The sequence below is a fragment of the Chloroflexaceae bacterium genome (assembly GCA_025057155.1).
Taxonomy (GTDB): domain Bacteria; phylum Chloroflexota; class Chloroflexia; order Chloroflexales; family Chloroflexaceae; genus JACAEO01.
This window is the reverse complement of sequence record JANWYD010000003.1, coordinates 1-57,671: the sequence shown is the minus strand read 5'-3', so window position 1 is coordinate 57,671 and position 57,671 is coordinate 1. Positions and strand designations below refer to the sequence as shown.

40 protein-coding genes (1 of these 40 running past the window's edge) are annotated in these 57,671 nt (G+C 66.9%); 31 read left to right on the top strand and 9 right to left on the bottom strand.

Going from position 1 to position 57,671, the window contains the following annotated elements:
• The 13 genes from NZU74_02885 to NZU74_02825 all read left to right on the top strand — a co-directional run.
• On the top strand, positions 1–1,813 hold the 3' portion of the coding sequence (locus NZU74_02885; GenBank protein ID MCS6880253.1) for a hypothetical protein. It extends 533 nt beyond the left edge of the window; the window shows 1,813 of its 2,346 coding nt (coding positions 534–2,346); its start codon lies beyond the left edge, outside the window; it ends in the stop codon at positions 1,811–1,813.
• A 60-nt stretch (positions 1,814–1,873) separates the two neighbouring features.
• Entirely contained in the window at positions 1,874–2,932 is a 1,059-nt protein-coding gene (locus NZU74_02880; GenBank protein MCS6880252.1) for an ABC transporter substrate-binding protein, read from the top strand.
• Positions 2,929–4,020, top strand: a complete 1,092-nt coding sequence (locus tag NZU74_02875) for an iron ABC transporter permease (GenBank protein ID MCS6880251.1) — start codon at positions 2,929–2,931, stop codon at positions 4,018–4,020. Before NZU74_02880 ends, NZU74_02875 begins: the two co-directional genes overlap by 4 nt.
• On the top strand, positions 4,017–4,817 hold the full coding sequence (locus NZU74_02870) for an ABC transporter ATP-binding protein (GenBank protein ID MCS6880250.1): 801 nt from the start codon (positions 4,017–4,019) through the stop codon (positions 4,815–4,817). Before NZU74_02875 ends, NZU74_02870 begins: the two co-directional genes overlap by 4 nt.
• An 86-nt stretch (positions 4,818–4,903) precedes the next feature.
• Positions 4,904–5,314: a YbaN family protein gene (locus tag NZU74_02865; protein MCS6880249.1), complete on the top strand. Its 411-nt coding sequence runs from the start codon at positions 4,904–4,906 to the stop codon at positions 5,312–5,314.
• 59 nt (positions 5,315–5,373) lie between these two features.
• Positions 5,374–6,204, top strand: coding sequence for a class I SAM-dependent methyltransferase (locus NZU74_02860; GenBank protein ID MCS6880248.1), 831 nt, complete (start codon positions 5,374–5,376; stop codon positions 6,202–6,204).
• A gap of 281 nt (positions 6,205–6,485) precedes the next feature.
• Positions 6,486–7,019, top strand: coding sequence for a hypothetical protein (locus NZU74_02855; GenBank protein ID MCS6880247.1), 534 nt, complete (start codon positions 6,486–6,488; stop codon positions 7,017–7,019).
• 359 nt (positions 7,020–7,378) lie between these two features.
• A complete protein-coding gene (locus NZU74_02850; GenBank protein ID MCS6880246.1) occupies positions 7,379–8,623 on the top strand; it encodes a hypothetical protein in 1,245 nt (414 codons plus the stop codon).
• Between the two features lie 123 nt (positions 8,624–8,746).
• A complete protein-coding gene (locus NZU74_02845; protein MCS6880245.1) occupies positions 8,747–9,079 on the top strand; it encodes a (2Fe-2S) ferredoxin domain-containing protein in 333 nt (110 codons plus the stop codon).
• Between the two features lie 278 nt (positions 9,080–9,357).
• The gene (locus NZU74_02840) at positions 9,358–10,458 is read left to right on the top strand and encodes an iron ABC transporter permease (protein MCS6880244.1); all 1,101 of its coding nucleotides are present in this window, start codon (positions 9,358–9,360) and stop codon (positions 10,456–10,458) included.
• A 316-nt stretch (positions 10,459–10,774) separates the two neighbouring features.
• Positions 10,775–11,812 carry an ABC transporter ATP-binding protein gene (locus NZU74_02835; protein MCS6880243.1) on the top strand — a complete coding sequence of 346 codons (1,038 nt, stop codon included), beginning with the start codon at positions 10,775–10,777 and terminating at the stop codon, positions 11,810–11,812.
• Between the two features lie 82 nt (positions 11,813–11,894).
• On the top strand, positions 11,895–12,467 hold the full coding sequence (locus NZU74_02830) for a hypothetical protein (protein MCS6880242.1): 573 nt from the start codon (positions 11,895–11,897) through the stop codon (positions 12,465–12,467).
• A gap of 197 nt (positions 12,468–12,664) precedes the next feature.
• On the top strand, positions 12,665–13,990 hold the full coding sequence (locus NZU74_02825) for an ABC transporter substrate-binding protein (GenBank protein ID MCS6880241.1): 1,326 nt from the start codon (positions 12,665–12,667) through the stop codon (positions 13,988–13,990).
• Positions 13,991–14,054: 64 nt separating this feature from the next.
• Here NZU74_02825 and NZU74_02820 read toward each other — a convergent pair whose 3' ends face one another.
• A complete protein-coding gene (locus NZU74_02820; protein MCS6880240.1) occupies positions 14,055–14,360 on the bottom strand; it encodes a nucleotidyltransferase family protein in 306 nt (101 codons plus the stop codon).
• A 76-nt stretch (positions 14,361–14,436) separates the two neighbouring features.
• Between NZU74_02820 and NZU74_02815 the strand changes: the two genes are divergently transcribed.
• The 4 genes from NZU74_02815 to NZU74_02800 all read left to right on the top strand — a co-directional run bounded on the left by NZU74_02815 (position 14,437) and on the right by NZU74_02800 (position 22,642).
• Complete coding sequence (locus NZU74_02815) at positions 14,437–16,299, top strand: VWA domain-containing protein (protein ID MCS6880239.1); 1,863 nt, start codon at positions 14,437–14,439, stop codon at positions 16,297–16,299.
• 2 nt (positions 16,300–16,301) lie between these two features.
• Entirely contained in the window at positions 16,302–17,276 is a 975-nt protein-coding gene (locus NZU74_02810) for an ATP-binding protein (protein MCS6880238.1), read from the top strand.
• The gene (gene cobN / locus NZU74_02805) at positions 17,273–20,998 is read left to right on the top strand and encodes a cobaltochelatase subunit CobN (protein ID MCS6880237.1); all 3,726 of its coding nucleotides are present in this window, start codon (positions 17,273–17,275) and stop codon (positions 20,996–20,998) included. The genes NZU74_02810 and cobN overlap by 4 nt, the downstream gene beginning before the upstream one ends.
• Positions 20,999–21,502: 504 nt before the next feature.
• Complete coding sequence (locus NZU74_02800) at positions 21,503–22,642, top strand: adenosylcobinamide amidohydrolase (GenBank protein ID MCS6880236.1); 1,140 nt, start codon at positions 21,503–21,505, stop codon at positions 22,640–22,642.
• 295 nt (positions 22,643–22,937) lie between these two features.
• Here the strand turns inward: NZU74_02800 and NZU74_02795 are convergent, their stop codons facing one another.
• Both NZU74_02795 and NZU74_02790 read right to left on the bottom strand, forming a co-directional pair.
• Complete coding sequence (locus NZU74_02795; GenBank protein ID MCS6880235.1) at positions 22,938–25,691, bottom strand: clostripain-related cysteine peptidase; 2,754 nt, start codon at positions 25,689–25,691, stop codon at positions 22,938–22,940.
• Between the two features lie 331 nt (positions 25,692–26,022).
• Entirely contained in the window at positions 26,023–26,628 is a 606-nt protein-coding gene (locus NZU74_02790; GenBank protein MCS6880234.1) for a hypothetical protein, read from the bottom strand.
• Between the two features lie 505 nt (positions 26,629–27,133).
• Here NZU74_02790 and NZU74_02785 point away from each other — a divergent pair.
• The 3 genes from NZU74_02785 (at position 27,134) to NZU74_02775 (ending at position 33,256) form a co-directional block, all read left to right on the top strand.
• Positions 27,134–28,048: a LysR family transcriptional regulator gene (locus tag NZU74_02785; GenBank protein MCS6880233.1), complete on the top strand. Its 915-nt coding sequence runs from the start codon at positions 27,134–27,136 to the stop codon at positions 28,046–28,048.
• A gap of 326 nt (positions 28,049–28,374) precedes the next feature.
• Complete coding sequence (locus NZU74_02780) at positions 28,375–30,768, top strand: thiamine pyrophosphate-dependent enzyme (protein ID MCS6880232.1); 2,394 nt, start codon at positions 28,375–28,377, stop codon at positions 30,766–30,768.
• A gap of 700 nt (positions 30,769–31,468) precedes the next feature.
• Positions 31,469–33,256, top strand: a complete 1,788-nt coding sequence (locus NZU74_02775; GenBank protein ID MCS6880231.1) for a hypothetical protein — start codon at positions 31,469–31,471, stop codon at positions 33,254–33,256.
• A 280-nt stretch (positions 33,257–33,536) separates the two neighbouring features.
• Here NZU74_02775 and NZU74_02770 read toward each other — a convergent pair whose 3' ends face one another.
• Entirely contained in the window at positions 33,537–36,494 is a 2,958-nt protein-coding gene (locus NZU74_02770; protein ID MCS6880230.1) for a tetratricopeptide repeat protein, read from the bottom strand.
• Between the two features lie 476 nt (positions 36,495–36,970).
• Here NZU74_02770 and NZU74_02765 point away from each other — a divergent pair, with 476 nt between their 5' ends.
• Positions 36,971–38,158 (top strand): MFS transporter, encoded by a 1,188-nt coding sequence (locus NZU74_02765; GenBank protein MCS6880229.1) that lies wholly within the window; start codon positions 36,971–36,973, stop codon positions 38,156–38,158.
• Positions 38,159–38,749: 591 nt separating this feature from the next.
• Positions 38,750–40,066 (top strand): acyl-CoA dehydrogenase family protein, encoded by a 1,317-nt coding sequence (locus NZU74_02760; protein MCS6880228.1) that lies wholly within the window; start codon positions 38,750–38,752, stop codon positions 40,064–40,066.
• 244 nt (positions 40,067–40,310) lie between these two features.
• On the opposite strand, the gene NZU74_02755 is transcribed toward NZU74_02760, so the two are convergent.
• Entirely contained in the window at positions 40,311–41,534 is a 1,224-nt protein-coding gene (locus NZU74_02755) for a M28 family metallopeptidase (GenBank protein MCS6880227.1), read from the bottom strand.
• A 158-nt stretch (positions 41,535–41,692) separates the two neighbouring features.
• Here NZU74_02755 and NZU74_02750 point away from each other — a divergent pair, with 158 nt between their 5' ends.
• Complete coding sequence (locus NZU74_02750; protein ID MCS6880226.1) at positions 41,693–42,703, top strand: MBL fold metallo-hydrolase; 1,011 nt, start codon at positions 41,693–41,695, stop codon at positions 42,701–42,703.
• A 16-nt stretch (positions 42,704–42,719) separates the two neighbouring features.
• On the opposite strand, the gene NZU74_02745 is transcribed toward NZU74_02750, so the two are convergent.
• Positions 42,720–43,052 (bottom strand): hypothetical protein, encoded by a 333-nt coding sequence (locus NZU74_02745; GenBank protein ID MCS6880225.1) that lies wholly within the window; start codon positions 43,050–43,052, stop codon positions 42,720–42,722.
• A 158-nt stretch (positions 43,053–43,210) separates the two neighbouring features.
• Between NZU74_02745 and NZU74_02740 the strand changes: the two genes are divergently transcribed.
• Positions 43,211–44,689 (top strand): alpha-amylase family glycosyl hydrolase, encoded by a 1,479-nt coding sequence (locus NZU74_02740; GenBank protein ID MCS6880224.1) that lies wholly within the window; start codon positions 43,211–43,213, stop codon positions 44,687–44,689.
• A gap of 196 nt (positions 44,690–44,885) precedes the next feature.
• Positions 44,886–46,625 (top strand): alpha/beta fold hydrolase, encoded by a 1,740-nt coding sequence (locus NZU74_02735; GenBank protein ID MCS6880223.1) that lies wholly within the window; start codon positions 44,886–44,888, stop codon positions 46,623–46,625.
• 141 nt (positions 46,626–46,766) lie between these two features.
• Here NZU74_02735 and NZU74_02730 read toward each other — a convergent pair whose 3' ends face one another.
• From NZU74_02730 to NZU74_02720, 3 genes are all read right to left on the bottom strand, one after another.
• Positions 46,767–47,093, bottom strand: a complete 327-nt coding sequence (locus NZU74_02730; GenBank protein ID MCS6880222.1) for an isoamylase early set domain-containing protein — start codon at positions 47,091–47,093, stop codon at positions 46,767–46,769.
• A gap of 380 nt (positions 47,094–47,473) precedes the next feature.
• Complete coding sequence (locus NZU74_02725) at positions 47,474–48,595, bottom strand: hypothetical protein (GenBank protein ID MCS6880221.1); 1,122 nt, start codon at positions 48,593–48,595, stop codon at positions 47,474–47,476.
• A gap of 304 nt (positions 48,596–48,899) precedes the next feature.
• Complete coding sequence (locus NZU74_02720; GenBank protein MCS6880220.1) at positions 48,900–49,538, bottom strand: haloacid dehalogenase; 639 nt, start codon at positions 49,536–49,538, stop codon at positions 48,900–48,902.
• Between the two features lie 331 nt (positions 49,539–49,869).
• Between NZU74_02720 and NZU74_02715 the strand changes: the two genes are divergently transcribed.
• The 6 genes from NZU74_02715 to NZU74_02690 all read left to right on the top strand — a co-directional run.
• Positions 49,870–50,580 carry a PIG-L family deacetylase gene (locus NZU74_02715; protein MCS6880219.1) on the top strand — a complete coding sequence of 237 codons (711 nt, stop codon included), beginning with the start codon at positions 49,870–49,872 and terminating at the stop codon, positions 50,578–50,580.
• Between the two features lie 287 nt (positions 50,581–50,867).
• Positions 50,868–51,548: a response regulator transcription factor gene (locus NZU74_02710; GenBank protein MCS6880218.1), complete on the top strand. Its 681-nt coding sequence runs from the start codon at positions 50,868–50,870 to the stop codon at positions 51,546–51,548.
• 100 nt (positions 51,549–51,648) lie between these two features.
• Positions 51,649–52,515: a hypothetical protein gene (locus NZU74_02705; GenBank protein MCS6880217.1), complete on the top strand. Its 867-nt coding sequence runs from the start codon at positions 51,649–51,651 to the stop codon at positions 52,513–52,515.
• Between the two features lie 261 nt (positions 52,516–52,776).
• Positions 52,777–53,892: a 30S ribosomal protein S1 gene (gene rpsA / locus NZU74_02700; GenBank protein ID MCS6880216.1), complete on the top strand. Its 1,116-nt coding sequence runs from the start codon at positions 52,777–52,779 to the stop codon at positions 53,890–53,892.
• Positions 53,893–54,138: 246 nt separating this feature from the next.
• On the top strand, positions 54,139–56,667 hold the full coding sequence (locus tag NZU74_02695; protein MCS6880215.1) for an ATP-dependent Clp protease ATP-binding subunit: 2,529 nt from the start codon (positions 54,139–54,141) through the stop codon (positions 56,665–56,667).
• A gap of 251 nt (positions 56,668–56,918) precedes the next feature.
• Positions 56,919–57,671, top strand: a 753-nt coding sequence (locus tag NZU74_02690; protein MCS6880214.1) for an AAA family ATPase, incomplete at its 3' end; no start/stop codon positions are given.

Genomic DNA, 57,671 nt, shown 5'->3' with positions numbered 1-57,671 from the left:
CAGCGGGCGCGCCAGTGAGATCAACCAGACCCTGGCAATCCTGGGCCTGGTATCCGCGGGACGCCCCATCCCCACTGCGGCGACGCAGTGGCTGATTGAGCGGCAGCGCGAGAACGGGAGCTGGATCAACAACATTGATGTAACCGGCTACGGCCTGCTGGCGCTGATCGGCAGCGGCAACGTGCCGCCGACCCATCCGGCGGTGCAACGGGCTGTGGCCTTCTTCCGCGCCAACCAGACCTCGCGCACGGCCCTCTGGGGAGACATCGGCAGCGGCGAACCGGCCAACAGCAGCGGCTGGGCTATGACCGCCCTGTCGGCCTATGGCTACGTGCCGATGACCAGCAGTTGGGGCACGGGCGGAACCAATCCGCGGCAGGCGCTGCGCGGGCTGCAGAACAGCGAGGGCGTCATCGCCCTGCGCTTCTTCAATGCCTACGCCACCCTGGAGGCCCTCTACGGCCTCACCGACCAGCCCCTGTTCCTGGGGCGCACGTTGCGAGTCGAGCGGGCGCTGGCCTACCTCAGGGGGCTGCAAAATGCCGATGGCGGCTGGCCCGACTTCGGGAGCGCCTCGTCACCCGGCGGAACGCTGGATACGCTCTTCGCTTTCGTGGCCGCCGGGTACAACCCCAATCAGATCCGCAGCTCGGCCAACAACGGGCCCCTCGACTACCTGGCCACCGCCGCGCCGACCTACACCCGCGACGATAGCAACCGGATCTTCCCGGCCCAGACCGGCAAGCTGATCATCGGCGTGGTGGCCGCGGGCGGCAATCCCGCCAGTTTTGGGGGTTTCAATCTAGTGAGCGATCTGCAATCCACCCTTCAGACCAACGGCTCCTACAGCACCGACGCGCAACGAGGTTTTGCCAGCGGCACGCCCAGCGTCACGAACCAGTCCTTCGCCATGTTGGGCCTCGTCGCGGCCGGCCAGTCGATTCCCCAGGCGGCGATCAATTTCCTGACCAGCCTCCAGACAGCCAGTGGTAGCTGGGGAAGCCCGGATGAGACCGGTCTGGCATTACAGGCGCTGATCGCTGCCGGCGTCGCGCCGAATGCGCCCTCTGTGACTAACGGCGTCAATTATCTGCGCACCACCCAGGCCGCCACCGGAGGATGGGAGGCCTTTGGCGCGGTGAACAGCAACTCGACGGCCTACGCCATTCAGGGGCTGCTCGCCGCCGGGGTGGATCTGACCCGGCCGGAGTGGCGCAAGCAGGGCCGCTGGCCCCTGGGCGCGCTGGCCAGCTTCCAGAAGCCCAACGGCCCCTTCGTTTACCACTGGGGCCCGGCGAGCGGCAGCTTCAACCCCGCGGCCAACAACCTCCTCGCCACCCAGCAGAGCATCCCGGCCCTGCTCGGGGCCTTCTACCCGTATCGGACCAGCGGGCCCCTGGCTTCGAACTTCACGCCAATCAACCGCGGGCCTGACCCGGACCGTCTGGTGACCGCGCCGCTAATCATCCAACTGAACCCCCAGCGCACCCAGGCCACGATCATCGCGCCCTTCGGCAGCGATCTGAACGGCAATGGCAGCGCGACGATCGAGTGGGACGTCATCCGCGGCCCGGCAAGAGCTGGAGAACTGGCAGCGTTCCAGAGCGCCCCGGCCACGCGCGAGCCAGGGGCCTTCCGGGCGACGATCAACCTCAGCGGCGCCAACTTCGGCCCCTTCGACACGCTGCGAGCGCGGGCGACCTTCAGCGACCCCGATGGCGTTCAGGACGGCGCGACCCTGACGACCAATCCGGCAGCCGTGATCGGCGACCTGGGGCCGCAGCGGTTGTATCTGCCGGTTGTCAGGCGTTAACGGTGGTGCAATGAGCATTGTGCGCGCAACCCTCCGGGTTGCGCGCCAGGGCATAATATTATGAACCGAACAAACCATCGTATACCGGGCATATATCTGATCATTCTGTTGATCATTACGGCCCTGATTCTGGCGGCCTGCGGCAATCAAGGCGCTGCGCCAGCGGCTACCAGCCCTGCTCCAACGGCGGCGCCCGCCACAACGGCGCCGGTGTCCGCCGAGCGGGTTGTCACCACCACCGCCAACGGCTTCCCGCTGACAATCGAGAACTGTGGCCTGACCCAGACCTATGCTGCGCCGCCGCAGCGGGCGGTGACAATGAACCAGCACGTCACCGAGGTGATGCTGGCCCTTGGTCTCCAGGATCGCATGGTCGGCACCGCCTACCTCGATGACGCTATTCTGCCTGAGTTCCAGGCGGCCTACGCAGCCATTCCGGTGCTCTCCGACCAGTATCCGTCGCTGGAGACGCTCCTCGCCGCGCAACCCGATTTCGTCTATGGAGGGTTCCGTAGCGCCTTCAGCGAGGAATCGGGCCGCACCCGCGAGAGGCTGGCCGCGAGCGGCGCCAACTCCTTCCTCTCGACCGAGTACTGCACCGACAGCCCCGTGACCATGGAGACGGTCTACGACGACATCAGGAAGATCGGCGCCATCTTCGGCGTGCCCGAGCGGGCCGAGGAACAGATCCGCAAGATGCAGGCGCAGATTGACGCGGTGAAGGCAAAGATCCCTGCCGGCCCGGCGCCGCGGGTTTTCGTCTACGATAGCGGGGAGGACAAGCCTTTTACCTCGGGTGGCAATGGGATCGCCAACAATATCATCACCCTGGCCGGCGGCGAAAACATCTTTGCCGACCTCCCGGACACGTTTGGCGATGTGAGCTGGGAGGAAGTAGTTGCCCGCAACCCCGAGGTTATCCTGATCTTCGACTACGGTGATACCACTGCCGAGCAGAAGCGCGCGTTCCTGCTGGCCAATCCGGCACTGGCCAATGTGAGCGCGATCAAGAACCAGCGCTTCGCCGTGCTGCCGCTCTCCAGCGTAGTAGCCGGCGTGCGCAACCCTGCCGCGGTGGAGCAGGTGGCGCGCGCGCTCTTCCCGGAGGCCTTTAAATGAGCCAGGCGACCACAACGTCAGTCCAGGCGACAACACAGCCGCTCGCCGCGTCGCGCCTCGGCTTTGGCGCACTGCTGGCGGTTCTCGCCGGCGCGCTGCTGCTGTCGATCACCCTGGCGGTCATGGTCGGCCCGGTGCCCCTGGCGCCCGATCTGGTCTGGCGCGTCGCCCTGCACCAGCTCGCGCCAGGACTGATCGAGCCTGATTGGGAAGCGTTCCAGGAGAACATTATCTGGGAAATCCGCTTTCCCCGCGTGCTTCTGGGCGCCGTCGTCGGCGGGGGGCTTGCGGTGGTGGGCGCCACCATGCAGGCGCTGGTGCGCAACCCCCTGGCCGACCCCTACCTGCTTGGGGTTTCGTCGGGCGCCTCACTCGGGGCGGTTGCGGTGATCCTGCTCGGCATTACCTGGTTCGGCGTCTTCTCGCTTTCGATTGCCGCCTTTCTTGGCGCATTGCTCGCCTTCATCTGCGTCTACGCACTGGCGCGTCAGGGCGGGCGGCTAACAACCGGCCGGCTGATCCTCAGCGGCGTCGCGGTTTCATATGTCCTTGCCGCCCTCACTAACTTTCTGATCTACAACGCCCGCGACGGCAACCAGGTGCGCAGCGTGCTCTTCTGGATGCTGGGCGGGCTTGGCAGCGCCCGCTGGGAGTTTCTTGGTCTGCCGGCTGTGGCGTTGATTGCCGGCACGCTGGCGCTCACGGTGCAGTCGCGTTCCCTGAATGCGTTGAGCGTCGGGGAAGAGACAGCGGTCACCCTGGGCGTTGACACCAACCGCTTTCGGAAACAGATCTTCGCCCTGACCTCGCTGCTCACCGGCACGCTCGTCGCTGTCAGCGGGGGCATCGGGTTCGTCGGGCTGATGCTGCCCCATATCGTGCGGCTCCTCGTCGGAGCCGATCACCGGCGCCTGCTCCCGGTTGCCGCTTTGAGCGGGGCGATCTTCCTGATCTGGGTGGATGTGCTGGCGCGGGTGATTGTCGCTCCGGAAGAACTGCCGATTGGCATCATCACCGCGCTCCTGGGAGCGCCCTTCTTTATCTGGTTGATGCGCCGCACCAGCGGGGCGCTGGGAGGCGGGCGATGAAGGTGGACGTTACGAATGTGTCGTGGAGCGTCGCCGGGGTGCAGATCGTGCGCGAGGTGAGTCTGCGCTGCGCCCCCGGCAGCTTCGTGGGGCTGATCGGCCCAAACGGCAGCGGCAAGTCGTCGCTGCTGCGCACGATCTACCGTGTCCTGCAACCCGATGCCGGCCACATCCTGCTGGACGCGGACGATGTCTGGCGCATGAGTGCGCGCAAGGCCGCGCAACGCATCGCGGTTGTCTTGCAAGAGCACGGCGGCGAATTTGACTTCAGCGTGCGCGAGATGGTGCTGATGGGCCGTTCACCGCACAAGAATCTGCTCGACCGCGACACCGCCGAGGATATGCGGATCGTTGATGACGCTCTCTCCAAGGTGGGGATGCGCTCCTTCGCCGAACGCAGTTTTCTGACCCTCTCCGGCGGAGAAAAGCAGCGGGTGCTGGTGGCGCGGGCCCTGGCGCAGCAAACGCGCTTTCTGGTGCTCGATGAGCCAACTAACCACCTCGACATTCACTACCAGCTCGAAGTGCTCGACCTGGTGCGCGGACTCGGAGTTACGACCATCGCCGCTATGCACGACCTGAACCTGGCGGCGCTGTACTGCGACCAGATCTATGTGCTCAAGGGCGGTCAGGTGGTGGCGAGCGGCCCGCCCGAGGCAGTGCTGACGCCGGAGTTAATCTATTCCGTCTACAGGGTGCGGGCCGAAGTGGCGCCCCACCCGACCACCGGGCGGCTGCACGTGGTGTTTCTCCCTCTGGGGATGATGACGGAGGGGGTTGATGCGGAGTCGCGGTAATGATGATTCCGGGCGAGAAACTGGCGAGACGCACTGTAGGCGAGCGTTGACTTGGCACAACACACAGACTCACGAGCGAGACGGTAATGGAACCTATCGAGGACCCACCGCAACCCCGCGCCAGCCCGCTTCGCTGGCTATTCCTCAGCATAGGCACGCTGTCGCTGGGGATCGGCGCGCTCGGAACAGTGGTACCGGGACTACCAACGACGCCGTTTGTGCTCCTCGCAGCAGCTTGCTACGTGCGCAGCTCCGAGCGGCTTTACCGCTGGCTGATCACCAACCGCGTGTTCGGGCCGGTCCTCGAAACCTGGCGCACTCAACGCGGAATGACCCTGCGCGCGAAACTGGTCACCCTGGCGCTGGTCTGGCTCATGCTGGGAAGCGCGGCGCTGTTTCTGGCGGAAAGTCTGTTCATGAAGCTCGTCCTCATCGGGATCGCCAGCGTCAAGACGGTAGTGCTGGCGCGGATCCGCACCGTAGCGGCGGAAGGTTGACGCAACGGCGCGAAGACGAACAGCCGTTATGCAGGAGAGAGCCTGTAGGAGCAATCACTGTGAGCACGTCGCCGATTGATTTTGTCGCCGCCTGGGCCGCCGCGATGCGCCGGCGCCCGAGCAAGCGCCTCGATCCGGCCGAGGATCGCGCCTTCTGGCAGCAGTATGCCGCGGAGTACGATGTGCGCGCCGGATCGGCGGGTGCGGTGCCCCGCTGCCTGGCGCTGGTCGCCGGCCTGCTTGGCCCTGACGATACGCTGCTCGATGTTGGCGCGGGCACGGGGCGCTTCACCCTCCCCCTGGCCCGGCACGTGCGCTCGGTGACGGCGCTCGATCAATCGGCGGCGATGCTGGATATGCTCGAGCGTAAGGCGTCCCTCCACGGGATCACCAATATCCGCCGGGTCGAAGCCGACTGGCCGAATGCATCGGTCGAACCGCACGATGTGGTGCTGGCGGCCTGGTCGCTCTACCGCCAGCTCGATATTGGCGCGGCCCTCGCCAGGCTCGTCGCCGTCACCCGACGGACTCTTGTGGTGCTCGATGGGGTAGGGAACGATCCGCCGCATCGCCCGCTGTTCGAGCGCTACTTCGGGGCCTGGAGCGAGTCGGAACTCCCCAACCACCTCTACCTGGCGGGCGCCCTCTGGCAACAGGGGTTGCTGGCCGAGGTGCGGATCGTGACCGAGACGCGCATCATCGCGGGGGAAACGGCGCACGCCATCGCCGGCCAACTGGCGCCGTTGAACACTCCGCCAGAGGTCGTCACGGCGCTGGCGTATGACCTCGCGCCTCTGCTTGCACCGCATGAAGATGGGTATCGTTATGTCTACCAGCAGGCGGCGGGGGTGGTGATCTGGCATGCCGATTGTGAGACGCAAAGACGCTGAGACGCAAAGGTCATAAAGGGTCCAGAGCGCTGGACCGGAATGCTTGATCCACTGAGAACATTGAGCCGTGTGGCTCGCGGCGCTCGTGCCGCCATGAATGCAGTTCAACCTTTTCGAGCAACGCCACACCAACCAGAGACCGGGCGTTACGCTCTGCGTCGTTGCGCCTTTGCGTCACCTCCCCGGCTGCGCTTCATCCAGGATGCGGCGCAACCGATATGCGAAGCACTATGACACGGTGGGGCAGAGCACAACAATGGGAGAACGGGAGGCGACAGAAGGTGGCAGCGCGCCGCGCCAGACGGTTACGCCGCCTTGCCTTCCGGTGCGCCTGGCTGGCCTTGCTGCTGATTGCGCTCGCAGTTCCGCCCCCGGCGACGCCCTCCGCCGGGGCTTCCCGCCAAAACCGGGCCGGGCTGATCGTGCAAACGGGTGATGGCGAGGCAATTACGCGGTGCGTCAGCTTCGAGGAGCCGCAGATCAGCGGGCTGGCCTTGCTCGAGCGTTCGGGCGTACCCTTCGCTGTCGTGAACGATGAACGCTACGGCGCCTTCATCTGCGGGATCGCTGGCGTGGGCTGCCCGGCGGAGCGCTGTCTGTGCGCCTACCCGCCCCGTTACTGGCAGTACTGGCTGCTGGAACGCAATGGCTGGCGCGTTTCGCCCGTGGGCGCCAGCGGCCGCGTGGTGCGCGACGGCGATGTGGACGGCTGGGTCTGGCTGCGTGAGGCAGACGGACCACGCTTCGACGAGCGTTTTGGCAATCCCTGTCAGACGACGACGAACTGGCGTGTGTATGTACCGCTGGTAAGGTGAGTTTTTCTGTACTCACCCTCTCCCGCCTCGCTACGCTCGGCGCCCCCTCCCTCTCCCCCGGCGGGGGAGTGGGCGGGGGCCGGGGGGAGGGTGAGGACTACCACCCACAACCAATGAAACACTCCCGACAACCTGGCCCCCGGCAACCCGTCGCCGCCAGCATACTTGTTGGCGTTCTGGCGCTGCTGGCGCTGGGGGTCGGCCTGGTACCGGCGTCATATGAACTTCGATTGAACACAGTGCATGCGCATCACCGTTCAGTCCCTTCGGAACGCCATACAGAGCAATCCCAAATCCAAAATCCGAAATCCCCAATCCAAAATATGGAGCAATCCAAAATCCAAAATCCAAAATCCCAAATGCAGAGCGCCTCCCCCACCAGCCGCGCCGATCAGCCGACCGAGGCCGGGCTGGTTATCGAGTATGACGATGGCCGCATCGCGACCTTCTGCGTTGACACCGGCGACCCGTTCGGGATGACCGCGGAACAGCTCCTGCTGGCCGCGCCGCTGGAGACGCAGATGTTTCGCGAGTACGGCAGCATTTTCGTATGTCGCATCGGCGACAGGGGATGCCCACGAGACAATTGTCTGTGCGCCTACGCCGGTGACGCGCCGCAGAGCCGCCTGTGGATGAGCTATCGGCTCCGCAACGGGGTCTGGCAGCGCCCCGAGCCGGCGGAGGTCAACCTGAGCCGCCGGCGGGTCTTCCCCGGCGATGTCGAAGCGTGGGTCTGGGGTTACCCCGGCGATGGGCACGGTCAGGGCGCCGCGCAGCCGTCGCGGGTGATCGCCTTCGCGCAGATCTGCGCCGCGGCGACGCCCGCGCCAACGCTCACTACGACGCCCACGCCCACCGATACGGCTATGCCAACCGACACCCCTGCACCCACCGATACGCCACGTCCCGCCGACACAGCCCCGCCGGCGCCCGCTCCCCCGACGCCGCCGCTGGAGCAGAACGCGCCGATTATCCTGCCGGCGGCATCGCCAACCCGCCAGTCGTTGCCGACCTTCGTGCGACCTTCGCCTACGGCCACGCTTCCGGCACGCGAGACGAGACCGGCGGCTACCGCATGGCCGGTCCATCTGCCGCTGGTGCGCGGCGCGGCGGAGCAGCCGCCCCCACCGATTGATACACCCCCGGTTGTAGCGCTTGAACGAGCTACCGCGCTGCCAACGCCCACCGCCATCGTTCCGGCGTCGCCGACGCCACGACTCGATCTGACGGCCACGGCGGCAATCCTCCAGACCGAGTTTGCCGTCCCGCCTGCCCCGGCCACGCCCACGGGCGCCGGCGGGAAGTCAAATACCGGCGGAGCTTCGGCGACGAGCCAGACCGTAGCGCCACCCCGCGCCACGCCGACGCCCCGCCCGACCCGACCTGCCGCCGGCGGGGTCGCGCGTCCCGAGGCCATGCCGTACCCGGCGCCGCTGGCATACCCGGCCTCGCCAGCAGCTTCGCCACGCCGGGCCGAATTGCCGCGTGGTTTCGTCCTCTGGCTGGGGCTTGGACTGGGAGTGTATCTGCTGGCGCTGCTGGCCCTTATCCTGGCGCAACGTCGCGCCAGCCGCAGCCTGAACGAAGATGATGGAGATGGTTAATGAGTAGTACCAGATCCTGTTGAACGAACCTCAAACACATCAGCGCCAGGTCTCACCAGGGCGCCATATTCGGCAATCCAAAATCCAAAATCCAAAATCCAAAATGGTAAGGGGAGGCTGACCGTGCCTGAACCACCCACAATGAACCCGTACACCCGCCACATCTTTATCTGCACGGGGAGCTACTGCGACCCCCGAGGCCTGGCGGAGGCGCTCTACGCCCGTCTGCCGCGCCTGCTCGGCCCGCTGGGACACTACGAGAATCCCCGGCGGGTCAAGCGGGGCACAGCCGCGTGCCTTGGCGTCTGCTCCGGCGGGCCGATTGTAGTGGTGTATCCCGAAGGGATCTGGTACCACCACGTGGACGAAGCCGTGCTCGAACGCATCGTGCGTGAGCATCTTGAGCGGAACCAGCCCGTAGAGGAGCATGTCTTTCACCGTTTGCGGGCGCAGTAGAGCGAGATTTTCGATTTTGGATTTCGGATTTTGGATTGGGCGCATCAAATCTGGACGCAGTAGCGCAACCCGGAGGGTTGCGAAGGCCAGGTAGCGTAAGCTGGCGGGTCGCGTGCAGGATTCGGGAGGACTCTGGCCCGTTTGTCTTTCTGCCCCCCTCCCAGCCTCCCCCCGCCGGGGGGAGGAGCCGGGCTACCTCACCCAGCGGGGGAGGTTTAGATGAAGATTAAGAATATAGGACACATGCCTCGGATGTGCCGTATCGAAAGTGAGCACGTATGGCCGAAATAACCCGCTCAACTTCTGAAGCGACTCCCACCGCCTCCCCCTGGCCGCGGCTGGGGCTGCGCCCCCTGGCCCTGGTAGTAATGCTTGGCCTGGTCGTCGGCGCCTTTTTGCTCAGCCTGAGTCTGGGATCGGTGCGCATCCCCCTGGAGCAGGTGCTGAGCATCCTGCTCGGCGGCCAGCCGGAGCGCGCGACGTGGAAGACGATCATCTTCGACTTCCGGCTCCCCAAGGCGCTCACCGCCACCCTGGCCGGCGCCGCCCTCGGCGTCAGCGGCCTGCAGATGCAGACCCTCTTCCGCAACCCGCTGGCCGACCCCTTCGTGCTGGGGGTCAGCTCCGGGGCCAGTCTGGGGGTGGCCCTGGTGGTGCTGACCGTAGGCGCGGCCAACAACACCCTGCTCGCCGTCGCCGGCCTGCTGGGCAACCTGAGCCTGGTTGCCGCCGCCAGCCTCGGCGCGGGGGCGGTGCTCATCCTGGTGCTGGCCCTGGCCCGGCGCGTGCAGAGCAGCGTGACCCTGCTCATCCTGGGATTGATGATCGGCTATCTGACCAGCGCGATTGTCAGTCTGCTGCTCTACTTCAGCATCGCCGAGCGCATTCAGGCCTATGTCGCCTGGAGCTTCGGCAGCTTCGGCGGGGTGACCTGGACGCAGATGCGCGTGCTGGCCCCGACGATCCTCGCCGGCCTGCTGCTGGCCCTGGTGTTGACCAAGGCCCTCAACGCCCTGCTGCTGGGCGAAGCCTATGCCCGCAGCATGGGGCTGGACATCCGCCAGGCGCGGGTGGGCATTGTCGCCAGCGGGGCCGTGCTTGCCGGGACGGTGACGGCCTTCTGCGGGCCAATTGCCTTCCTGGGCATCGCCATCCCCCACCTCTGCCGCGCTCTGCTGCGCAGCGCCGACCACCGCGTCCTCATCCCCGCCTGCGCCCTGGTCGGCGCCACCGCCGCCCTCCTGGCCGACCTGGTCGCCCAGGCCCCCGGCACGAACGTGGTGCTGCCGTTGAACGCCATTACCGCCCTGATCGGCGCGCCGGTGGTGGTGTGGATCATTCTGCGCCGCGGCGTAGGAAGGGGAACGTTTGGCGTATGACCAGGCTTACCTCTGTCCGGCGGGGCGCGAGGAGGCCGCGCCTCTCCGCAATCTCAGGTCGGTTGATGGGATGTGGGGAAACCCGGTTTCCCCACGCCCCTGCCTGCGGGGAGGGCCTGGGAGGGCTTTGCACTCCCGGAAACCCAACTGCTCGCTTTGAGGAACGTGAAGGCGCCACGGGCGCCACGAACCGCCGGTTGGAGGGATGTGGGGAAACCAGGTTTCCCCAAGCCTCCGCCCGTGGGAAGGGCCTGGGAGGGGCTACGCCCTCCCGGAAACCCTCTTCCCGGACCATTCGTGTAGCGAAAGCACGCCCATGAGCACAACGGTACTGGCAACCGAAGCCCTGAGCATCGGCTACGCGCCCCGCCGCGGGCCGCGGCGGGTGATTGCCGAGGATCTGAACCTGGCCCTCCACGCCGGGGAAGTGGTGTGCCTGCTGGGACCCAACGGCGTGGGCAAGTCCACCCTGCTGCGCACGCTGGTAGGCATGCAGCCGCCCCTGGCCGGGCGGGTGTTCCTCGACGGGGCCGACCTGGCCGCCCTGAGCGCCCGCGAGATCGCCCGGCGCCTCAGCGTCGTGCTGACCGAGCGCATCGAGGTGGGCCAGTTGACCGCCTACGCCCTCGTGGCCCTGGGGCGCCACCCCCATACCGACTGGACCGGCCGGCTGACGCCGCGTGACGAAGAAGTTGCCCGCTGGGCGCTGGAAGCGGTGGACGCGGTGAACCTGGCGGCCCGGCTGGTGCACGAACTGAGCGACGGCGAGCGCCAGCGGGTCATGGTGGCGCGGGCGCTGGCCCAGGAGCCGCTGGTAATGATCCTCGACGAGCCAACCGCCTTCCTCGACCTGCCGCGCCGGGTGGAGATGATGCGCCTGCTGCGCCGCCTGGCCCGCGAGACCAACCGGGCGCTGCTGCTCTCGACCCATGATCTGGACCTGGCCCTGCGCAGCGCCGATGCTCTCTGGCTACTGGCGCCGGGGGGCGTGATGCGCGTCGGCGCGCCAGAGGACCTGGTGCTCGGCGGGGCCTTCGAGGCCGCCTTTGCCAGTGAGGGGATCACCTTTGACCGGCATCAGGGCCACTTCCACGTCCATCCGCCGGCCTACCGGCGCGTGGCCCTGGTCGGCGACGGGCTGGTCGGCGTGTGGACCGCCCGCGCCCTGGAGCGGGCCGGCTGCCTGGTCGTCGGCGGCGACGAACCGGCGCCGATACGGGTGATCATCTCCGGCAGCGAACCAGCGCCGCGCTGGAACGTCTGGCTCGACGGGGCCGCGCCGCAGCGGGTGGCCTCGCTGCGCGAACTGGTCGCCCTGATCCGCCAGCGGGCGGTGATGGAGGAAGCAGCGTGATGAGGAGGGAACGCCTGGCGCGCTTCTTGGCAAAGTTGACGCAAAGGCGCAAGGGCGCGAAGTGTATGAAGGAGATCGCACGATGGCTACAACCGAACCGCGCATCGTCGTCGAACCGGGCGTTGGCACGCTGGAGATCTTTCCATTCGAGCCAACCGAAGAGACGCTCTACCGCCTCTTCAGCGATCTGTTCAGCAATCACTGGAACGAATTCATCTTCGGTCCGTATATCCAGGGCGCGGTGTTTGAAATCAAGGCCCCCAACGCCCCCACGCGCATCAGCCTGAACAATGGCTATCTGACGGTAGACTTTGGCCCCTGGCACTTCCACCTGTGTATCGGAGAGTACAAAGGCTCGCCGCAGAACCCGATCGATCCTGAACTGGCGCGGCAGCGCCGCACTGCCCGCGCCGAGTTCTACCGCCGGCTCAATGCCGATGGCAGCCCCGGCAGTTGGGGCATACGCCTCTTTAACGGCAAGGGTGAGCAGCAGATCACCATCTTCCTGCCTAACCCCTTCTACTCAAACGAAATGCAACGCCTCGAGGCGCCCGACTGGTCACGTCTGGCCCTCTGGGATAAGCTGCGAAGCCAGTACCTGGGCTTGGAACCCGACCCGAAGGATCGCAGCGCGACCCGCTTCGAGCACGGCTAGGGGGATTTCAGAAGGCAGTCTTTGGATTGGGGATTAGATGTGGGGCGCCTGGACAGGTCAGCGTGGCGCCGCCAGCCGAATCGTTCGTCTGGACTGCCCACTACCACGCTCAACGCAACCTGACCAGTCGCCGATGGCATTAGCCTGTCGTTGCCCTGTACGCTTTCGTAGTCCGAGCTGCAAGGAGGGAACACGCCATGAAACGCCTCAGCACCCTGGTCGTCACGCTCCTGTTCATCGCCGGGCTGGTGGCCTGCGGCAGCCAGCCGGCCGCCCAGGCGCCCACCGCCGCGCCCACGCCCACCGCGCCCATGGCGTCCACGGCTGCACCCGCCCCCACCGCCGCGCCTGCGCCTACCGTTGCGCCCGCGCCCACCGCTGCACCTGTGGCCGAGGCCCTTGACGCCAACCTGACCGAGGGATGCGTCACCGACTATGACCCGGATGTTGACTACTTCCCTGACAAAGTGACCCTCTCTCACTCGACGGCCTGGAAGGTCGAGTACTTCAACAACTACAAAGAGGTCACCGTTCTGAAGCCATATCCAGGCGCCACGGAGACCTTCCGCTACATCCTGGTGCAGTGCGGCACCCCTGTCCCGAGCGATGTCGGCGACGCGCAGGTGATCGAGGTTCCGGTCAAAACCGTTGCCGCCCTTTCGACAACGCAGTTCGCCGACCTTATCCGCCTGGGCGTGCTGGACCGGCTGGTGGCGGTGCAGAACTTCAAGCAGATCAACTCTCCCGAAGTGCTGGCCCTGGTCGAAGCCGGCAAGCTGAAGGAAATTGGTGGCGGTCACAGCGAAATAAACGTTGAGGCTGCCCTCGACCTGCAACCCGATCTGATCATGACCTTCGCCGGCTCCGATGCAACGGAATGGGATCACCCGAAGCTGATCGAGGTGGGGCTGAAGGCGGTGATCAACTCTGCCTGGCTCGAAGAGGAGTCGCTGGGCCGCGCCGAGTGGATCAAATACACGAGCCTCTTCTTCAACAAGGAGGCCGAGGCCGAACGGGTCTTCGCCGAGATGGAGGAACGCTACACGACCATGGCCGAAAAAGCCAGGGCGGTGGCCAATAAGCCTTCCGTGTTTACCGGGTTTATGTACAAAGGCTCGTGGTACGTGTCGGGCGGCAAGAGCTACTTTGCGCGGATGTTGGCCGACGCGGGGGCCGACTACCTCTGGGCCGACAATGACACCACCGGAAGCCCCCAGCTCAGTTTCGAGGAGGTGCTTGAACGCGCCCAGGATGCCGATTTCTGGGTCAACGGCAGCCAGTTCTGGACGAGCGCGAGCGATGTGCTGAAGGATGACGAGCGCTACGCGCAGTTCGCCGCCTTCCAGAACGGGCATCTGTACAACAACAACCTGCGCCTGAACGCCACCGGTGGCAATGACTACTGGGAGAGCGGCGTCGCCAACCCGGACATCATTCTGGCCGACCTGATCAAGATCTTCCACCCGGAGTTGTTGCCCGACCACGAACTTGTTTATTACCGGCAGATCAAGCCGGAGAGGTAAGCACAGGCGTTTGGAGTGGGCGCAGGGTTTGGGAGGGCTCTGCCCTTCCAAGACAACTATTTCATCACGCGGCATACACCACCTGCATATCGCGGAGAATGCGGTCGCGGAGGTACGGGCTGAGGGCGGACTCAGTGAGCAAATCAACCCGGCGCCCAAGCGCACCGCTCAACTCCTGTTCCAGCCTGATCAGTCCGATCAGGCTTGTCGGCTGGGCAAAGCGAACGATCAGGTCAATATCGCTGCGGTCGGTTGCCTCCCCGCGCGCCATTGAGCCGACAAGACCCACCATAGTGACACCGTGACGCCGGCAGATCTCGATCAACGTTGGGAGATCGAAAGGAACTTTAAGTTCTGGTGGTACAGCCATTCTTCGCTCGCTTCAGCAGGTATTCGTGCAAGCATTCCACGTCTGTTGGATTGTACCATTTGATCCTGGAGCATCCATGCCCCTCCTCCCCCTCTACCCCTTCTCCGCCCTCGTCGGGCAGGAGACCATGAAGCTGGCCCTGCTGCTGGCGGTGATCGATCCGGCCATCGGTGGAGTACTGCTCCGCGGCAGCAAGGGCGCCGCCAAGTCCACTGCCGTGCGCGCCCTCCAGGGGCTGCTGCCCGAGACGCCCCTGCTCACCCTGCCGCTTAACGCCACCGAGGAGATGCTGCTGGGCGGGCTGGACTGGCAGGCCGCCATCCAGACCGGAGACCGCCGCTTCCAGCCTGGCCTCCTCGCCCGGGCCAATGGCGGCATCCTCTATGTGGACGAGGTCAACCTGCTCGACGATCACCTGGTGGACGTGATGCTTGAGACCCTGTCGAGGGGCTGGCACCGGGTAGAACGGGAGGGCGTCGCCGCCGCCCACGCGGCGCGGGTGACCCTCATTGGCACCATGAACCCCGAGGAGGGGGAACTGCGCCCCCATCTGCTCGACCGCTTCGGTCTCTGTGTCGAGGTGCGGGCGGAGGAGGATCTGGAGCGCCGCCTGCTGGTCCTGGAGCGGCGCGAGGCTTTTGACCGCGATCCTCAGGCTTTTCGGCGTCAGTACGAGGAAGAAGAGGAGCGTCTGCGCGCCCGCCTGCTGGCCGCGCGAGCGCGGGTGGGCCGCATCGGTCTGCCCCCGCGCCTGCGGATCTTCATCGCCGAACTGTGCGCCCAACACCAGGTCGCCGGCCACCGCGCCGACCTGACCCTGCAACGGGCGGCCAGGGCCATGGCCGCCCTGGAGGATCGCCCCGAGATCACTCTGGCCGACATTGAGCGTGTGGCCCCCCTGGCGCTGCGCCACCGCCAGCGCGAGGCCCTGCCCCCGCCCCTCGCGCCGCCACCACCGCCCCCGGAACCGGCGCCTGTTCCGCCCGAACACGCCCCGCCCCGCGATACGCAACCCTCCGGCGACGCGACTCACTCTGATGGCCCCGCCACTACCTCAGACGGAGAGAGCGCCGGAACCACCCCGCCCGCGGGCGACCAGGAGCGCGTCTTCGAGGTGGGGAGCGGCTTCGCCGCGCGGCGGATCGAGGCCCGCCCCGATCGCCTGACGCGCCGCGGTTCGGGGCGCCGCTCCCGTACCCGCGCCTTGCGCCTGGGCCGCTATGTGCGGGCCGTGCCCGGTCGAGGCGGACGTGACATCGCCCTCGACGCGACCATCCGCGCCGCGGCCCCCGAACAGCCGCGCCGCTTGCGCCCGCCGGGGATGGCCATCGCCATTCGCGCCCAGGACCTGCGCGAGCGCCAGCGCGAACGGCGTATCGGCAACTTCCTGCTCTTCGTCGTTGACGCCAGCGGCTCAATGGGCGCCCAGGCGCGCATGGTCGCCGCCAAGGGGGCGATCATGGCCCTGCTCGCCGACGCCTACCAGAAGCGCGACCGGGTGGCCCTGATCACCTTCCGCCGCCGCGAGGCCGCCCTGGTCCTGCCCCCGACGGCCTCCATCGAACTGGCCGCGCGCCAGTTGCGCGCCCTGCCGGTTGGCGGGCGCACGCCCCTCGCGGCGGGCCTGGCCGAGGCGGCGCGGGTGCTGCGCCTGCACCTGGCGAAGGAGCCTGCCGCTCGCCCCATCCTGGTGCTGATAACCGACGGCAAGGCCAACGTGGCCCTCGCCCCCGGCGCCGACCCGCGAGCCGAGGCGCTGCGCATCGCCGGGCGCCTGGCCCTTGAGCCGCGCCTGACCCCCATCGTGGTAGATACCGAGGCGCCTGGCCCGGTCCGCTTCGGTCTGGCTCGCGACCTCGCCGAGGCCCTTGGCGCGGTGTGCTACACTCTCGATGACCTCCGGGCCGCCGATCTGATCGCCCTTGTACAATCGAGGTAAGTATGGAGCCGGTCCCCTACCCCTTCGCGGCCATCGTCGGTCAGGAGCAGATGAAGCTGGCCCTGATCCTGAACGTGATTGACCCGCGCATCTCCGGGGTGCTTATCCGTGGCGAGAAGGGCACCGCCAAGTCCACCGCCGTGCGCGCCCTGGCCGACATTCTGCCCGAAATCCCGGTGATCGCCGGCGACCCCTTCCAGACCGCGCCGGGCGATCGCTGGCGCGACGACCTGCCCGCCGACGCTCCGGTGGTCTGGCGCAAGGTGCGTGTGGTCGAACTGCCCGTCGGCGCCACTGAGGACCGGGTCGTCGGCACGCTCGACCTGGAGCATGCCCTCAAGCACGGCGAGAAGCGCTTCGAGCCGGGCCTGCTGGCCCAGGCTCATCGCGGCTTCCTGTATGTGGATGAGGTCAACCTCCTCGACGACCATCTGGTGGACATTCTGCTCGACGCGGCGGCGATGGGCGTCAACACCGTCGAGCGCGAGGGCGTCTCCTTCAGCCACCCGGCCCGCTTCACCCTGGTGGGCACGATGAACCCTGAAGAAGGCGAGTTGCGCCCGCAGCTCCTCGACCGCTTCGGGCTGTGTGTGCACGTCGAGGGGATCAGGAACACCGACGAGCGAGTTGAGATTATGGAACGCCGGCTGGCCTACGAGGCCGATCCGGCCGGCTTCGCCCGCCGGTGGGCCGCCGAGACCGACCGGCTGCGCCAGCGCATCGTCGCGGCGCTGGAACTGCACCCTCGCGTCACCGTGGAGCGCGCTCAGATGGTCGCCATCGCCCGGCAGTGCCAGGAACTGGGCGTGGATGGGCATCGCGCCGACATCATCGCCCTGAAGACGGCTAAGGCCCTGGCGGCCTGGCACGGGCGCGACCAGGTGCAGGAGGAAGACGTGCGCCAGGCCGCTGGCCTGGCCCTGCCCCACCGGATGCGTCGCATGCCCTTTGATCCGCTTGGCGAGGTGTCAAGATGAAGATTGTGCTCATTAGCGCGACCGGCAACGGCATCCCGGCGGCGCGCCAGGCCCTGGCCCGTCTCGAACGGGAACACCCCGGACGGTTTACGCTTCAGGCGCGAGAGGGGAGCAACCTGGCGGATCGGGAGCAGGCAACGGCCTTCGCCGATGAGGTCATCCGCGCCGCCGACGCCCTGATCATCCTGCTCCACGGCGGCGCCGCCTCGTGTCCTCATTTTCACATGCTGGTAACGGCGGCGCGCGAGGCCCTGGCCTACTGCTACATCCACCCCTCCGATGAAGACGCTATGGCCCTCTCGCAGGAACTCTCGACCGACTACGGCAGCCCCTTCTTCGAGGAGGTGCGGCGCTACATCCAGTTCGACGGCGCCGACAACTGGCGCAACCTGTTCTGCATGCTCGCCGGCCGCACGGGGCCATCGCTGCCCCACGACCCGCCCCGGCCGCAGCCGACCGAGGGCCTCTACCACCCCGACACCGGCGCTGCCGCCACCCTCGAAGCGCACCTGGCGGCGCGGGGGGTCGGCATTGACGATCTGCGCCGATCCGGGCGTCCGGTGATTGGCATGTGGTTCTACACCAGTTACTTCACCGATGGCAACCTGGCCTGGGCCGACGCGCTGATCCGCGAGATCGAGCGGCAGGGGGGCTTCCCCCTGGCCTGCTTCTACATGCGCATGCCCGATCCCATCCGCAACAACCGCATCTCTGATTGGATCATCGAAAACTATTTCATGTACCACGGCGAGCCGCTGATCCACGTCCTGATCAACCTCATGGCCTTCGCCATCCGCCTCTCCACCCCTGCCGTGGCCGACGTCTACGCCCGCCTGGGGGCGCCGGTGCTGCACGCCATGCTGCTCTTTTCACCCTATAGCTTTTGGAACGAGACTGTACAGGGTGTAAGTCCGATGGAGGTGGCTATCAATGCCGCCCAGCCCGAATTCGACGGGGTGCTGATCACGCTGCCGATCGGAACCCAGGAGGAACTGCCGCCCGACCCCCTCACCGGCGCGCGCCTGCACGTTCACCTGCCCATTAACGAGCGGATAAGCGCGCTGGTGCGTCTGGCCATGCGCTGGGCCAGGCTGCGCCTGATCCCTAATCCAGAGAAGCGGGTGGCGATCATCTTTCACAACTATCCGCCGACCAACGAACGGATCGGCTGCGCCACCGGTCTGGACTCGCTGGAGAGCGTGGCGCGCCTGGTGGGGCAGCTCGCCGACCAGGGCTACCGGGTCGAGCGGCGCTACGCCTCGGGCGAGGAACTGATCGCCGATCTGCTGGCCCGCGCCACCAACGACGCCCGCTGGCAGACCGGCGACGCGCAGGCCGCCCGCGCCGTGGCCCTGGCCGCGCCGGAGCAGTACCGGCCCTGGGTGGCGCAGTGGCCGGAGGAGCGCCGCGAGGAGATCATCCGCGAGTGGGGCGCGCCGCCCGGCCCCATCCTGGCCCACGACGGCCAGGTGATCATCAACGGCATCGTCAATGGCAACCTCTACATCGGTCTCCAGCCGCCCCGCGGCTTTGCCCACGACGCCGACAGGGTCCACGACCCGCTGCTGCCGCCGCCGCCGGCCTACCTGCTCACCTACCGCTGGCTCCGCGACGTCTTTCGGGCCGACGCGGTGATCCACGTCGGCACCCACGGCACCCTGGAGTGGATGCCCGGCAAATCCCTGGCGCTCTCCGAGACGTGCTACCCCGACATGGCGATCATGGACCTGCCCAACATCTACCCCTACATTATCAACAACCCCGGCGAAGGGGTGCAGGCCAAGCGCCGTTCCTACGCCTGCGTTGTGGATTATCTCACTCCAGTAATGACCGGCGCCGAACGCTACGAGCACCTGGCGACCCTTGACGCGCGCCTGCTCGAATACATGCAGATGGCGGCGATGAATCCGGCGCAGGCGCCCGCCCTGGCCCGCATGATCTGGGAGCTGACCGTCGCCAGCCATCTCGATCGCGACCTGGAGATTGACGAGGAGCGCGCCTTCGCCGACTTCGACGCCTTCGCCCGCCGCCTGCACAGCTATATCAGCGACCTGGCCGACACGGCGATCAGCGACGGGCTGCACATTCTGGGCGAAGCGCCTACGGGCGCGCGACTGGTCGAGTACCTGGCCCAGCTCGTGCGGCTGCCCAACGGGGCCGTCCCCTCCCTGCGCGAGCTGATCGCTCGCCAGTGGGGCTACGACTACGACGCCCTGCTACGCGACCGCGGCGCCCCCGACCCCACCGGGCGCTTCCCCAGCGCCGGGTCGGCCATTGAAGCCATCCACGCCGAGGTCCTGCGCCATATCCGGGCCGTGCTCGACGGCGACACCGCGGCCTGCGAGGCCGGGCCGCTCGCCCCGACGCTCAGCTACGTGCGCGACGCGCTGATTCCCCGCCTGGCGCAAACCAGCGACGAACTGGCCTCCATCCACGCCGCCCTGGGGGGCCGCCACGTGCCGCCGGGGGGCAGCGGCGCGCCCACCCGCGGCATGGCCGACGTGTTGCCCAGCGGGCGCAACTTCTACACTGTTGACCCGCTCAAGCTCCCCACCCCGGCCGCCTGGGAAACCGGCGTGGCTCTCGGCGACGCCCTGGTCGAACGCTACCGCGCCGAAACCGGCCAGTTCCCCGAAACGATCGGCATGGTCGTCTGGTCCGTCCCCACCATGCGCACGATGGGCGAAGACATCGCCCAGATCCTCTACCTGATGGGCGCGCGCCCGATCTGGAACCGCTCCAGCGGGCGGGTCGAGGGCGTGGCGCCCATCCCCGCCGCGGAGTTGAAGTTCCCGCGCATAGACGTGACCCTGCGCACCTCGGGCCTGTTTCGCGACACCTTCCCCAACCTGATGGAACTGATTGACGACGCGGTGCGCATGGTCGCCCTGCTCGACGAGCCGCCCGAGACCAACATCCTGCGCCGCAACGTGCTGCGCGACCGCGAGGAGTTGCTGCGCCAGGGCCACGACCCCGAAACGGCCCTGCGCGAGGCCACCTTTCGCATCTTCGCCGAGCCGCCGGGCGCCTACGGCGCCGGCATCCCCGAAATGATCGAGGCCCGGGCCTGGCAGAATCGCGCCGACCTGGCCGAAACCTTCATCAACTGGGGCGGCTACGCCTATGGGCGGCAGGTCTACGGCGTCGCCCGTCACGCCCTGTTTCGCCAGCGGCTGGCCGGCGTCCACCTGGTGGTGAAAAATGAGGACACTCGCGAATACGACCTGTACAGCGACGACGACTGGGCCGCCTACCTCGGCGGACTGGGCCTGGCGGTCAAAACTGTGTCCGGGCGCGCCCCGCGGGTCTACAGCGGCGACGCCTCTGACCCCCGGCGCATCCTGTACCGCGACGCGCAGCAGGAGAGCCGGCGCATCTTCCGCGCCCGCATCCTCAACCCCAAATGGATCGCCGGACTCCAGCGCCATGGCTTCAAAGGCGCCGGCGACATGGCCCACACTGTGGACAACGCCTTCATCTGGGACGCCGTGGGCGACGTGCTCGAAGACTGGATGTACGAAGACATGGCCCGGCGCTACGCCCTCGACGAAGCCATGCGCGCGTGGATGCGCGAGGTCAACCCCCACGCCCTGCACAGCATCCTGGAGCGCCTGCTTGAAGCCATCAGCCGGGAGATGTGGCAGGCCGACCCGGCTATGCATGAGCGTCTGCGCCAGCTCTACCTGGAGATCGAAGGCGATCTCGAGGAACGGAGTGAATAATTAGCCTGTGAACTAAGTTTCCTTACCTTTCCACCCCCCTCCCAGCCTCTTCTCAGGCGGAGGGTTTTTCCGGCGCATCCTCGCGTCGCATTCGTCATCCGGGGCATCGGGACGCCCAACTCCCCCCTCTCCCGCTCAGGGAGAGGGGGGCAGGGGGGGAGGATCATCAGCGCATTGGAGTGCCGAAAACCCCTTCTCGCTCGAAAAACCCTACACCTGAGAGCTCCCAGCCTCCCCCCCCAACGGGGAGAGGAGGCGGGATCCCTCCCCCGGCGGGGGAGGGTTGGGGAGGGGGTAGGGGTTTAGCGAAAAACTAAGTTCACAGACTAATAATGCCAATTCTGTCGTAAACTATGCCTGCGCCTCATCGCCAGATCTCACCGGGACTCCATATCCGGCAATCCAAAATCCAAAATCCAAAATCCGAAAAGCTCCTCCTCGTCCGAAAAACGCCATCCGTGAGAGAGGCGGGAAGGGGGCGGAACCCCACGAATGGAAAAACCTATGCTCCTGGCACGCTACTACGACGGCGTCGAGATCCACCGCGCCGACAAGATCATCTACGCGCGCTTTCTCCAGCCGCACCGGGTCATCTCCACCTGCCGCAGCAGTGCGGGCGGCATCCGCGAGGATCTGGAGTACCTCTACAATCACCAGTCCTGCGAACCGCAGGGGCACCGGCTCAGCGACGAGATCCACGGGCTGGCGATTCACCAGCCGGACGCCTACCGCGAGCTGATCGCCACCCGCCACGGCCTTCCCGCCGAACGCTGCGCCACCACGGGCACGGCGGCCAACATGCACGCCGCCGGCATGGCCCACGAACGCTTCCGCGACGTGGAGGTCGTCGCCGTGGTCACTGCGGGGGTCGAGACCAACGCCGGGCGCGCCGGCGATCCCGCCGCTTACCACGAAGAGGACGGGCGGTACGTCCACGCGCCGCATGCCGGGACGATCGTGATCATGCTCTGCATCAGCCGCGAACTGCGCCCCGGCGCGCTGGTCGAGGCCGTTACGATGGCAACCGAGGCGAAGACAGCGACGCTTCAGGAGTTGAACGTGCCCTCGTGCTACTCCGACGGCCTGGCGACGGGCACCGGCACCGACCAGATCGCCATTGCCGCCCGGCTCGACGGCGCGCCGCTGACCGGCGCGGGCAAGCACACCCGCCTGGGCGAACTGATCGCCCGCAGCGTGCAGACGGCCCTCCGCGAGGCTCTGGCGCGGCAGAACGGCCTCTGGCCCGCGGGCCAGTGCAGCACGCTGGCGCTGCTGCGGCGCCTGGGCGCGCGCGAGAAGCCTTTCAGCGCCGCCATCTGCGCCCATCTGAACGATGATGACGCGCAACTCCTGGCGCGCAACCTTCAGGTCGTGCTCAACGACCCGCCGACGGTCGCCGCCGTAGCTGCACTCCTGCACCTGCGCGACCAGTTCGTGTGGGGCGTCTTGCCACAGAGCTGTCTGCCGGAGGTCTTCGCCAGCGCGGCGGCCCAGCTCGCCGCGGCGGTGGCGGGGCGCCCGCAGCGACTGCCGGCCTACCGCGAGGCTCTGGAGCATCCCCCGCCAGCGCTCGCCCCCTCGGCCACCCTCGAGCTGATCGCCCGCGCCTTTGCCCTGGGGTTTAGCGAGAAGTGGGCGTGCTGAGGCGGGGTGTAATATCATTTCGGATTTTGGATTGTGGATTTTGGATTGCCGTATACGTCGCTACAATGAGACCTGGCAATGTTGCGCATGCACAATATTCAACAGGAATTAGTATTACGATGAGACCCTCCTGTCGTAACGTACTGAAGTGATAGCCGTTATCTCTACTTTGTCACTTTGCCCCTGGCGGGGGGTGTGGGAGCTGCAGGCCCCTCCGAAATCCAAAATCCAAAATCCGAAATAGGATGAGGCGTAGATAAACGCTCACACTGGAGTCTCCCCTTCCCCGCCTCCCCTACCGCCGCACCACCGGCAGCCAGAGATCGGTCTGCACCGTCCACCCGATGAGGGGCTGGAAGCGTGGCGAGGCCGCCGGCCCTTCGGTGACCCCGCCCGGCCCCACGCCCAGGGTCTCGCGCAGGTAGGTCCGCAGCATCTGCGCCCAGGGGCCGGGGTTCGGCGCGTTGCCCTGGGGGCCGTAGAGGTAGCCGGCGACCAGCGCGGGCTGCCCGCCCAGCCGGTCGCCGCCAGGGAAGAGGACCGCCAGCCCCGCGGCCCGCTCCAGGCTTACCACCGCGCCGCCGCTTGCCTGGCCCGAACGCTGGACGGCGGCGATCAGCGGCGAGGTGGCCTGTTCGTCCAGGAGGGTGACGACCTGCGCCGCCGCCGCCTGTACGCCCGCGTCAATGCCCACGCTGTCGCGCAGGCGCAGGGCCAGATCGCGCAGGTCCACCAGGGCGTCTTCCTCAACCGGCACGACCTGGCCGTCCGAAGCGATCAACTGGTCGTGGCGCCCGTTCCCCGAGGCGTCGTAGACCTGGGCCGCCGCGCGGGCCGCCGCGGTCAGTGGTCGAGTGCGTTCGCGGTCAGCCACCAGGCCGCCGCTGAGGACGCTGGCCAGCGCGTCCACCCGCTGGCCCAGGGCCTCGACGCGGCTCAGGTCGTAAGCTGCCAGGCTGCGGGCCAGTCCGGCGCGGTAGGCGTCAATAGCGGCGCTATAGGCCGCGACAGTGTTGCTGGCCGCCGTCGCGGGATCGCTCGCGCGGCTGAGGGCGGGCAGGAGCCGGTCGTAGGGGCCAAGTTGCCAGATCGGCCCGGCCGAGCCGACGGCGAAGCGCGCGTAGGGAGCGCTGGCCCGCAGGACGTCGAGCGAGCCCATGTACGGCGCCTGGTAGATCACCAGGTCGAGTTGCTGGCCCGCCCCCAGTCCCGCGGCGGCGTAGGCGGCGCGCAGGTCGGCCAGGCTCATACTCGCTCCGCCGTCAGTTTCATCGAGGGCCAGCAGGCCGGCGGCCTGGGCCGGGGCGACAACGAGCAGGGCAGTGCGGGCGGCGGGGTAGCGCTCGCGGCCAGAGCGAATGAAATCCGCAAGGGTTGCCGGGTCGGCGCTGCTGGCCTCGGAGCGCAGGCGGCAGTCAGGCGGGCCGCCGGGCGGATAGAAGCACCGCCGCAGCCCGCCAGGGCCATACTCGTCAACCAGGCTGACGATGCGCAGATTGGGATGGGCCGCTGCCAGCGCCGGCAGGCGGGCGAGCTGCGTGGCTGGATGGGCGCTGCGCGGCGCTCGCTGCGCGTCGCTGAGCGCATTGTCGGCGGCAACGTAGATCAGCAGGGTCCAGGCCGCGCCGGGGGCGCCCGCCGCCGGATCGCCGGGCGTGGGCGCTGGCGGCTCAGGGGGCGCGGGCAGCGGGGCGGGCAGCAGGCGCACGGCGCGTTCGAAGTGGCTGAACCCGTACTGGAAATTCGGATCGGTCCGCGGGTCACGGTCATAAACCACTACGTACCAGCGGTACTCGCGCCCGTAGGCGAAGGGGAAACCGGGAGCGCCGGCGAAGCTCCCCGGCCCCAGATTGAAGCGCAATGGATCGCGGGCCGGGTCGAGCAGCGGGCCGCAGAGCTGCACCGGCAGCCGCGTAGCCGGATCGGCCCACTGCGGGTCGTAGAGACAGAAGCGGTGGCGCTCGCCCGCGCCGGGGCGTTCGCTGCGCCAGGCGAAGGTCGCCGGCTGCGCGTCGGTGGCTGCCACGACGGCGAAGGGGTCGGGCGTCTCCAGTTGCACGTTAGCCACCTCGAAGGGCGGGAGGGTGGCAGTATCCCCGGCGCCCAGACTGGCAAGCTGCGGGCCGGCCCAGAGACCCAGGCGCGCCCGTTCCAGGGCCGGGGACTCCAGGCCGGGGTGGAACCAGACCTGGTAGCGCGTGTCGGGGGCTAACGCGGGCACCGAGACAAAACGGTAGCCGCCGTCCAGGCCCGAGGTGGCAGAGGCCACGATGCTGACGCCGGACGCGTAGGCGCGGGTGAGGAGCAAGGCTGCTCCGGGCGCGCCGGCGCCCAGCAGGCGCACCTGGCCGCCCACGCTCGCCGCCGGTTCGCACACGCTGGCATAGACATCATCGAGCCAGAGACGCGGCGTTCTGCCGTTGGGAGGATTCAGTGCGGTGACGAGCAGCGCCACCCGCCCCAGGGCGCGCAGGCGGGCAATTGCCGCCGGAGCGGTCACCTCCCATTCAAAGAGGCGCCAGTTGCCATCACCGCCTCCGGCGGTGTCGAGTTCCACGCGGGCGATCAGGCCGGCGGGATCGATGCGGTTGATCTCGTACAGCTCCACCTGCAAGCGGTCGCCCGGGCCGGTCGTCCCGGAGGCGTAGCGGTAGCGCAGCGTGCCGTAGAGTTCGGCGAGAGCGGCAGGAATGGCGATCTCCTGGCCCACCGAGGCGCTGGGAGGCGTGGCGTCGCCAGCGGCCCCGAACAAGAGCGACCGGGGCGGCGTATAGGAATCATCAGTGGTGAAGGTCCATCCCTCGCGAAAGACGCGCCACGGGGAACTGGCCGGAGCAACGTTCACCTGCGGGTCGGCCAGGGCCTGAACGCAACGCTGGCTGCTCTGGGCTGGAGAGAGGCGCTCTGGCGCGTCGTCAAAGTGGAGGGCCGGCGGCGAGGGCGCCGGCAGATCGGGGACGAAGAGGGTCGGCCCCTCCTGCGCCCGGGCGCGCGGCAGGCCGGCCAGCGCAATGCAGAGAACGAGGGTAACGAGGAGAACAGGTTTCATGATGTGGTGCTGCCTACCCGGAGGATGTAAGAAGAATCAGGAGGGTTGTGCTCCCAGGGGAAGACCATCGCCCGTTGGGATAAACGCCGCTGGAAGCGTTTCTGGTGCGGTTATGCCAATTTCGGATTTTGGATCTTAGATTGCCGTATAGGGCGTCCTGATGAGACACGGCGATGAGGCGCATATGGTCCGTTAAGGGATGGCGCCGACGTACAGGAAAAAGCGCGACGAGCGTAACGCCGCGCTGTCGGGCGATTGACCACGGTAATCAACTCTCTGGTTCGGCGCCAGACGCACCGCGCCCAATCCAGAATCCGCGACCCTGCGTCGTTCAGGCAAGAAACAGCGGCTCCCCCTCAGAGCGCTGACCGAGGTACGTCATATCGCCAAAGACCTGGCGCACGGCCGGCGCGGCCCTATCGGGCGCGACCAGGCCGAACAGCCCGGCGGCAACCACGGCCTGGGGCGCCAGTTCCGGATCGGCGATCCAGATGATCTGGGGCAGACTGGTAGGGAGGCTCACCGCGTAGGCCGAGCCGTGGGTGCTCAGATAGTCTATCAGAAAGAGGTGAAATATCCGCTGCGGCGCCGTCGAGGCCAGCGAAGCGACCAGCAACGAGGTGCCAGCGTCATCGTTGAGCTGGTGCACCGCGAAGAGCAGATCATTGTCCAGCCGCAGCAAACCGAGATCGAGCGTATGGTACGCCGTGTGGCAGCGCCAGCTCAGGCTCAGCGCCAGGCGGTACTGCCGCTTCTCCAGCAGGCACTCAAAGGCGCTGAGGGTGGGATCGTCGTCAATCTCGCCGCCCGGATCGAACACGAAACAATGCTCCAGATCCACTGGCTGGGGGGGAACGAAAATCGCGCCGTCAGGCGTGGAGAGCCGTTGCTGCGTGAACTGCGTTGCCAGGCGCTGGCAGTTGCTGGTTCGCCCCATCGCTTCGCTCCTTCGCTCGCGCGGCACACTCGCAGGAGCATTTCGCTGCGACCGTGCCTGGTTGCCCTGGCCGCAAGGCTGACGCCGTCACGAGCTGCTGCATGCCCCCGCCGGATCTATGGCGTCGCCTTGCCAGATAGTTCCGTAGGCCGACGTAACCCCATCGCCTACCGAAGCGTGCGCGACAACGGCAGTGTACGTCGTATTTCCGCGAAGTTAATCCTTATTTCCATAGATTTGCAATGAAGTATAGCACACATTACGCGCCCTGTCATCGTGTGCAAGATGGACTCAGTTGCACAAATGATGCACAAGTATCATTATCTAAAGGCGCTTTTGCGGCCTGGTCGTACATATGAGAACAAAAAGAAGGTTTTCGGCCAGGGCGCGGCCTCCGGATCCCCATCCGGGCCGGATGGACGCACGCCCTGCATGGCTGGTACAATGAGGAGCGCGGATGCCCATCTCCTCGCAACGCCATGAGCGGCCCGATTCATAACGTGCAATGGACGCACAGAAACTGACCTACTTTCTGGCCGCCGCGCATACGCAGAACTTCCGCAAAGCGGCCGAACTGTGTTTCGTCGCCCAGCCGGTGCTCAGCCGACAGATCGCCGCGCTCGAGCAGGAACTGGGGGTGGAACTCTTCACCCGTCAGAGCCGCAGGGTGACCCTCACTCCCGCCGGGACGGCCTTTATCGCCCATGCCCGCGACATCCTTGAACGCATGCAGGTCGCCCGTCAGAGCATGGCCGCGCGGCGCGATCAGGCCGGCGGCATGTTGAACGTCGGCTGCATCGAACCGCTCTCCGACACTCTGCTGCCCCCGGCGTTCGCCCTGTTCCAGCAACGCTTCCCCGCTGCGCGTGTCAACGTGACGGTCAGCGGCACCGAGGAGCTGTTCGGGCTGGTAGAAGAGGGTCGGCTCGAACTGGGCCTCTTCGGGCTGGCCCCCGAACGCATGCGCCCGCAGCCCTTCCTGGTGGTCCACGAGCTGTACCGCGACCGCCTGGCGCTCCTGGTGGCCGCCGATCACCCCCTGGCGCGCGCGGAGCGCCCTGTCGGCGTCGAGCAACTCTTCGTCGAACGCCTGGCGCTGCTCAACCAGCGCTTCGCCATGCGCCGCATCCTTGAGCGCATCTTCGCCCAGCACTCCCGCGAACTCAACCCCGTGCTCAACATTGACAACGTCGCCACCCTCAAGCTGATCGTCCAGCACGGCGGCGTGAGCACCGTGCTGCCCCAGTCGCTCCTCTCCCCCGCCGACCGCCAGAGCGGCATGGCCGCCCTGCTCATCCACGACCTGCCCGACATCTTCACCTTCGCCCTGGTCTACCGGCGCGAGGCCTCCCTTTCAACCATCGCCGAAGGCTTCATCACCGCTGTAACCGAGAGCGTCTCCGCCGCGCGCCCGGCCTAGCGGTTGCTAGACCAGGCCCTCGCAGCAGGCAGGGCAGCTTTTCCTCACCCTCCCCCCCGCCCTTCGCGCGGCGCCCCCTCCCTCTCCACCTGCGGTGGAGAGGGAGGGGGCAGGAAGGAGGGTGAGGACTCACACCAGCGTATCACCCTGGAACCAAAGAGGTACTGGACAGCGCCCCAACCCGGATCTATGCTGACAGGGTAGAAATGTTTCACATGTGACTTTTCTGACCCCGGCGGGAGCAACCCTTCAGGTTGCTCCCAGCAGGCAAGCGCCATATTACAGCTAAAAGACTCGGACCAATGACGCTCCGGAGGAAAAAAACGATGATAGACGCATTCGAGTTTGATCTTCGCGAACGATCCACCCTCACCTTCGCCCAGGCCGAAGTACTTTCAGATTACCGCCTGGGCTGGCTGAGCCGCCACGTCAGCCTGATTGGGCGGCGCGAGGTGATGAGTGGCAACGCCAAGTTCGGCATCTTCGGCGACGGCAAGGAGGTGGCTCAACTGGCCCTGGCCCGCGTGATGCGCCCTGGCGATACCCGCGCCGGCTACTACCGCGACCAGACCCTCCTCTTCGCCCTCGGCCTGCTGACCCCGCAACAGTTTTTCGCCCAGCTCTTCGGCCATACCGACGTGACCGCTGACCCCTCCACCGCCGGGCGGGCGATGAACGCCCACTTCGCCACCCGCCAGCTCGACGCTCAGGGCCGCTGGCTGCCCCAGACCGCCTCTCCCCAGAGTTCCGCCGACATCTCCCCCACCGCGGGCCAGATGCTCCGTCTGGTGGGCCTGGCCTACGCCTCGCGCCTCTACCGCGAACTCGAGGAGTTGCGCCACCTGAGCCAGTTCTCCCACAATGGCGATGAGGTGGCCTTTGGCACCATCGGCAATGCCAGTTGCGCCGAGGGTTTCTTCTGGGAGGCGATCAACGCCATCGGCGTGCTGCAAGCCCCGGCGGTAATCTCGATCTGGGACGATGGCTACGGCATCTCGGTGCCCAACGAGTACCAGATCAGCGGCGGCGACCTGTCGGCGCTGCTGGCCGGCTTCCGGCGTCGCCCCGGCTCGAATCAGGGTTTCGACCTCTACACCGTCCGCGGCTGGGACTACCCGGCCCTGCGCGAGGTGTACCTCCGCGCCGCCGAGCGGGCGCGTGCCGAGCATGTCCCGGCCCTCATCCATGTCACCGAGATGACCCAGCCCCAGGGCCATTCGAGTTCGGGCAGCCACGAGCGCTACAAGTCGCCCGAACGCCTGGAGTGGGAACGAGCCCACGACCCGCTGCTGCGAATGCGCGCCTGGATCCTCGAAACGGGCCTGGCCGACCCCGACGAGCTTGACGCAATCGAGGCCGAGACCCGCGCCGAGGCCGAAGCCGCCCGCGAGCGAGCCTGGGAGGCGTATCTCGCCGAGCCGCGCGCCGAGGCCCGCGAGCTGGCCGGTCTGCTGCTGGCCGTCGCCCCCACGGCGGACGACCCCGCCGCCCTGCGCGCCATGGCCGCCGACCTGCAAGCGGCTCCGAAGCCTCTGCGCCGCGAGTTGCTAGCCGCGGCCCACACAGCGCTCGCGCAAACCCGCGCGCGCCCGACCCCGGCGCGCGCCGCCCTGGCCGCCTGGCGCGCCGACCATCTGGCCCGCGGGCGCGAACGCTACGGCTCGCACCTCTACCGCGAGGACGCCAGTGCCGCGACCCGCGTGCCGGCTGTGCCCGCGCGCTACGCCGCCGATGCGCCCGAGGTGCGCGGCTTCGAGATCCTGCGCGCCACCTTCGACGCCTGGCTGGCCCGCGACCCGCGCGTATGCATCTTCGGCGAGGACGTGGGGGCGCTGGGCGACGTCAACCAGGGCACCAGCGGCCTGCAACAGAAGTACGGCAAGTTGCGCGTCAGCGACACCGGCATCCGCGAGGCGACCATCATCGGCCAGGCCATCGGAATGGCCATGCGCGGCCTGCGCCCGATTGCCGAGATCCAGTACCTCGACTACATCCTATACGCCCTCAGCCCTCTCAGCGACGATCTGGCCAGCCTGCACTGGCGCACCCGCGGCGGCCAGGCCGCCCCGGTGATTGTGCGCACCCGCGGCCACCGCCTGGAGGGCATCTGGCACTCCGGTTCGCCGATGGGCGCCCTGGTGCACCTGCTGCGCGGCATGCACATCTGCGTGCCCCGCGACATGACCCGCGCCGCCGGGTTCTACACCACCTTGCTGCGGGCCGAAGAACCGGCCCTGGTGGTCGAGCCGCTCAACGGCTACCGCCGCCGCGAGCGCATGCCCGCCAACCTCGGCGAGTACAGCCTTCCCCTTGGCGTTCCCGAGATCCTGCGCCCCGGCGCGGATGCGACCATCGTGACCTACGGCGCCTGCTGCGCCATCGCCCTTGAGGCCGCCGAGGCGCTGGAGCGGGTAGGAATTGACGTCGAGGTGATTGACGTGCAGACCTTGCTGCCCTTCGATGTCCACGGTATCATCGGCGAGTCGCTCAAGAAAACCAGCCGGGTGATCTTCTTCGACGAGGACGTGCCGGGCGGCGCCTCGGCCTACATGCTCCAGCAGGTGCTCGAGGTGCAGGGCGGCTACTGGCACCTGGACGCTCCACCCGTAACGCTCACCGCCCGGCCCCACCGCCCGGCCTACGGCAGCGACGGCGATTACTTCTCCAAGCCCAACGCCGAGGACCTCTTCGATGCGGTGGTGGGGTTGATGGAGGTGTAGGGCGATATTGGGTTTTGGATTGCGGATTGCTACGGGTGGCGTTGGAGAGCGGTCCTTGGAGCAATTGACCCGCAACGGTGACGGCGCGAGGGCAGCGAGCCATACGGCTCGGCGCCCTGGATAATAATTCCGGTAAGTGTTCTACATCTTTTTCACGAAGAGGGTGCGGGCGAGCGGAAATCGCCCGCGCCCTCTTCGCATATCCGGCTAACGCTCCCCCTTACCTGACGCGCAACGCGCATCGTGCGGGAGGGGCAGTGTCTATGATTTAAGTGCTCTGAGCTGCGGGCTAATGAAGATTAAGAATCAGATCTGGTACAGCCTGCGAAGGCGGGCTTCGCATTGGTAGCCCGCGGCTTCAGCCGCCGGGCTATAGGGCAAATACCGGTGTATATTCTTAATCTTCATTAGCCTGCAGCGTTCGGCAACACCGGAACATTTTTGAATGCGCCCCGTCCCTCCCCTGGCCCGCATTCCACCTATGGTAATACCACGGTAATTCACTCTCTGATATCTTTTTCATTGCGTTGCGTTTTACGTTTCCGGACCTCGGTCGAGCGCCCTCTCTGTTCTGGAGGCCCGGCTAAGGCGTGGGGCAGGGATCCAGAACGGCGCTCCGGGTCCATCGGTCGCCGGTTCGTTCGTTCCATCGCCGGTCGTTCGTTTCGTTCTAGTTGCACGTTCGAGGAGGAAGAATCGTATGCGCATGCGAACCTGGACCGCCGCACTCGTATTCGCTCTTATCGTCCTGCTCGGCGGCGCCCGCGTCACCGCCCAGCCGCCGCAACCGGGCGAAGCCCCCACACCCGCCTCCACGCCTCTGGAGACCTTGCTCAACCCCGACGGCAGCCTGCGGCTCGACGGCTCGTTCAGCGGCGCGCTGGACGTGAGCGGCTGGCAGGTCACCCTTGACCCCGAGCAGGGGCCGATCTTTCAGCCTCAGAGCGGCCCGCCCCAGTGGACCAACCTGGGGTCCGCGCCCAACGGCGCGCTGAACAACTCGGTCTACGCCCTGGCGGTGAGCGGCGGCAACGTGTATGTGGGCGGCTACTTCACCAACGCCGGAGGCATTCCCGAAGCCGACTACGTGGCTCGCTGGGATGGGATGGCCTGGAGCGCCCTCGGCGGCAGCGGCGGCAACGGCGCGCTCAACGGCCCGGTCCTCGCCCTGGCGTTGAGCAGCAGCAACCTGTATGTGGGCGGCAATTTTAGCAACGCCGCGGGCATTCCCGAAGCCGATAACGTGGCCCGCTGGGACGGGACGGCTTGGAGGGCCCTCGGCGGCAGCGGCAACGGCGCGCTGAACAACACGGTTTACGCCCTGGCGGCAAGCGGCAACAACCTGTACGCGGGCGGCGTCTTCCAGAATGCCGCAGGCATTCCCGAAGCCGACCGCGTGGCCCGCTGGGATGGCGGCGCCTGGAGCGCCCTTGGCGGCAGCGGCGACAGCGGCGCGCTCAATAACGCAGTCTATGCCCTGGCGGTGAGCGGCGGCAACCTGTACGCGGGCGGCACCTTCCGGAATGCCGCAGGCATTCTCGAAGCCGACTACGTAGCCCGCTGGGACGGGACGGCCTGGAGGGCCCTCGGCGGCAGCGGCGACGGCGCACTGAACGGAGTGGTTGCCGCCCTGGCAGTGAGCGGCGGCAACCTGTACGTGGGAGGCGCCTTCACCAACGTCGCAGGCATTCCCGAAGCCGACAACGTAGCTCGCTGGGACGGGACGGCCTGGAGGGCCCTCGGCGGCAGCGGCGACGGCGCGGTCACCGGTCCGGTCAACGCCCTGGCGCTGAGCGGCGGCGACGTGTACGTGGGCGGCCCCTTCATCAATGCCGCCGGCATTGCCGAAGCTGACTATGTCGCCCGCTGGGACGGGGCGAACTGGAGCGCCCTCGGCGGCAGCGGCGGCAACGGCGTATTGTTTAGCGATGTCTTCGCTCTGGCGGCGAGCGGCAGCGACGTGTTCGTGGGCGGACCCTTCACCAATATCGGGGGCAACCCGGCCGCCGACTACATCGTCGCCTACGCGGTACCGCCATCGGTGAGCGCCATCACCCGGCTGAGTCCTGACCCCACCACCGCCGACAGCGTGCAGTTCCAGGTGGCCTTCGATGAGCCGGTCACTGGCGTGGCCGCGGGCGACTTCGCCCTGACGACCACCGGCGGCCTGAGCGGAGCCAGCGTCACCAGCGTCAGCGGCAGCGGCGCGACGTACACCGTTACCGTCGCCACCGGGACGGGCAACGGCACGCTGCGCCTCGATGTGCCCGCCGGGGCCACCATCACCGACCTGGCCGGGTTGAGCCCGAACAACCTCCCCTTCACCGTCGGGGCGACGTACACCGTGAACAGGGGCGGCGCCCCGACCCCGACGCCACCCGGCGGCGGCAGCCCGACCCCGACCCCGCCCGGCGGCGACACTCCAACCCCGACCCCGCCCGGCGGCGGCTTGCCTGTCAGGGTCTACCTGCCGCTGGCGCAGCGGTAAGCGCCGGTTTGGATAACCGGGTTTTCCGGTTGGGGCGTGGGAACGTTGCGCTCTCCTACACCCTCCGGTCCGTGGATTACCCACAGGTTGGAAGGGGGAGTTCAGCCCCCAACCTTGCTGCCCCTCCTGGACGCGGCAGGGGCGACCGGCCGGTCGCCCCTGCCGTGTATGCCGCCCGATATGACGCAAAGGCGTGGAGGCCCACCTCCTCGCCACCAACACTGCCTCGCGTCTTCGCGTCTTTGCGTCAATTGGCATGAAGAACGCTCCACGTTCAGGGCTACGCCCCCTCCTCCAGCACCCGCGCGACGGCCACTTCCCAGGGCGTCGCGCGGGCGCGCCGTTCGGCCTGCGCCGCCGTCGCGGGATCGAGCGCGGCGCGGGTGGCCGCCAGCACCGCCCGCGCCGCGTCCAGCGTTTCGCGCCAGGTGGCGGGATGGGCCATGGCCAGCGTGGCCAGTTCGTGGGCCTGCTCCGGCGCGCCGGTTTCGCTGAGCACCGTCGCCAGACCCACTAGGGCGTCCATGACGTAGGGCGCCACGCCTACCTCGCGGGCCAGCCGCAGCGAGGCCAGCCAGTGCCGATGCGCCGCCGCCAGATCGCGGGCGGCGTAGGCCCCCTCGGCCAGATTGGCGTGGGCCGCGGCGGCGCCGTGACGGTCGTCCAGGCTCTCGAAGATGATCAGGCTCTCGTCGAGCAACTGGCGCGCGGCGGCGTGGTCGCCCATCAATCCGAGCACCCGCCCCAGGCTGCACAGGCTCCAGGCCGCGCTCACCTGGTCGCCCATGGCGCTGAAGAGGGTGCTGCTCTCGGTCAATAGATCCCTGGCCCGGGCATAATCACCCTCGCTGCCCGCCAGGTCGCCCAGGGCATCGAGCGCCCAGGCAACGCCGGGCTGGTGGCCAAGGGCCTGGTAGGCGGCCAGGCCCTCCTCCAGCAGCCGCCGCGCGCGCGGCACGTCGTCGCGTTCGCTGGCGACGATCCCCAGCCCGGTCAGGGTGTAGGCCATATCGAGGGCCTGGTCGTGGGCGCGCAGCACCGGCAGCGCCGCCTCCAGGCGTTGCTCGGCGGCGGCGAATTCGCCGATCCAGCAGTACAACGCGCCCGCGCGCGCCCTGGCCCGCGCCAGCAGCACCGCGCGTTCCGCGGCAGACGCGCCCTCCGGCGGCGCCTGCTCCAGCCGCTCGATGAGGGACTCCAGGGCCGCGATGCCGTCGCTGTACCAGCCCCGCACCTCGTGCAGGCGATAGAAGCCGTCGAGCGCCAGGGCCAGTTCCTCCAGACACAGCTCGGCGACAGCCCAGGTCCAGGCTTTCCACACATTGTCGTACTCGCTGTCGAGTTCGGCGAGCGCCTGCCGCTGGTGGGCGCCCTGCAGGTCCTGGTTGCGCCGTTCCAGCAGCCGGGCGTAGAAACGCACAAGGCGCAGCATCGTGGCCCGTTCCTCGGCGGGATCGGCCGCCAGTTTGCGCGCCGCGAACTGCCGCAGCAACTCGTGGATGGCGTAGCGTCCGGTGCGGTCGCGCCGGATGAGGGCCTTGTCGGTGAGCGCCGCCAGGACCAGCGGCGAGGCCCCGGCCACCTCGGTCGCCGCCACGCGGGTAAAGCCATCCTCGAAGACGGCGAGCTGCCGCAGGGCCTGCTGCTCGGTGGCGCTGAGCCGCTCCCAGGTCTGCGTGAACACGCCCTCGACGCTGCGGTGGCGCTCCGGCACGTCGAGCAGGGTAGTGGTGAGCAGAGCCATGCTCTGGGTCAACTCGCGAGCGATCTCCGCCGGGGTGAGCACGCGCACCCAGGCCGCGGCCAGTTCAATCGCCAGGGGCATGCCCTCCACCAGCCGGCAGATCTCCACCACTGCTGGCAGATCCTCCGGCGTCAGTTCAAAATCGGCGCGCACCTGCCGCGCCCGCAGGGCGAAGAGTTGCACCGCGGGATAGGTGGCCGGATCGCGCGTCGCGTCGTCTTCCTCCGGAACCGCCAGGCCGGCCAGGTCTATCACCCACTCCTCCTGGAGCTTCAGGCGCTCACGGGAGGTGACCAGCAGTTTCAGCCGCCGGGTGCGGTGCACCAGGGTCCGCAGCAGCGCGGCGCCTTCCACGGCCTGATCGAGGTTGTCGAGCACCAGCAGCGCCGCGCGGTCATAGAGCGCGGCACAGAGCCGCTCAAGCGCGTCGCCCTGTCCGGTGACGCCAAGGGTCGCGCCGATGGCGGTGATCAACCGCTCGCCACTGCTCACGCCGACCAGCGAGATCTGGTACACGCCGTCGGGGAAGCGGGCCGCGTGCTGCTGCGCCGCCTGGACCGCCAGGCGCGTCTTGCCCATCCCGCCGGGGCCGATCAGGGTGAGAATACGGCAGGCCGGGTCGTCCAGGGCCTCGGCGATGCGTTGCAGCTCCTCCTCGCGCCCAAGAAAGGGGATGGCGGGGGTCTCAATTGTCATAGCCAGACCTGGACCGGCGGGAAGACGCGGCGGCGCGCTGCTCCAGCGGCTGGCCTGCGGCCCGCGGTCACCCTGGCGGATCTTCTCGTAGAGCGCCTGCGTGGCGGGGTCGGGCGCGGCCCCCAGTTCGCGTTCGAGCGTATCGGCGAGCAGGCGGTACTGGCGCAGGGCCGCTGTGCGCTGACCCGCCGCGGCGTAGAGCTGCATCAGGCGGCGATGGGCCGGCTCGTGCAGCGGATCGAGCGCCAGCCAGCGCCGGGCATAACTGATTGCGGCCTCGAGGTCGTTGGCGGCATCGGGCAGCGCACTCAGGCGGTCGAGGGCCTCGGCCAGTTCCTGGCGCAGCCGTTCGGTCTCGAAGAGCTGCCACTCCTCGAAGGCGGCGCTGCCGGGCAGGTTGAAGCCGGCCAGAAAATCGCCGCGGTAGAGCGCCACGGCCGCGCGCAGATCGGCGCGGCTGCCCGCGGCCAGATGAGCGCGAAAGCGCTCCACATCGAAGATAAAGGCCGTATCGCGCACGAGCGCCAGCCGGTCGCCATTGATGTGAAGCCATGGGCGGAAGACGGGCATCAACGCCGCCAGGGCGCGGCGCAGCCCCGCTCGCGCCACGGCCGGCTCGTCGTCGGGGAACAGCAAGGCGGCCAGGGCGTCGCGGGCATGCTCGCCCGGCTGCATCGCCAGATAGGCCAGCAGGGCCATGGCCTTGCGCCGCTCGATCGCCACCGGCGCGCCATCGGCCAGCACCTCCGGCAGGCCAAGCAGCCGTAGCTCGATGGTCAAGGGTTTGTGTTCATCCATAGCGACGCCTTACCTGGGCCTGTAGAGCTGTGGAGGTGTGGAGGTGTAGAGTTGTAGAGCTGTAGATTTATGAAGCTGCAAAAAATATCATTGATAATCGATGATTCATATCAAGTGAACACATCTCCACACCTCCACACCCCTACACCTCCACACCTCCACACCTCCACACCTCCACACCTCCACACCTCCTCCGCCCGCAGAGCTATTGTACCCGCCTTCCCATCACGTGCAACGCCATCCGCAACGCATCCCGCAACGCCAGGCGGCACGGGCGCGCAACGGCCACGGTGTAGAGTGAGCATGAACGGGGCCGAATGTGGCCCAGGGCAAACAGCCCCGAACTTCAGGTTTTTGTTGCGTGTAGCGATGTAGCCGCCACAAGCAGTGAAATCCTGTCAGGCAACGAACCCGCCCCGATCCCCGCCACGGGAGGCGGACGTTGCCACGGCCCTGGGTGTCGGACGAAGGGTACTATGTTACGGCGCATCCCACAATACTGGACCTGGCGGTTCCTCCTTGGCTTCTTCTTCCAGACCACCCCCGCCGCGATTCTTACCCCCCTGCTGACGCTAACGCTGGCCGAGCGGGGCGTGGAGGCCTGGATCATCGGCAGCCTGGCAGCCACGGGGTCCATCTCCTATATGCTGGCCCTGGCGGCCACGCCGGGCCTGGTTCGGCGTTACGGGCAGCGATCCGTCTTCCGCGCAGCGCTGGCCCTGGGCGCCATGGCGCTGGTCGGTCTGGTGCTGGTCGCCCATCCTCTGCCCCTGGCGGGCTGCTTCGCCCTGGCGGGCTTCACTGCGGGCCTGCGCTTCACCCTGGCCGAGAGCTGGGCCCCGGCGCTGGCCCTGCCAGAGCGACGCGGGCGGGTGATGGCGTTGTTCCAGACCAGCATCGGCGCGGCGCTCTTCGCCGGGGCCGGCAGCCTGCTGCTGACGGGCATTCACGGCCCGGCGCCGCGGGCGCTGGCCCTGGCGACGGGCCTGGCGGCGCTGGTCCTGCTCTGGCCCATGCCTGTGCCCGCGGCGGCCCGCGCGACGCCGCTCAAGGCCGGTCTGCGGGGCGCGCTGGCGCAGGTCGGACCGCTGGCGTTCGGCATGGCCCTGCTCGGCGGCCTGTTCGAGTCGGGGTTGAGCGTAGCCCTGCCGCTCTACGGGCTGCAAGTCGGCATTGGCTCAAGCCTGGCGACCGGCATCGTCACTGCGATGGGGCTGGGCAGCCTGGCGCAGTACCCCTTCGGCGCCCTGGCCGACCGCTGGCCGTGGCGCCAGGTGATCCTCGGAACCACCGCGGCGATCGCGCTGAGCGCGCTGCTCCTGCCCCTGGCTCACGGCGCGCCCTGGCTGCTGCTGCTCCTCGGCGTGGTCTGGGGCGGTGCTGGCGGCGGCCTGTACACCCTGGCAACCATCCGCAACAGCGCCCGCCTGCGCGGCGAGCGCCTGATCAGCGCTTCGGCGGTGACGCAGTTCGCCTACATGATCGGCGATGCCAGCGGCCCGGCCATTGGCGGCCTCGCCCTTGACCTGGCGCCGGGCTTCGGCCTGCCTGCTCTGGTGATCGGCGCCGGCCTGCTCGGATTGGGCCTCATCCTCGGCGTGACCGAGTCCGGGCAGCGCTCCCTTCCCCCCGCCAGCCCCGCCCCTGGCCGGGCCGAAGCATAGCCCGCGCCAAAACTTCGGCCCGACGTGAGTGCCGGGAATCCCGAGTTCTCCGTACCCCCTCACCCCCTCCAGCCGGCCCGGCGCCCGCCAGCGCCCTTCCACGGGCCGGGGGAACCCTTCTCAGGTGGGCACATCCTCGCGTCACATTCGCCATCCAGGGCATTGGGACGCCCAACTCCCCCCTCTCCACCTATGGTGGAGAGGGGGGAAAGGGGGTGAGGATCGGAAACGCGTAGGAATGCCGAAAACCCCTTCTCGCTCAAAAACCCTGCACCTGAGAGACAGGGGGAACCCCGTGTTCCCCACACCCCTCCGGCTCTGCTATTCCAAAATGTGAAAATCTTTTTCATTGACAAAGGGCAGAAACATGTGATATAACATGCGTAACGCATCGCGTTATCCTTCGCCTGATTCTCCTCACGTCTACCGGGAATACAGCCTCTGCCGCGCGGTGCGCAGCGTCTTGTAATCCCCGGAATGCACGGCCAAACCCGAAGGGGTGGGAGAAGAGCAGGCCCGGCGGAACAATGGCGATCCGTCGGCTGGCGACAGCGGCGTCGCTGGCGGCTATGCAACGACTGGAGGACTTCCATGGCGCCCCTTACGCTACCCCTGGCCGGTCTCACTCGACTTTTCAAGTTCCCTGACATGGTGCGATCCCTTGGCGGGGTCAGTCCGCAAGAGATCGGCCTGTTACTGAAGAGTATTACGAGCAAGCGGCGCCCGCGGGCGCTGCCGCCGATCAACAGCGACTTCTACGACATCAGCGATATGCTGACGGCAGAAGAACGGGCCGTGCAGCGGGGCATCCGCGCCTACATGGAGCAGCGGGTGCGCCCGATTATCGGCGAGTACTGGGAGCGGGGCGAGTTTCCCCACGAATTGCTCCCCTCCTTCGCCGCAATGACCAGGGACGTGCTCGGCGATCGTCTCCACGGCATCAGCGGCATCGGCCCGGTCACCGGCGGCATTATCGCGATGGAGCTGGCCCGCGTTGACGCCTCGATCTACACCTTCCTCGGGGTGCACTGGGGCCTGGCAATGGGGTCAATCGATCTGTTTGGCAGCGAGGAGCAGAAGCGGCGCTGGCTGGGGCCAATGCAGCGCTTCGAACTGATCGGCACATGGTCGCTCACCGAACCCGAAGTCGGCTCCGGCGCAGCGGCAGGGCTGACGACCACGGCGCGCCGCGATGAGCACGGCTGGGTGCTCAACGGCGCCAAGAAGTGGTGCGGCAACGCGCCCTTCGCCGACCTCAACATCGTCTTCGCCCGCGACATGAGCGACCACCAGGTGAAGGCCTTCGTCGTTGAACGCGGCGCGCCCGGCTATCACATCGAGAAGCTGGAGGGCAAGACCGCCCTCCGGGTAGTGCAGAACGCTAATGTGCGCCTCGAACAGGTGCGCGTGCCCGAAACCAACCGGCTCCCCGGCGTGCGGAGCTTCCGCGATGTCGCCCGCCAGTTGGGCATGGCCCGCGGCCACGTAGCCTGGGCGATGACCGGCGTGGCCATGGGCGCCTACGAACGCACCCTGGAGTACGCTAACCAGCGCATCCAGTTCGGGCGCCCCATCACCGGCTTCCAGTTGGTGCAAAACGGCCTGGTGCGTATGCTGGGCAATGTGACCGCCATGCAGACCCTCTGCATGCGGCTCAGCCAGCTCCAGGCCCGCGACGGCAAGATCAGCCAGGAGCGCGCCTCGCTCGCCAAGGCGTTCTGCGGCGAACGCTTGCGCGAGACCGTGGCCATCGGGCGCAGTATCCTCGGCGGCAACGGCATTCTGCTCGAGCACGAGGTGGCGCGCTACTTCGCCGATGCCGAGGCCCTCTACTCCTACGAGGGCACCCACGAGATGAATACGTTGATCGTTGGCCGGGCGATTACAGGGATGAGCGCGTTTCTGTAAGGGCCTGCCGGCCCGGTTGCGAGGAAGAACCTTTCGCGGGGAGGGCTTCGCTCTCCCACGCCACCTCCCGCCACGTTCTCAGGTGTAGGGTTTTTTCCGGCGCATGCTCGCGTCGCATGCGCCATCCGGGGCATTGGGACGCCCAACTCCCCCCTCTCCCGCCTGCGGGAGAGGGGGGCGGGGGGTAAGGACCGTAAGCGCATTGGAATGCCGAAAACCCCTGCTGAGCTCCCGCCACGGCCGATCAGGGGGCGACGCTTTCAATCCCGCGGGGAGGGCGGCTCCAGGCCGGGCTTTTTCCCCGCAGCGCAGCGACGATCTCGGCGCCGAGCATGGCCGCCTCGCGGAGCCGGGGCGGACTGACCCAGTCCGCCGTGTCGGCGCGCGTGTGCTCGAGCGGCTGGCGGGCGGCAGCCGAGAAGGCTACGGCGGGCACGCCGCGCTGCGCGAAGAAGCCGTGATCGCTCTCCAGCCACGGCGCCGCCCGGACCACGCCGGGGTAACGGCGCAACACCTGTTGCAACACCTCCGCGAAGGCTGGCGAACCGGCAATGAGCGCAATGCTGTTGGGCGCCAGCCACTGCCCGACGCCATCGAAGTTCAACACCGCGACAACCGCTTCGAGATCGGCGCTGGATTGGCGGATGTACTCCGCGGCGCCCGAGGGCGGGTACTCCCCGCCATTGAAGGCCACGACCTCCAGGCCGATGCTGAGCTGATGCGCTCCCAGCATCTCCGCCAGCGCCAGCAGCACGGCTACGCCCCCCGCATTGTCGGAAGCGCCCGGCGTGTCGATCTTCGTGTCAAAGTGGGCGCAGAGGAGGACACGCGGCTCATCCTGCCCTCCCAGCCGCCCGATCACATTGCAGGCGCCGCCTATGCCGCGCCGAGTGTTGATCCGCAGGCGCACCGGCACACCCGGCTGCCGCACCAGCAGCAATCCCGCCTCGGCCGAGACCGTTGCCGAAGCCAGCGGGAAATCGGGGTCCTCAATCAACCGGGCCAGCGCCCCCGCGTGCGTCTGCACCATCAGCACCGCCTCCGGCGCGCCTTTCTCCAGGGCGGTGAGGATCGCCGAGTCGTGCTCGCCCCTCCACGGCCAGGAGCCGGGCGCCAGGGGCGCCGCGGCCACCTGACCGTAGAGCACCGCCACCCGCCCGCCCATCGGCAACGTTTGAAGCTCGGCCAGGGCGCCGGCCGCCACCGCAGGCGCCTGGACGTCGCAGGGCGGCGAGAAGGGATTCGCGCCGACCGGCGCCGCGACGCCCCCCACCTCCAGCGTTGTCCCCAGATCCTCCCACGTCGGGCACTGGTAGGCCTGAAGTTCGACCGTAAAACCGGCGCTCTCAAGGCTGCGCGCGATGTAGCCTGCCGCGGCCACATTCGCCGCCGATCCTGCCGGACGGGCGCCGATCGTGCGGCTGAGATGGATGAGATGCCGGTTCAACTCATGCTCAATGTGGGTCATGCGCCATCCTCCTGCCGCCCTACTGTAGCAGGTATGCGCCTGCGCTTGCAGGAAGTCACCCTTACCGGGCGTATAGTTCCGTTAACCTGAAGCGCCCATGCCCGTCGTGCCGTACAATAGGCACTGGCTCCGCGCGGATTCCGAGGAGGTCTGGCGCTATGGTTCAGGAGGGGATTACCCGCTATGAAACGGCAGGCGGGGCGCGCATCTACCGTCTGCCCGTGCAGGTCTTTCCGGCGCTTCGCGCCTATGTGCATCTGGTCATCGCTGGCGACTATGTCGCCTTAGTGGACACCGGCAGCGGGCAGGGTTCCAGCGATGCCGACCTGCTCCGGGGAATGGCGCGCATTCGCGACGAGTGGGATGAAGCGGTGAACTGGGCGGATATTGATCGCATTGTGCTCACCCACGCTCATATCGATCACCACGGCGGCCTCAGCACCGTGCGCAGCCTTACCTCCGCGCCCCTCGCCGTGCACGAACTGGATCGGCGGGTGATCGTCAACCACGAAGAGCGCCTGACCCTTATGCGCTTTCGTCTGGGCGTCTTTCTGCGGCGCGCCGGGGTGGACGATGCGCGCTGCGCGCGCATGCTCGCGATGTACAGCGGCGCGAAACACGGCGTGCGCTCAATGCCCGTGGAAGATGTGCTGCACGATGGCGACCTGCTCGACGGCGTGTTCCGCGTGATCCACGTCCCCGGTCACTGCCCTGGCCAGGTGTGCCTGCAAGTTGACGACGTGCTGCTCACCGCCGATCACGTGCTGCCCAACTTCTCGCTGTTCCTCTCGCCCGAGAGCCTGACGGCCTCCAACGGCGTTGGTCACTTCTTGCTCTCGCTCCGCAAGGTCGCCGCCCTCAGCGATGTGCGCCTGGGCCTGGGCGGACACGATCGCCCGGTGCTTGATCTGGGAGCGGCGGTGGCGAAGATTGAGACCACCCAGCGCCAGCACATTGAGCGCGTCTACGACGCCTGCGCCCGGCCAAGCACCATCGCCGAACTCACCGCCCGGCTCTACCCGTTCGTGCGCGATTACGACGAACTGCTCGCCCTCCAGAAGGTGGGCGCGTATGTGGAGTATCTGGATCAGCGCGGCATGCTCGCCATCGCCAATCTGGCCGAAGTGGCCGAGGACGACACGGCCGCGCCGCGCTACCTGGCGATCTGAAACAACACCCCACGTCTCAGCCGGAAACGAGCGCCAGTTCACCGTTCTCGTCCACAGTCCAGACGGTTCCGTCGCTGGCCACGACCCCGGCCGCGCGCCAGCGTTCGGGCAGAGGGCGGGGCAGGGCCAGGAGACCTCCGCCGGGCGTGTCGAGCAGGGTAAAATCGAGTTGACCGCGTTCGGCCACGTCAACCCGCACCCGCCAGCAGCCGTTCCACTCACGGTAGAACTCGTAGCGCAATTCTACTTCACCGAGCATGCGGGTCAGGGTGTTGTAGATGCAACGCCGCGCAATCGGCGCGCGGCGCCGCAGGTCGGTTAACGGTACGGGACGTTGTGACGCGTTCATCAGCGGGTCCTCCATTGCTGGACGGCGGAGCTGAGCGGTTCATGATTGCCGCAAATTGCAGCAAACCGTCGCGCAACCTTCCAGGTTGCGCGCTCCGGGTTTTGCATTGTACCGCACGGTGCACGTGGTAGCGGCAGCGCTGCCGGGAAGGAGCTGTTATGTCAAACTGGCCCACGCGCCCGGTTATTTACGAGATCAACACCTGGGTCTGGCTCGGTGAGTTGAGCCGGCGGCATGCTCAACCGATTACCCTGGCCAACGTGCCTGAGTCGGTCTGGGATGCGCTGGCAGGCTGGAACATTGACGCGGTGTGGCTTATGGGCGTCTGGGAGCGTAGCCCCGAAGGTCGCCGCATCGCCCTCGCCAATGAGCAGGTGATGGCCGGGTTGCGCCAGACCCTGCCCGATCTGCGGCCCGATGACGTGATCGGTTCGCCCTTCTGCATCCGGCGCTACGAGGTCGATCCGCGCCTTGGCGGGCCGGAGGGCCTGGCCCGTGCCCGCGAGGCCCTCGCGCGCCGGGGCATCCGGCTCATCCTCGACTTCGTGCCCAACCATGTCGCCCCCGATCATCCCTGGACGGTCGAGCATCCGGAGTATTTCATTCAGGGGAGCGAGGAGGATCTGGCCCGGGCCCCGACGGACTGGCTGCGCGTTGGCCCGGCGATCTTCGCCCGCGGGCGCGACCCGCACTCCGCACCCTGGCCCGATGTGCTGCAACTGAATGCCTTCAACCCCGAGTTGCGCGCCGCGGCCAGCGCCACCCTGCGCGACATCGCCGCCCGGTGCGACGGCGTGCGCTGCGATATGGCCATGCTGCTGATGAATGATATTTTCGCCCAGACCTGGGGCCAGCGGGCCGGCCCGCCCCCGGCCGCCGAGTACTGGGCGGAGGTGATCGGCTCGGTTCGCCAGGCCGTCCCCGAGTTCATCTGGATCGCCGAGGTGTACTGGAACCGTGAGTGGGCCCTGATGCAGCTCGGCTTCACCTTTTGCTACGACAAAGTGCTCTACGACCGCCTCGCCGATGGCGACGCCGGTCAGGTGCGCGCCCACCTGATGGCCGCGCCATCCTTCCAGGCGCGCCTGGTGCGCTTCATCGAAAACCACGACGAGCCGCGGGCCGCTACACGCTTCGGCCCCGTTCGCCAGCGGGTCGCCGCCGTCGCCGCCATGACCCTGCCGGGGGCGCGGCTGCTCCACGAGGGGCAGTTCGAGGGCCGTACCGCCCGGCTCCCCGTCTTTCTGGCCCGCCGCCCGATTGAGATCCACGACCAGCAATTGCCCGGCTTTTACCGCCGGCTGCTCGCCGCCCTTCGCAGCGAGCCGTTCCGGCGCGGCTCCTGGCACCTCTGCGTCTGTGATAACCAGGACGATCCGCGGGGCAGCCGCAACCTGCTGGCCTGGCTGTGGACCAGTGAGGCCACCTGGACGCTGGTAGTGATCAATCTGGGCGACACGCCGGCCTATGGCCGCGTGCATATGGCCTGGGACGGCCTGGCGGGCCAGCGCTGGACGCTCGAGGATGTCCTCAACGACGCGACCTACGAACGCGACGGCGACGAGATGCACCAGCGCGGGCTGCACGTCATTCTGCCCGCCTGGGGCGCGCACCTGTTCCTGACCAGCGCCCGGTGAAGAGAGCGGCCCCCCCCGGCGGTGAGATCTTCTCTCTTGGCGCGCCGCGCGGCTGCTATGATGATGCATGTGGAACACCCCTCCGGGGTGCTCCCCTCTGAGGTGCACGCACCCCTCCAGGGTGCTCCCCTCTAAGGTGCATGGCGCACCCCTCTGGGGTGCTTCCCTCTGGCACATTTCATAGCGGAGAGGCACCATGGATACACTCGCGCAACGGGCCAACCACGGCGCCGGTCTCGACCGGCTGTTGCACGCCTGGCAGGGACGCTTTACGCTGGGCCTCTCGCCCGCGGCTCTGATCCTTGCCTATGTAGACTGGCTCACCCACCTGGCCAACGCTCCGGGCAAGCAGCAGGCCCTGGCCCAGCTCGCCCTGGCTCAGCTCGTGACGTTTAATCGCTATGCGCTCGGGGCCGCGCTCAATCCCCAGACCCCGCCCGATGACCCCGATCTGCCCGAAGACCGCCGCTTCGCCGCCCCGGAGTGGCAGCTCTGGCCCTTCAACCTCTACGCTCAGGCGTTCTTGCTGGCGCAGCAGTGGTGGAGCGCAGCCACCACCGGCGTGTCAGGCGTGTCACGCCATCATGAGCAGGTGACCACATTTGCGGCCCGTCAGTTGCTCGACATGCTCGCTCCCACCAACTTTCTGCTGACCAACCCGGAAGTGCTCCACGCCACCTGGCGTCAGGGCGGAACCAACCTGCTGCGGGGCGCGCTCAACGCCCTGGATGACTGGAAGCGCTGGATCGACGGGCGCCGGCCCGCTGGCGCGGAGCAGTATGTGCCGGGGCAGAATGTGGCCATTACGCCGGGGAAGGTCGTGTATCGGAACCACCTGATCGAGTTGATCCAGTACGAGCCGATGACCGAACAGGTGTACGCCGAACCGCTGTTGATCGTGCCCGCCTGGATTATGAAGTACTACATCCTCGACCTCTCCCCTCACAACTCCCTCGTTCGCTACCTGGTGGAGCAGGGTTATACGGTGTTCATGATCTCCTGGAAGAACCCCGGCCCCGAGGATCGCGATCTGGGCATGGACAACTACTTCCGCGACGGGGTGATGACTGCGCTGGACGTGGTGGGGGCAATCGTGCCCGGGCGCAAGATCCACGCCGCTGGCTACTGCCTCGGCGGCACCTTGCTGACCATGGTCGCCGCCGCCATGGCCCGCGACAACGACGAGCGCCTGCGGAGCGTCACCCTCTTCGCCGCGCAGACCGACTTCAAAGAGGCCGGCGAGTTGACCCTCTTCATTGACGAGAGCCAGGTGGCCTACCTCAACGACATTATGGCCGTGCAGGGCTACCTCGACTCTTCGCAGATGGCCGGCGCCTTCCAGTTGCTGCGCTCGCAGGATCTGATCTGGTCGCGGATGATCCGCGAGTACTTGCTGGGCGTGCGCGAGCCGATGAACGACCTGATGGCCTGGAACGCCGACGGCACGCGCCTGCCTGCCCGAATGCACGCCGAGTATCTGGTGCGCCTGTTTTTGAACAACGACCTGTTCGAGGGGCGCTACCGCATTGGCGAGCGGCCCATCGCGCTTAGCGACATCCGCGTGCCGCTCTTCGTCGTGGCTACGCGCACCGACCACGTCTCGCCGTGGCGCTCAGTCTATAAATTGATGCTCCTTGAAGATACCGAGGTGACCTTCTTGTTAACCACCGGAGGACACAACGCAGGGATCGTCAGCGAGCCGGGCCACCCGCGCCGGAGCTACCAGGTTGCCACCAGCTACCCCAGCGACAAGTATGTGGACCCCGACACCTGGCAGGCGACCGTGCCGGTCCACGCTGGCTCCTGGTGGCCAGAGTGGAACCGCTGGCTGGCCGCTCGTTCAAGCGGCATGGTCCCGCCGCCGCCCATAGGCGCCCCTGAGAGCGGCTACGCGCCGCTGATGGAAGCGCCGGGAACCTATGTGTTCCAGACGTGAGCAGGGATGGGCGCAGCGCTTCTCTCCACGACCTGGCGGGCCGGACCATCAATTACCACCGCAAAAAGAAAGGGAGGGCCAGGCCCTCCCGCATCGTTCCACCTTCGGTGGCGGCGTACGCTCGAGTTCCCCGTTTCGCGATTAGCCTGTCAGCGCCAGTTCATCCGCCTGGGCGATCTCAATCGGGATCATCGCCACCCGCGGCCCGGAGTTGTCCCGAGTATATCTGGCAGTGCTGTACTCGCTACACCAGTACTTTCCGTCCACCAGATAGGCGTAGTAGCACGTGCTGCCCGCCGGCACGGTCACCGTCGCCTCCCAGTACTGTTCACCGCGACGCATCGGCGTGGCCGACGTGCTCCAGTTGTTGAAATCGCCTACGAGATGAATGCTATCGGCCCAGATCTGCGCTGGCAGGCGAAAGACCACCATCACCTGCTCGTTATTGAGTGGAAGTTGCACGATCATCGGAGTACCCCCTGTGTGTGTCCATCTGCCCGGCGAACGCTGCCGGTAGCGCCTGGGCACGCCGGAGGATATGGGTGGCTTTTCACTATTTCATAAAGCCTTGCCCGTTGACGGCTCGCTCGTGCCTGGAACGGGCCGTCAAAACCCTCCTCCTGCCTGTCTGATACTGAGGGTACCATTCCTCACGCGCTGCGTCACTCCGTACCACTACGCGACGCGCGTCACAATCGGCGCGCAAGCATGGCTTTCTTATGAGGCAAACCCCGTACTTCTACGGAGGGGGTGTGCAGTTCTGAGGCATTCTAATGGCAAATCGTTGACACCTGGCGCCGTGGAGCAACCCTCCGGCTTGCTCCCCTCCGGCTTGCTTCGCCGGTCATTCACCCTCGTGGGGTGCGATACGGCCCCAGGTAGCGCTGTACGAGCGCCAGGTCGAACTCCTGCTGGAGCCAGGTGCGGGCGCCCTCGGCGGTCGCGGCCAGAGCGTGGCCGAGTTGCCGGCAGATCGCGTCGGCGAGAAACTGCGGCAGCGGCTCCTGGATGCTGCTGACGCGCAGGGCGCTGCGGAAGGTGGCCAGCACTGCGCCCAGCGGCTCGCGGGCGATCAGCGCCGCCGGCAACTCCAGACGGTAGGCCGGCCCCAGGCCGTCGGGGCGGTAGTAGAGCACGTAGAGTTGCCCGTAGCCGCGCTCGATCGCCGCGCGCCGGTCGCGAAAATCGGCTATCGCCGGGCTGTGGTAGCCGGTTAGCAGGTGCGGCCGATCCTTACGGATCAGCGGGGCCGGCAAGGCGTATTCGCCGGGATTGAGCACGCTGGTCCACAGGGTGCGATCAGTGACCATGCCGCTCAGGCGCGGCGCCAGCTCCAGTACGTCATCGGCGGCGGTGGCGGCCTTGGGGTGCGCCACCACGCGCCGGCACTCCAGCACCAGTCGCCAGTCCTCATCTTGAAAGAAGGCTTCGATCAGCGGACGGAACGCCTCCCACCAGCCTGGCGGCCTCCCGTAGCGGTGATCCTGCGCGTAGCGCACCAGCAGCCGGTTGATCTCTAGCAGCAGCGAGTAGAACGAACCGTCAAGCACAAAGAGACCGCTGCTGGTGCTCCGAATGCGCCGCGCCAGCAGTCGCACCTCCAGCACCGCGCGCAGCCCGCCCAGAATGGTGTCCAGTTCCTCGACCGGGGGAAGCAGGCAGACGCGCACGTCCTGGTCGGTAAGGGCGGCCTCTTCCACCGCGGCGGCGGCAATCGCGGCAAAGGTCGCCCCCGCGGCGGGCACAGCGGCGTGGGCCCCATCAACGGCGCAGAGGCGCCGTGCCGGCCCATCGGGAGCGGCTTTGATCCGCCGGTCGAGGACGGCCCGCAGACGCTCACGCTCGCCTGCCAGGGCGCGCAGCGTCTCGCGGCAGGCCTCGGCGCAGGCGCCGATCTCCCGTAACACCGCCGCGGGCAGCGCCGCGGTGCCGATGCGCCGCAGGTCCGGTTGTTGACCGGCATGGTTCATGGGATCATCCTTTCCAGGCCATTACGTAGTCTGTGAACTAAAGGTTCCTGGCACTTCCGCCCCCTCCCGGCCTCCCCCCGCCGGGGGGAGGCGCCGAACGCCCTCCCCCGGCGGGGGAGGGTTGGGGAGGGGACGGGTTAGCGCAAAACTTCGTTCACAGACTATTAAGGGGTGAGTCTGGAAGCAGTGCGCCCTCCTGAAAAGCCCCGGGTTCGTTCCTGGCCGGTTGGAAGGGCATGGGGGAAAACCGGGTTTCCCGATACCCCTGCCTGACGGAAGGGCGTGGGACGGTCAGCCCTCCTGATTATGCCTCGTGCAGCCCCAGGCGGCGTTCCAGATCACGCATGGCGGCCACCAGTTGATCCTGACGAATGGCGGCGCTAATGTCGCCACGGGTGCGCTCGAGTACAGCGCGCAGCGCATCGGTGGTGCGCCGCAGGCCGCCGGTGATCGCGTCGGGATAGTCAACCGTCACCAGGGCCGCATAGATGTCGTCCATCAACTGTAGCAACATCTCTCCTCTGGCCGTCTCTCCCCGGCGCAACCCGTCGAGTATGGCCCGGCGCAACTCGCTGGCCGCCTCGGCCAGTCCGTTGAGGTACGGCGCCGGATCAACCCCCAGCGCTGCCGCGCCTGGCGGCTCGCGTCCGGCCAGAAAGGCCAGCACCAGATGGGCCTCGGCGTACTCCTTCAGCGCGTCCTGGGTGTAGCCAGCGGCGCGGATCTCCAGGTTGTCGGCCGTTGCCGCGTTAATCTGCGCGACGACCGCCCCGGCTGCCGCCAGCAGCCGCTCCGCCTCGGCAAAATCGCCCCGATGAGTCGCGCGGATGCTGTTGGCGCACAGGCGGATCAACCCGCGTGACACTCCGATGACCTGCTCGCGCGCCTCGTGACTGGCGTCAATCTGCGCGACGCACTCCGCCACCAACCGGTCAATGCTCATATGTTCTCCTTTGGTACGAGGGTATTATAGTCGCTGATGCGCCGTTCCGCACGACGCCACGCATGGATTGCGCCGAAACCACGCTCGCCCCCCTGCCCGGCGCGCAACGTGGCCGGAACGTTTCGTCACACCCCCTGCGATCCCGCGAGTCCCCCTGGACAGTTCCCCGCACGATCGTGTAGACTAAGACGTGGTTTCGCCGCGCAGCCTGTTGCGTTACCATCGTTGTTTTCCTCCGTCCGCGGTGGCAGGCTCGTTCGGGCTTTGCCGGGGCGCGACCGCTGCGAGCGGAACAGGAATGGCAACGCAGGGCTGAACCATGGCTAAAGCTATGATCCATCAGAAACACAAACTCACCATCCTGGCCGTCGTCGCTCATCCCGACGATACGGAGTTTGGCATGGCCGGTTCCGTCGCCCGCTGGACGGCCGAGGGCCACACCGTGATCTACTGCATCGTCACCGATGGCGCCGCTGGCTCCAACGAACCGTCCGTCGATCCGCAGACGCTGGTCGAGACGCGCCGCGCCGAACAGGTGGCCGCCGCCGCCGTGACCGGCGTGCACGACGTTCGCTTCCTCGGCTACCCCGATGGCTCGCTTCAACCGACGCTGGAACTGCGTCGCGCCATTACCCGCCTGATCCGCGAGGTGCGGCCTGATCGGGTTATATGCCAGGATCCGACAACTTACTTCTTAGGTCACAACTACATCAACCATCCCGACCACCGCGCCGTCGGCGAAGCCACCATCTACGCCGTGTTCCCCAGCGCCGAAACGCGCCACATCTTCCCGGAACTGCTCGCCGAGGGCCTGGAGCCGCATAAGGTTGCCGAGCTTTATCTGGATTTGACCCTCCATCCCGACACCTATATTGACATCAGCGATACGATCGATCGCAAACTTGCCGCAGTCAATTGCCACCGCTCCCAGGTTGGCCCCGATGCCATAGCCATGGTGCGCCAGTGGGCCGCCGACGCCGGCGCCAGGGCGGGCTATGCCTATGCCGAAGCCTTCCGCGTACTGCGCCTGATAGAAAACTAAGCCGATAGCGTTCACCTCTATCGAACACATTCGCAGCAGATGAGCGTAAAGAGCCTGGAAAGCTCATACTCCAGGTTCCTCTGCGTACTCCGCGGTTACATCTGAACACATACACGAAGCTCTTCCGGGAGGGCACGGCCCTCCCAGATTTTCCTTGCGTTCCAGATGTCGCCGCGCTTGAAGGGCCATCCGCGGCGAATCCCGAACCCTCCCGCCTGCCTGCGTTGCCAGGCGTCGCAACAGGCCGTATACTTGGAGCCAGGTATACAAGTCAGCCCTGGCACGCCATGACCACGCAGCGTATTCTGATCATCGAAGACGAACCGGAGATCGCCAATTACCTCCGCCGCGGCCTGGCGCTCGAAGGCTTTCAGGTGACCGTGGCCGCCGATGGCCCCACGGGCCTGGCCGCTGCCCGTGAGATGCCGCACGACCTGGTCATCCTTGACCTTATGCTCCCCGGCATTGATGGCCTGGAGGTGGCCCAGCGCCTGCGCGCCGCCTCGGATGTGCCGATCATCATCCTCACCGCGCGCGATGCTGTGGCCGACCGGGTGCGCGGTCTGGAACATGGGGCCGACGACTATCTGGTAAAGCCCTTCGCCTTTGAGGAACTGCTGGCGCGCATCCGCGTACAGTTGCGCCGCCGTCAGGCCAGTTCCGGTAGCGAGGTGCTCCGCTTCGGCAACCTGACCCTCGATACCGCCGCCCGCGAGTTGCGCGTCGGCGAGCGCCGGGTTGAGTTGACGGCCAAGGAGTACGACCTGCTCGAACTCTTTATGCGTCACCCCAACCAGGTGCTCACCCGTGAGGTGATCTACGACCGCGTCTGGGGGTACGACTTCGGTGGCGAGAGCAATATTATCGAGGTGTACGTTCGCTACCTGCGCCAGAAACTCGAGGCCCACGGCGAACCCCGCGTGATTCACACCGTGCGTGGCGCCGGCTACATTCTCCGCGAAGAGTAAGATATTGTAATCTGCGATCCTTTGTCGTCGCTCCGCTCCGGTGCTATGCTCATACGCCCATGCCGGGCGTTTGAGCAACCCGCTTCGCACCGGGACCTGTATGTGTCTGCTCACCACTCCCCAGGCGGGGCGTCGGCTACGCTCCATCCTGGCTATCGCCGCCCTGATGGCGACCGCGACCGCGATCCTTTTCGTCCCCCGGCTTGCCCTGCTCCCGCTCCTGTTCACCGCCCTGGTGGTCGTCTGGGATCGGCTGGCGATTGAACGCGACCTGCGGCGTCTGGCCGCCAGCGTGGCCGACGTCCAGACCGAAGCCAAACTGGAGATTACCGGCGGGGCCTGGGGCGAGTTGTGTCATGCGGTCAACCGGCTGCGCCAGCAACGTCGCGCCACCCGGCAACTCCAGCGGCTGCTCCCTGAACTCCCGCCGGTTGAGGATCTGCTGGAAGCGGATCTGCCCCCTGAGGGGCTGCCGTGCGACATTGCGGCGCTGGCCATCGCCCTGCCGGAGGGTCCGCCACACATAGCGCGCCTGCGTGAAGCCGCCGCGCTTGCCGCCGACGGCGCCCGGCGTCACGAGGGCCTGCTTATGCGCTTCGGACAGCACCTGGTGGTAGTGTTCGGCGTCACGGGTCGGCAAGGCCCGGCGACCCTCCTGCGAAATGCCCACCAGACCGCGCGCGCTATGCATTCCCGCTGGAACCTTGACGCCACGCGGCGACCCCGTCTGGCTCTGGTCGCCGGTCAGGCCCGCCTGGCAATCCTCCCCGGCCTTGGCCTGAGCGTAATCGGCCCCCCCGTTGAACAGGCCCTCGCCCTCCTCAATCACGCCGATGAGGACCTGCTGCTGTGCAATGAAGAGGCCTACCTCGGCCTCCGCCGCCTCGGCCTGGCGCCGATCCAGTTCGCCAGCCAGCGCCCCATTACCGGCGCCGGCCATCCTGACGCCTACGCCATCCCCCTCTAACACGGGTTTTCGGCGCCAACCGCCGTGTTTAGCGCGTTAGCACGCCCTGCGCGGTGATACACCCTTGCGTTTTGATCTTGCGCGGCGTATAATGTTCAACGGTTGAACAGTACATCTTACACGCCGCGTCTTCGGGTCCCTCGCGTTGAGCAAGGACGGCGCATGGAAGAGTCGAAAGGGATCGCCGCAGAGTCCGGAGCGTCTTCCTCGCCGCACCACGGTGAGAATGGATCCGCGTCCGAAGCTGAGGATATGGCTCTAATGGAGCAATACCTCAGGGACCCTGCGCACGAATACCGCAATCTCAAGTATGGCGACACGGTTGACGGCAAAATCATGCGCGTTGACCGTGACGAGATACTTGTTGACATCGGCGCCAAGGCCGAAGGCGTCGTCCCCGCCCGTGAGATGCAATCTCTCACCCCCGAAGATCGCGCCGCCCTCAAAGTCGGAGATACGCTGCTGGTCTTTGTCGTACAGTCCGAGGATAAAGAAGGGCGGGCCATTCTTTCGATCGACAAGGCGCGACAGGAGCGGAGCTGGCGGGCGCTCCAGGTCGCGTATGAACGCGGTGAGGTGATCCGGGCGCGGGTAGTGAATTATAACAAGGGCGGGCTGCTGGTCAACCTTGATGGGGTGCGCGGCTTCGTGCCCGCCTCCCAGGTCTCGGGGATCAGCCGTGGACCCGATACGCAGAAACAGTCCGATATGGCCAAAATGGTCAATACGGAACTGCCGCTAAAGGTGATTGAAATCAATCGCAACCGCAATCGGCTCATTCTCTCCGAACGCCAGGCGGTTCAAGAGTCGCGTGAATTGAAGAAGGACGAACTGCTGTCCAACCTCCGCGAGGGGGATGTACGAACGGGCGTGGTCAGTTCGGTGTGCGACTTCGGGGCGTTTGTTGACATCGGCGGCGCCGACGGGCTGGTGCATCTGTCCGAGATTTCGTGGAGCCGGGTTAAGCATCCATCGGAGGTGTTAAAGGTTGGAGATACGGTGCAGGTTTATATCTTGAGCATCGATCACGAACGCAAGCGGATCGCCCTGTCGATCAAACGAACCCAGAGTGAACCCTGGACTCGCGCGGGCGAGAAGTATCACCTCGGCCAGATCGTGGAAGGCACGATTACCCAGATCGCCTCGTTTGGCGCCTTCGCGCGGATCGAGGATGGCATCGAGGGGCTTATCCACGTCTCCGAGATGGGTGATGAGCGCATCCAGAACCCCCGGGACGTGCTCACCGAAGGACAGACTGTTCGCGCGCGCATTATTCGGATTGATCCAGCCCGCAAGCGCATGGGGCTTAGCCTGCGTCTCAACCCCGACGTGAGCGAGGAAGCTGACGCCGAGGAGCCGATGGATACAGCATCCTGATGCAATGAGGCGCTACATCCGCGGTGTGAGTCAGGCGTTCGGGAAGCGGCAACCTCCCGCTCGTCAACTACCCGCAATCCCCCGCAGAGTCCACCGGACCCCGCTATTTCAATGGTATGGATCTGAGGAGCCCCGATGCCTGCTCAGACTCCAGGCTCTGCCGGTATACCGGGCATCGGTCGCCTGTACGTTCATCCCTGTGGGCGCACCTGCGACTGGTTCAGGGATAGTTAGTGGAGAACTTCCATGTCAGATCTTTACAGTAAGTTTACCAAGCGGGCCAAGCAGGTGTTGCAGCTCGCACACGAGGAGGCGCGCTCGTTTAATCACCCGTATATCGGCACCGAGCACATCCTGCTCGGGCTCATTCGCGAGAGTGAGGGGATCGCCGCGCGCGTCCTCGATGACCTGGGGGTCAAGCTGGCCCAGGCGCGCAGCGCCGTCGAGTTCATCGTTGGCGTCGGGGAAGGCGCCCCCGCGGCCGATCAGGAACTCACCGCTCGCGCTCAGAAGGTCATTAAGTATGCCATCGAAGAAGCCAATCGCCTGAATCACCACTATATCGGCACCGAACACCTGCTCCTCGGGCTGGTGCGGAACGGTGAGGGCGTGGCCACCGGTGTGCTGGACATTATGGGCGTGAGCCTGGAACAGGTGCGCAATCAGGTGATGCGCGTCCTGCGCCACGGCACCACCGGCACCGCCGAACAGCGCGGCGCCACACCTGGAACTACCGCTCAGCGCCAGTCGAAAACACCCTACCTCGACGCTCTGGGCACCGATCTGACCGAGATGGCCGAGGCTGGCCGCCTTGATCCGATTATTGGTCGCCAGCACGAGATTGAGCGTGTTATTCAGATCCTCTCCCGCCGCACCAAAAACAATCCAGCTCTGATCGGTGAACCCGGCGTCGGCAAAACCGCGATTGTTGAGGGCCTGGCGCAGCGCATCGTGCAGGGCGACGTGCCCGACAGCATCAAGGGCAAGCGCGTGGTCACGCTGGATATGGGCGCCCTGGTGGCCGGCACCAAGTACCGCGGCCAGTTTGAGGAGCGTCTCAAGCGCGTGATTGATGAAATTAAAGAGACCCGCTGCATCCTCTTTATTGATGAGTTCCATACCATCATCGGGGCCGGCGGCGCCGAGGGCACGCTCGACGCGGCCAATATCCTCAAGCCGGCCCTCTCGCGCGGCGAATTGCAGACCATCGGCGCCACCACGCTCGATGAGTACCGCAAGTACATCGAGCGCGACGCCGCCCTTGAGCGCCGCTTCCAGCCGGTGATGGTCGAGGAGCCTAGCCTTGAGGATACGGTGCAGATCCTTCGCGGCATCAAGTCGCGCTATGAGGATTTCCATCAGTTGCAGATCAGCGACGAGGCGATCAAGGCCGCCGCGGCCCTTTCCGCCCGCTATGTGCCTGATCGCCAACTACCCGATAAGGCCATTGACCTGATTGATGAGGCCGCCAGTCGCGTGCGCATGTACCGCAGCGCCACCCCCCCACAGCTCCGCGATGCCCTCCGCGGCCTTGAGGCCCTGCGCAAGGAGCGCGAAGCGGCCCTCGAAGACAAGCAGTACGAACTCGCCAGCGACCTCCGCGAGCGCGAAGAGCGCATGCAGATGCGCATCAGCGCTATCGAACAGGAAATCGGCGCCGCCCGCGGCTCTGATCGCATCATCGAACGGCCCTATGTCACCGAGGAGGATATCGCCGAGGTGGTGGGGATGTGGACCGGTATTCCCGTCACCCGCCTTAAGGGCGATGAGACCGTTCGCCTCTTGCAGATGGAGGAGTTCCTCCACAACCGGGTGATCGGCCAGCAAGAGGCTATTGTGACCATCTCCAAGGCCGTGCGCCGCGCCCGCGCCGGGCTGAAGGACCCCAAGCGCCCTATTGGCAGCTTCCTCTTCCTTGGCCCCACCGGCGTGGGCAAAACTGAACTCGCCAAGACCCTGGCCGAGTTTATGTTTGGCTCTGAAGAGAGCCTGATCAAGATAGATATGTCCGAGTTCCAGGAGCGCCATACCACCTCGCGCCTGGTGGGATCGCCGCCCGGCTACGTCGGCTACGGCGAAGGCGGCCAGTTGACCGACGCCGTGCGCCGCAAGCCCTACTCGGTCGTGCTCTTCGACGAGATCGAGAAGGCCCACCCCGACGCCTTTAACCTGCTGCTCCAGGTGCTCGAAGACGGACACCTCACCGATGGCAAGGGCCGCAAGGTGGACTTCCGCAACACCATTATCATCATGACCTCCAACGTCGGCACGGAGCATATCCGTCGCGCCAGTCGCATCGGCTTTGGCACCAATGCCGATGAAATTGACCAGACCGATATGCGCCGCAAGGTGGACGATGCCCTTAAGGCGCTGTTCCGCCCTGAGTTCCTCAATCGCATTGATGCCAAGATCATCTTCCAACCGCTGACGAATGAGGAGATTCAGCAGATCACCCGATTGATGCTCAATCGGGTGCAGAAGCAGCTCGACGAGCACCAGATGCGGCTGGACGTGCGGCAGGACGCCCTCGATCTCCTGGCCCGCCGCGGCTACGATCCGGCCTTCGGCGCCCGCCCCCTGCGTCGCATCATTACCGATCTAATCGAGGACGCTCTTGCCGAGGGGTTGCTCGAAGGGCGCTTCCGAGAGGGCGATACGATCATCGTTGACACCGAGGGCGATACCATCCGGCTCCGCGCCCTGCGCGAGCTTGAGGGTCAAAGCGGCAACGAAAGCCCCCAGCAGGCCGAAGAAAGTCCGGCCCTCGTGGAGTAGAAATATGGCGGCGAAGGAGTGCGGGGAGGCGGCGCCTCCCCGCACTTTTTTCTGCCTGTAGCACAAACCGGGGGGTTGCGTCCTCCGCGCCGCTCCCTGAACAGCGCAGGCGCATCACCGCCGGGTCTCATTCGGACGTCATATACCGCAATCCGGCGGCGCTCGGCCGTTGCGACAGGATGCCGCCCTGCTGCAAACCCTCATCTACGATGGTTCATCGTAGCCCTGGTCCGCGTGGTATAATCCGGTGTATGGGCAAAACGCGCACAAGCTATGTCTGCCAGCAGTGCGGCGCCCGGCAAACCCGCTGGATGGGCCGGTGCTCTGATTGCGGCGCCTGGGACAGCTTTGTGGAACAGGTCGAGGATCGCGGTTCCGCCGTCCGCGCGCACCACAACGGCGCAACTGCCCGCCCCGTGCGCCTGCGCGACGTGTCCACCGCCGGCTTTCGGCGCCTCGACGTGTACACCGGCGAACTCGCCCGCGTCCTTGGCGGGGGTCTGGTACCTGGCTCGGTGGTGCTTATTGGCGGCGACCCCGGCATTGGCAAGAGCACCCTGCTCACTCAGGTGGCGGCCCACTTCGCCGCCGCCGTCGCCCCGGCCCTCTACGTGAGCGCCGAGGAGTCCGCCCAGCAGATCAAACTGCGCGCCGAACGCCTGAACCTCCAGCACGATGACCTGTTCGTGTATGCCGAAACCAGTCTGGACGCGGTGCTCCGGCAGATCCGCGCCATGCGTCCAGGGCTGGTCATCGTCGACTCGATCCAGACGGTCTACCTGGAGGATCTGGCCAGCGCCGCCGGCAGCGTCAGCCAGGTGCGCGAGGGCGCGCTGCGCCTGATGCACGTGGCCAAGGAACTGGGCATCCCCATCGTCCTGGTGGGGCACGTCACCAAAGAAGGCGCCATTGCCGGGCCGCGGGTGCTCGAACACATCGTTGACGTGGTGCTCTACCTGGAGGGCGACCGCGTCCACCAGTACCGGCTGCTGCGGGGGGTGAAG

What these genes read in the sequence shown, in the direction of transcription:
- NZU74_02880 (MCS6880252.1), top strand. Translation starts at nt 1,874, where the DNA reads ATGAACCGAACAAACCATCGTATACCGGGCATATATCTGATCATTCTG.
- NZU74_02875 (MCS6880251.1), top strand. Translation starts at nt 2,929, where the DNA reads ATGAGCCAGGCGACCACAACGTCAGTCCAGGCGACAACACAGCCGCTC.
- NZU74_02870 (MCS6880250.1), top strand. Translation starts at nt 4,017, where the DNA reads ATGAAGGTGGACGTTACGAATGTGTCGTGGAGCGTCGCCGGGGTGCAG.
- NZU74_02865 (MCS6880249.1), top strand. Translation starts at nt 4,904, where the DNA reads ATGGAACCTATCGAGGACCCACCGCAACCCCGCGCCAGCCCGCTTCGC.
- NZU74_02850 (MCS6880246.1), top strand. Translation starts at nt 7,379, where the DNA reads ATGCAGAGCGCCTCCCCCACCAGCCGCGCCGATCAGCCGACCGAGGCC.
- NZU74_02840 (MCS6880244.1), top strand. Translation starts at nt 9,358, where the DNA reads ATGGCCGAAATAACCCGCTCAACTTCTGAAGCGACTCCCACCGCCTCC.
- NZU74_02835 (MCS6880243.1), top strand. Translation starts at nt 10,775, where the DNA reads ATGAGCACAACGGTACTGGCAACCGAAGCCCTGAGCATCGGCTACGCG.
- NZU74_02830 (MCS6880242.1), top strand. Translation starts at nt 11,895, where the DNA reads ATGGCTACAACCGAACCGCGCATCGTCGTCGAACCGGGCGTTGGCACG.
- NZU74_02825 (MCS6880241.1), top strand. Translation starts at nt 12,665, where the DNA reads ATGAAACGCCTCAGCACCCTGGTCGTCACGCTCCTGTTCATCGCCGGG.
- NZU74_02820 (MCS6880240.1), bottom strand. Translation starts at nt 14,360, where the DNA reads ATGGCTGTACCACCAGAACTTAAAGTTCCTTTCGATCTCCCAACGTTG.
- NZU74_02815 (MCS6880239.1), top strand. Translation starts at nt 14,437, where the DNA reads ATGCCCCTCCTCCCCCTCTACCCCTTCTCCGCCCTCGTCGGGCAGGAG.
- NZU74_02810 (MCS6880238.1), top strand. Translation starts at nt 16,302, where the DNA reads ATGGAGCCGGTCCCCTACCCCTTCGCGGCCATCGTCGGTCAGGAGCAG.
- cobN (MCS6880237.1), top strand. Translation starts at nt 17,273, where the DNA reads ATGAAGATTGTGCTCATTAGCGCGACCGGCAACGGCATCCCGGCGGCG.
- NZU74_02800 (MCS6880236.1), top strand. Translation starts at nt 21,503, where the DNA reads ATGCTCCTGGCACGCTACTACGACGGCGTCGAGATCCACCGCGCCGAC.
- NZU74_02795 (MCS6880235.1), bottom strand. Translation starts at nt 25,691, where the DNA reads ATGAAACCTGTTCTCCTCGTTACCCTCGTTCTCTGCATTGCGCTGGCC.
- NZU74_02790 (MCS6880234.1), bottom strand. Translation starts at nt 26,628, where the DNA reads ATGGGGCGAACCAGCAACTGCCAGCGCCTGGCAACGCAGTTCACGCAG.
- NZU74_02785 (MCS6880233.1), top strand. Translation starts at nt 27,134, where the DNA reads ATGGACGCACAGAAACTGACCTACTTTCTGGCCGCCGCGCATACGCAG.
- NZU74_02780 (MCS6880232.1), top strand. Translation starts at nt 28,375, where the DNA reads ATGATAGACGCATTCGAGTTTGATCTTCGCGAACGATCCACCCTCACC.
- NZU74_02775 (MCS6880231.1), top strand. Translation starts at nt 31,469, where the DNA reads ATGCGCATGCGAACCTGGACCGCCGCACTCGTATTCGCTCTTATCGTC.
- NZU74_02770 (MCS6880230.1), bottom strand. Translation starts at nt 36,494, where the DNA reads ATGGATGAACACAAACCCTTGACCATCGAGCTACGGCTGCTTGGCCTG.
- NZU74_02765 (MCS6880229.1), top strand. Translation starts at nt 36,971, where the DNA reads ATGTTACGGCGCATCCCACAATACTGGACCTGGCGGTTCCTCCTTGGC.
- NZU74_02760 (MCS6880228.1), top strand. Translation starts at nt 38,750, where the DNA reads ATGGCGCCCCTTACGCTACCCCTGGCCGGTCTCACTCGACTTTTCAAG.
- NZU74_02755 (MCS6880227.1), bottom strand. Translation starts at nt 41,534, where the DNA reads ATGACCCACATTGAGCATGAGTTGAACCGGCATCTCATCCATCTCAGC.
- NZU74_02750 (MCS6880226.1), top strand. Translation starts at nt 41,693, where the DNA reads ATGGTTCAGGAGGGGATTACCCGCTATGAAACGGCAGGCGGGGCGCGC.
- NZU74_02745 (MCS6880225.1), bottom strand. Translation starts at nt 43,052, where the DNA reads ATGAACGCGTCACAACGTCCCGTACCGTTAACCGACCTGCGGCGCCGC.
- NZU74_02740 (MCS6880224.1), top strand. Translation starts at nt 43,211, where the DNA reads ATGTCAAACTGGCCCACGCGCCCGGTTATTTACGAGATCAACACCTGG.
- NZU74_02735 (MCS6880223.1), top strand. Translation starts at nt 44,886, where the DNA reads ATGGATACACTCGCGCAACGGGCCAACCACGGCGCCGGTCTCGACCGG.
- NZU74_02730 (MCS6880222.1), bottom strand. Translation starts at nt 47,093, where the DNA reads ATGATCGTGCAACTTCCACTCAATAACGAGCAGGTGATGGTGGTCTTT.
- NZU74_02725 (MCS6880221.1), bottom strand. Translation starts at nt 48,595, where the DNA reads ATGAACCATGCCGGTCAACAACCGGACCTGCGGCGCATCGGCACCGCG.
- NZU74_02720 (MCS6880220.1), bottom strand. Translation starts at nt 49,538, where the DNA reads ATGAGCATTGACCGGTTGGTGGCGGAGTGCGTCGCGCAGATTGACGCC.
- NZU74_02715 (MCS6880219.1), top strand. Translation starts at nt 49,870, where the DNA reads ATGATCCATCAGAAACACAAACTCACCATCCTGGCCGTCGTCGCTCAT.
- NZU74_02710 (MCS6880218.1), top strand. Translation starts at nt 50,868, where the DNA reads ATGACCACGCAGCGTATTCTGATCATCGAAGACGAACCGGAGATCGCC.
- NZU74_02705 (MCS6880217.1), top strand. Translation starts at nt 51,649, where the DNA reads ATGTGTCTGCTCACCACTCCCCAGGCGGGGCGTCGGCTACGCTCCATC.
- rpsA (MCS6880216.1), top strand. Translation starts at nt 52,777, where the DNA reads ATGGAGCAATACCTCAGGGACCCTGCGCACGAATACCGCAATCTCAAG.
- NZU74_02695 (MCS6880215.1), top strand. Translation starts at nt 54,139, where the DNA reads ATGTCAGATCTTTACAGTAAGTTTACCAAGCGGGCCAAGCAGGTGTTG.